The following is a 57671-nucleotide window of genomic DNA, read 5'->3' as shown; positions in this document are numbered from 1 at the left end:
CGACCAGCGCATTAATCCGAAGAAAAAACGTAGCGCGAAAAAAGAAGAAGCGTTACTTGAGAATATTAAGACTCAGTTAGACAGCGTGAGTAATTTAGATGACGACAGAATTATACGTCGTTATTTAGATATGATGTCGGCAACCCTTCGTACCAACTTCTATCAGCCCGATGAAGCAGGCAATGAAAAATCTTATGTGTCATTTAAGATGCTGCCTGAAATGATCCCTGATATGCCGTTACCCCTGCCTAAATTCGAAATTTTTGTTTATAGCCCACGTTTAGAGGGTGTGCATTTACGCGGCGGAAAGGTAGCCCGTGGAGGACTTCGTTGGTCAGATCGCCAAGAAGATTTCCGAACTGAAATTTTAGGCTTAGTAAAAGCACAGCAAGTAAAAAATACGGTGATTGTGCCTGTTGGTGCCAAAGGTGGGTTTGTTTGTAAAAAGCTCCCCGTTGGCGAAGGCAGAGAAGCGATTCAGGCTGAAGGCCAGGCGTGCTATCGCACCTTTATCACCAGTTTGCTTGATATCACAGACAACATTGTAAACGGTGAGGTAGTGCCACCTAAAGATGTGGTGCGATTAGATGAAGATGACCCGTATTTGGTTGTAGCGGCGGATAAAGGCACCGCTACCTTCTCTGATATCGCTAACGGTATTGCTGATGAATTTGGCTTTTGGTTAGGCGATGCGTTTGCCTCAGGCGGCAGCGTCGGTTATGACCATAAGAAAATGGGTATCACTGCCCGTGGCGGATGGGAGTCTGTTAAACGTCACTTCCGTGAAATCGGTATCGATTGTCAAACCACAGAATTCACTGCGGTGGGTGTGGGTGATATGGCGGGTGACGTATTTGGTAACGGCATGCTTTTATCTAAGCACACCAAATTAATATCGGCGTTTAACCATTTACATATCTTCTTCGATCCCGATCCAGATGCAGCAGCAAGTTACAAAGAGCGCGCTAGATTGTTCGAAAACCCACGGTTAAGTTGGGAAGATTATGATTCAAAATTGATTTCAAAAGGTGGCGGTATTTTCAGCCGTTCTTCGAAATCGATTAAGCTCACACCAGAAATGAAGAAGTGGTTAGGTACCCGTCAAATGACGATGACGCCAAACGAACTTATCCATAACATTTTAAAAATGCCTGTGGACTTGCTTTGGAATGGTGGTATCGGAACTTATGTTAAGAGCTCTAAAGAGTCTCATGCGGAAGTGGGCGACAGAGCCAATGACGACTTACGTTTAAATGGTAAAGACGTACAAGCTAAAATTGTAGGCGAGGGCGGTAACCTAGGCTTAACACAGCTAGGGCGAATTGAATATGCTGCTTCCGGCGGTCGTGTAAACACTGACTTTATCGATAATGTAGGTGGTGTTGATTGTTCCGATAACGAAGTGAATATCAAGATCTTGCTTAACAGCGTGGTAAACGACGGCGAGCTTACGGTTAAACAGCGTAATAACTTACTACACGAGATGACCGACGACGTATCCCGTATTGTGATTAAAGATTGTTATCGTCAAACTCAATCTATTTCGATTACAGAGATGTCAGGCGTAAGCTTATTGAAAGAACAGCTTCGCTTTATTCACGGTTTAGAGCGTGAAGGGCAACTTAACAGAGAGCTTGAGTTCATCCCCAGCGATGATGAAATTTCCGATAGAGTGGCGTCAGATCGTGGTCTGACTCGACCTGAACTTAGTGTTTTGATTGCCTATGGAAAAATGGTGTTAAAAGATGCACTGAATATTCCAGAAATCACTGATAACCCTTACCACGGTAAATTGCTGCTTCAAGCATTCCCTGAAGTGTTACGTGAGAAGTTCAGTACACATATGCAACAGCACCCACTTAGAAGTGAAATTATTGCCACTAAATTAACTAATAATATGGTTAATGATATGGGCCTTAATTTTATGTTCCGTATTCAAGAAGAAACCGGCGCGAGCGTAGATGACATTGCCAATGCCTACGCCATTGTGCACGGTATTTTTGATATGGAAACGCTATGGAGTCGTATTGAAGACTTAGATAACGTTATTTCCGCTAAGCTACAGCTTAAGATGCTAGATGAAGCTCGCCGCATTATGCGCCGCGCCGCACGCTGGTATATTAGGCATGGTAATAAAGCCTTGTCGATTGAAGAGGCTATTGCGAGCTACCGTGAAACTTTTAATACGTTATCTAAGAATCTGCAGAACTACTTGGTAGAAGCTGAATACTCACAGCTGGAAGAAAAAACAAGCACTTACGTAGCTCAAGATGTACCGAAGGATATTGCGTATCAAGTAGCGAGCTTCTCAAATATGTTCTCGAGTTTCGACTTAGCACACATTGTTGCCGCTGAAAAACATACCGTTGATGTTGTTGCTCGTTTGTACTTCCAGCTTGGCTCTAAACTTGAGTTGCATTGGTTCTTAGATCAAATTAATAATCAGGCCGTCAGTAACCATTGGCAAGCACTCGCCCGTGCGTCTTACCGGGAAGAATTGGATTGGCAGCAGCGTTCCATAGCCGCTAATCTTCTTCAAATAAACCCAGAGGCTAGCGATGCAGACAAAATTTTGGAAGATTGGATGCAGAGCAACCAAGTGTTGTTGAAACGCTGGTATCATATGATGTCAGAGTTTAAGACCAGCTCAACCCACGAATTTGCGAAATTTTCTGTCGCATTACGTGAATTGATGCTTTTAAGCGTGAAGTCTAGCCATTAGAATACACGCTATCAAAAATGACGAAGCCCTGTGAAACAGGGCTTTTTTATACCAAACACAAGCGAAAACAAACACCTATGCAATCATTAGTGCAAAAACTGTTGCTTCAATGCGAACCCGAAAAAAGCCATGATTTTACTATCAACTGGTTAAATAAAACGCAACACACGCCGTTGAAGTGGGCTTACAGCACCACAACAATTAAAAAGCCAGTCACGATTGCAGGTATAACCTTTGATAATCCTGTGGGTTTGGCGGCAGGCTTAGACAAAAATGGTGATTGTATAGATGCATTTGCCGAAATGGGGTTTGGTTTCGTAGAAATTGGTACGGTTACGCCTCGCCCACAAGCCGGTAACCCTAAGCCTCGGTTATTTCGTATTCCTGAAAAACAGGCCATCATTAACCGAATGGGCTTTAACAACAAAGGCGTTGACCACTTAGTTTCTCAAGTGAAAAAAGCCCAGTTTAAAGGGCCCATTGGCATCAATATTGGTAAAAATAAAGATACTGATGATGCTAAGGCACTTGATGATTATCTTATTTGTTTGAGCAAGGTTTATCCTTACGCCAGTTATGTGACTATTAACATTTCTTCACCCAATACTCCTGGGCTTAGAAATCTTCAGTATGGTGAAGCGCTAGATGCGTTATTGGTAGGCCTTAAAGCAGCGCAAGAAACCTTGACGCAAACTCACGGTAAATACGTACCGCTATTTATTAAAATTGCACCAGATTTATCAGATGGTGAAATACAAAGTATTGCGCAATCGTTACTCGCCAGCAAAATGGATGGCGTTATTGCTACTAATACCACGCTGTCTCGTGATGCCGTTCAAGGGTTAAAGCATGCTGATGAAATGGGCGGTTTGAGCGGTTCTGTCTTAACTGACATGAGCCTGAACGTAACGAAAAAGCTATCTAGTGCCCTTGATAGAGCCATTCCTATCATAGGTGTGGGCGGTATCGATTCTCCTGAAACCGCAAAAGCACGTTTAGATGCAGGAGCATCACTAGTTCAGGTATACTCTGCGTTCATTTATCAGGGGCCCGACCTCGTTAAACGCATTGTAAAAGCGCTATAATTAGCCAAAGCGACACATTACAGTTTTATACACTCAAGCGTGTGTTAATAAACACACGCTCTATCAGGTAATTGAATGAATACTATTCTGGCAACAACCAGCCGCGGTCTTGACGAACTCCTTAAGCAAGAAATACTCAATTTGTGCCCAGATGCAGAAATTAAACAGTCTCCGGGCATGTTGCAGTTTGAAGGAAGCAAAGAAGACGCTTACAAGCTTTGTCTTTGGTCTCGCTTAGCCAACCGTGTTATTTGGATCTTAGGCACAGGAAAGGCAGGCAATGCTGAAGAATTGTATAAGACAGCCATGGATATTGATTGGCAGATGCATATGGAATCTCGCCATACGTTGTCAGTGCAATTTATTGGTACTAACTACGAAATTAAGAACACCCAATTCGGCGCGGTAAGAATTAAAGATGCCATTGTTGACCAATTCGTAGAAGAAGGCCAAGCTCGCCCGTCGGTTGAGCGCAAAATGCCAGATTTCCCCGTGTACGCCAGACTTCAACGAGATAACGTGATTATTGGACTTGATATGGCCGGTGCAAGTTTGCACCAACGTTCATATCGTCAAGAAACGGGTGACGCACCACTTAAAGAACACATTGCCTGTGCCATGCTAATGCGCAGTGGCTGGACTGAAAACATGGACAAACCTCTTGCTGACATGATGTGTGGCTCGGGTACTATTGCAATTGAAGCAGCTTTTATGGCACGTAATATTGCCCCAGGCATAAAGCGTGAGTATTGGGGCTTTAGTAAATGGCTAAGCCACGATGCCGCTTACTGGGATTCATTAGTCAATGATGCCATTGCGAACCAAACAGAAAGTAAAAGCGAAATTTTTGCTGCCGATTACAACCGCAGAATGATTGCCATAGCCAAAGACAATGCTGACTACGCAGGCGTATTTAACGATATTAAATTCAGCAACCAAGACGCCACTAAGTCGTCACCGCCGGTTGCAACGCCAGGTTACATGGTGTCTAACCCACCTTACGGTGAGCGTTTAGGTGAACTAACCGCCCTTATTCCGCTTTTCAGTGAATGGGGTAAGCGCTTTAAAGAAGCATGGAAAGGTTGGCACGTTTCATTGCTTAGCAGCAACCGAGACTTATTGCGTGTGTTAAAACTTCGCGCAACCAAAGACTACGGTATGAACAACGGTAAGCTAGAGTGCCGTTTAGTGAACTATGTGTTAAGCGAAGAGAACACAGTTCAGTTTACTGAAGATGCGTCGAACCACGAATTCGCCAATCGCTTAAAGAAAAATCTTAAGAAAATGAAAGGTTGGATCAACAAAGTTGATACTAACTGTTATCGTATTTACGATGCCGACTTGCCCGATTATAACGTGGCGATTGATAGGTACGGTGACTGGCTAGTCGTGCAAGAGTACGCACCGCCTAAAACTGTGTCGGAAGACAAAGCCCGTAAGCGTTTGCAGGAAGTTTTACTTTATTTGCCTACTGTTACTGGTGTGTCACCTAAGCAAATCGTACTAAAAGTACGTAGCCAACAAAAAGGCACTAAGCAGTACGAAAAAATTAACCAGTCTGGCACCATGATGGAAGTGTACGAAAACGGTGCGCGCTTATTGGTGAACTTGACCGATTATTTAGATACTGGTTTGTTTTTAGATCATAGAAACACTCGTCAAAAAGTTATGCAGCTTGCCAAAGGTAAAGACGTACTTAACTTATTTGCTTATACCGGTAGTGTGTCTGTGTTTGCAGCTAAAGGCGGTGCGAAGTCAGTCACTACCGTTGATATGTCTAACACCTATTTAGACTGGGCGAAAAAGAATGTGGCGCTTAATAAACTAAATGGGCCACATGCTTTTGTTCAAGCTGACTGTACATCGTGGTTAAGCGATCATAAAGGTAAATACGATTTAATATTTATCGATCCACCTTCATTTTCAAATTCTAAGCGTATGCAAAGCACATGGGATGTACAACGCGACCACGTTACTATGCTAACGAATGCCAGAAACTGCTTAAACGATGGCGGTACGTTAATTTTCTCTAACAATAAACGCGGGTTTAAGTTAGATGAAGAGGCATTACAAGCCTTAGGTTTCACTATTGAAAATATTACTCAAGAAACCATACCCGAAGACTTTTCTCGCCGCGGAAATATTCATAAGTGCTGGATCTTGTCGTTATCGAGAGATGCTTTATTAAAAGAAGCATTATCAAGCGAAGCGTTATGAAAATAGTGTTTTACACGGGACCACAGTGTAGTTTGTGCGATTTAGCCGACATTGAGTTGGCTAATACGCAGCAGTTTTCTTCGTTAAACGTCGAAAAAGTAAATATTCGTAATAGCACCGATTTGTATCATTTATACGGTGCTCGCATTCCTGTATTGAAACGGGAAGACAATGGCGCCGAAATTGGCTGGCCATTTGATACCAACGCATTGGAGACATTCTTACAGTGAGCATTTTGCAGTTAAAGAACATCACTGTTATCTACGGCAACCCCCCTTTGTTAGATGGCGTTGAACTAATTGTTCAGCCCAAAGAGCGTGTGTGTTTAGTAGGCCGAAATGGCAGTGGTAAATCTACCTTAATGAAGGTGATTTCAGGTGATGTGATTGCCGATGACGGACAGCGCATTATAGAAAGCGACACCATTATTGCTCGATTAGAGCAAGATCCGCCGCAAACCACAGACGTGACGCTTTTCGATTACGTTGCTGAAGGGCTAGCAGATGTAGGCGACACCATTAAAGCCTATCACCATCAGACCAAGCTAGTGGCTGAAGACCCTAGTGAAGCTAACTTAAATCGCCTACAAACCTTACAGGAAACCCTAGAGGCCCGTGATGCATGGCAATTTGAGCAGCAAATAGAACAAACGCTTACCATGCTCAAACTAGAGCCTGATATTTCATTGTCCACCTTATCTGGTGGATGGCGCCGTAAAGCGGCACTTGCACGGGCGTTGGTTCGTTCACCCGATTTATTGTTACTTGATGAACCCACTAACCACTTAGATATCGAAATGATTCGCTGGTTGGAAAGCAGTTTATCTAACTATAACGGCGCCATTGTGTTTGTAAGCCACGATAGGGCGTTTATTCGTAATATGGCAACCCGTATTGTGGATTTAGACCGTGGCGGATTAACCAGTTACCCAGGTAATTACGAAACCTATTTAGAGAAAAAGCAGCAAGACCTTGAAGTTGAAGCTGCCCATAACGCCGAATTCGATAAGAAACTGGCGCAAGAAGAAGTATGGATCCGCCAAGGCATAAAAGCCCGTCGTACCCGTAACGAAGGCCGAGTACGTGCATTAAAAAAACTGCGTGACGAACGTAAAGCAAGGCGCGCAGTACAAGGTAATGCGGTAGTAAACCAGCATCAAGGTACACGCTCGGGCAAAATGGTGTTTGAAGTCACCGATTTAGATTACGCCATTGGCGGTAATCAAATTGTGAAGGGATTAAACCTTAATGTATTACGTGGCGATAAACTTGCTTTAGTCGGCCCTAATGGTAGCGGGAAAAGTACCCTGATTAAGTTGTTATTAGGTGAACTAGCACCCGATAAAGGTAACTGTAAGCAAGGCACTAATCTTGAAGTGGCTTACTTTGACCAACATCGCCATGGCTTAGATTTGGAACAAACAGTGATTGATGCTGTAGGTGATGGTAAACGTGACCTTATGGTTAACGGGCATCCAAGACACGTTATCAGCTATTTACAAGATTATTTGTTCTCACCTGAACGGGTGAATGCACCTGTGAAGTCACTGTCTGGTGGTGAGAAGAACCGGCTAATGTTGGCCAAGTTAATGCTTAAGCCCAGTAACTTGCTTGTACTCGATGAGCCAACAAACGATCTTGATGTTGAAACGCTAGAGATGCTGGAAACCCTGTTAAATGAGTATGCTGGCACGGTTTTACTTGTAAGTCATGATAGGGAATTCGTTGATAATGTTGCCAATAGTTGCGTTGTATTTGAAGGCGAGGGCTTCTTACGGGAATTCATTGGTGGCTTCACAGATGTAGAGAGCTGGTACAAAGATCAGAATGCTAAACGTCAACAAGTGATTAAAGACGAAAAAGCCAAAGTAAAGAATGAAACTAATTTAAGTTCGAATAGTCCTAGTGCTAAGTCTTCTCCCCGTAAGACGAAAAAGTTATCATATAAAGATCAACGAGAACTTGAATCGCTGCCTGCAGATATTGAGCAGTATGAAAATGAATTAGCTGAAATGCAGTTGTTAGTTAACGACCCTGAATTCTTTAAAAAAGGGAACGATGAAACTGCAAAAACCTTAGCTCTGTTAGCAGAGAAAGAACAAGCCTTATCCCAGAAGTATGCGCGCTGGGATGAATTAGAAAGTATGCTGGAAGATAATCAGCAGTAAATAGGATTTTAGATGAAACGAACTCAGCTTGCCGTCGCCGTTCTGTTGGCAACAGGTAGTGTTTCGGCAGTGGCCGAAACCTACACCGTGACACCACTTCCTTTGCAGGATGTTGGTCAAAATACCTTCGCTCGTTCAATTGATAATACCGGCAAAATGCTATCAATGGTGCAGCTAGAATTTAACCCACCTGTTGATTTGGATCAGCTAGTAGATGACACCAGTTTCTTTACTACGTTTTCAGGGACACTAGAAGATGAAGATGATGCACTACAAGGTGTATTTACTGATGCTGATTACACCTTAGTCGTCAACTTTCTTCTTACAAACCAAGATAGTAATATCGGTCAGAAGCTCGCGAGCTTCAGAACCTATTCAACTGATACTACTGATATAGACTTGGTGCCTGGTTTAGATGAAGTTACTGATAAATTCGATGATTACACCCAATCTGTAGAAGCTGGCGGCAGAGACAGCGTAAGCGGTAACTTTATTGTAGGTGATTCTCCAGGCGTTGTTGTTCTGGACGAATACGAAAACGAAGATGGCGACACCATCAATTACACCTACTCTGAGTTGCCACAGCAAGCGTTTGTGCAAACCACAAGCGGAACTAAAATTATTCCAGCGGTTGATGATACGCTAGGTGGCTTCTCTTCAGCTCGCGCTGTGAATCAAAATCTACAGGTTGCTGGTTTCAGTACTGTTAGCTTTTTAGATACGGTTGAGGAAGCCATAGAAACCTGTGAAGACGATGAAACCCGTGGAGATATTCCAGAAGGACGATGTTATTACAGCATTTATGGCGGTGATTTCAACGTACCGCGTATTTCTAGTTACTTTGTGACGAACTCTACCAACTATTTACCTGCATTCGTACTTTCATCAGAAGTCAATGCCACTATTTGGCAGTTAGATGTTAACGGTGATGTAATAAGCACTGATACATTCCCATTGCTTTTCACGCCTGAAGAAGATGACACCTCACATTACTTTTCTTATGCCTATGATATTAATGAACAAGGTATTGCAGTGGGTGAAGCGTTAACAGGTGATGCTGTTACTATTACACGTCCTAACTCTTCAGGTTTGAATGAAAGCGAGCGCGTTGCCACTGTATTTAGAGATGGTGAAACAGAAGAGCTACTGCCAAGAGAAGAAAACTTGCTCAGCCAAGCAATGGCGATTAACGATAACAACTGGGTAGCGGGTGCAGTGTTACGTGAATCGAGTGATATTGCGCGTTCACGTTTATTTGCATACAACTTGGATACCACAGAGCAATTATACCCAGACGGTTTCTTTGCAACGGCCGGCGTACAAGCAAATGCCATCAATAATAATAATATTATTGTAGGTAAATCAGACTTTGATGCGACATCTGATACTGTTCGTGAAACTCATGCTTTCATGTTCAATATTGAAACTGAAGAGTTTCTAGATTTGAACGACTTAACGCCGTGCGACAGTGAATACACCTTGCTAGAAGCTATCGACATTAACGACAACGATGAAATTATTGCTAATGCTCGTGTTCGTTCCACCAGTAAGTATGTTACTGGTTCTGATGTGATTAGCTCAGAAGGTGAAACGATAGAAGTAGATGCTATTATTGCTGTTAAATTATCACCTACTGGTGGCGCTATCGACGATTGTAGTATTGATGATGACGGTGAGGAAGTTAATGATAACTTTGAGCGTAGCGGAGCTTCTACGAGCTTCTTTGGCCTACTTACACTAAGTTTATTCGCCATTTTCCGCCGCAAATTGAAGAAATAATCAATTCACTTTATTTCTAGTTATATTTCAAAGGCCGCTACTTTCTAGCGGCCTTTTTTATTGCTAAAGGATGTAAAAACTGAAATATATATGCCTAAAAAGTGTAATATAAAATTCATTGATATTTCATAACATTACCAAATGTCAATGCACTCTTTACAATAATTATGTTGAACCATTTGGCACATTGCACTATCACAGTAGTGTGCACAATGACTTTTCCGCCACTATCAATTTAAAAAGATGTATTGGGCCCGAGAGAGAATTTGTAGCACATCCTACAAAGTTAAAGAGGCTAATCAATGAAAAGACAAAAAAGAGATAAACTGACACGCGCCCATTCAAAAGGGTATCAAGCTGGTATTAGCGGTCGTTCAAAGGATATTTGTCCTTTTCAACAGAATGACGCTCGGTCTGAATGGTTAGGAGGCTGGCGCGAGGCGGTAGAAGACAGGCACGTAGGTCTTAGTGTCAAATAACGTCTTCTCTCTTACAAAGTGATTAAGCAATGAAAAAGCCCCTTTTATGGGGCTTTTATCGTTTTTGATGTGTGTCGGTTTTCTTAGAAGTTAGACGTGTCTTGGAACAAACCTACTTTAAGATCTTTAGCGACATAAATTTCTCTGCCATCTACTTCAACAGAACCATCTGCCATTCCCATGAAAAGCTTACGCTTGATGACACGCTTCATGGTAATTTTATAAGTCACCTTTTTGGCGGTAGGCAGTATTTGCCCTGTGAATTTAACTTCACCCACACCAAGCGCTCGGCCTTTACCTGGCCCATCACACCAGCCTAAGAAAAACCCGACCAACTGCCACATGGCATCTAAGCCCAAGCAACCAGGCATTACAGGGTCGCCTGGGAAATGACAATCGAAAAACCAAAGGTCAGGCGTAATGTCTAACTCAGCAATTATTTCACCTTTGCCATGTTCACCGCCATCTTCAGTTATAGAAACGACACGATCCATCATCAACATATTAGGGGCGGGTAGTTGGCTGTTACCAGGACCGAACATTTCACCGCGGCTGCATGCTAATAAATCTTCTTTGTTAAAACTATTTTTTCTGTCTGACATTCCCAACTCGTTGTTTTTTAAATTCGCGGTGCTAATTTAGCGAACACTTGTACGCTAAACAACTCCGAACAGTCATTTTTCTTAATAAAAACGCGTGTTAAACTCGAACTACTAACGAGCTAGTGATTACTATGACAGAAAATACGAAAAACAGCACAATAAAAGAGAAGGCAAAAGCGAATGCAGATAAGCAACGCCGCTTTCGAGAACGTCAACGAGATGCAGGGAAAAAGCTTGTAAGAGGCTATGTTTCTCCGGAAGCCAAGCTTTGCTACGATGAAATTCGAGAGAAAACAGGGTGGAGTGATAGTGAAGCTGTGTCTAACTCAGTACGTTTGATGTATGCGGCTTACAAATGCGGACAAATAAAATTGCTTAATGAATGGTTACGTAAAAACAACCGATAACCCATTTTTACTATCTTCAACAAGGTTACACGTAACCGCAGCGGCAGTATTTACTGCTCACAGGATACGCATAACCTAAAAAAGCTGACTTATTATGCATGTTATTGTGACAAGTAATGGCGTTATCCTAGCCACTTTGCACAGAACTCACCATTGGGGTCGTAGATTTCGGTTTGTCTTTGCAAATTAAATTGCCGATTCTCACGAGGGTCTGTACCTACGCCTGCCAAGTAAAGCCAATTTCCCCAATTGCTAGCCACATCATAATCCAGCAATTGGCTTTCGAACCAAGCCGCGCCGTAGCGCCAATCTTGCCTGAGCTCATTCACAAAGCAACTTGCCACCAACTGCCGACCTCGATTAGACATATAACCCGTAACAGCAAGCTGACGCATACACGCATCCACAATGGGATATCCCGTTTGCCCATTACACCAACTGACAAAGACTTGAGGGTCGTGGCTGGTGTTTGGCATTTTTGATTTTATACCATCGAATTGAAACCATTTAGGCCCAAACTTTTGTTGAAGCCAATAAAAATACTCACGCCAAAGCAACTCAAAATAAATCCAATAGGTTGAATCATTTTTCACGACGTTTTGCTCGTACTTCTTCACTTCTTGAATAACATATCGTGCCGACAGCGCACCTGTGGCTAACCAAGGGGATAGTTTAGTGCTGTCTCGCCAACTATCTAAGGCGTTTCGTGTTTCTTTATAACTAGCTGCCACTTTCCATTCGAACAAATAACTGTTTAAGTGAGACAGTGCGGCCTCTTCGCCTCCAACGAATGTCCCTTCTGCTTGATTACGGGGAAGGCAACGGTTGAGCGTATATTGGTTTTTTGTGTCTATATCAGGTGTGAAAGGGCTAGGCAATGCAGTTAAGGTCGCTACAGGGACGCAAGGCTTTATTGCCGATTCTATTTTACGCTTAAAAGGGGTAAAGACATCTGGCATGACTTCAAGATTAAAAGGAAGGTCTTCTTGATTAAACAGTGAGCTAGATTCGCCCGTTACTATTTCTATATTGGGGAAAAAACGAGAAACAGCTTCGGCTTCTCTGCGCTCGTTATAGCCGCCATGGTCAGTAATACCAAAGTGCGTATAGGCATTAGATGAAAGCAAAGACACGAGTAGTTCAGGTGTTTGGCCCTTTAAGGTCAAAATAGAGTGACCCAAAGCGCTCGCTTTTTCGTTTAATGCTTCTATTGTATCTATAAGAAAATTAAAACGATGTTCACCAACGGGTTGTATACCGTAGGAGTTCGGTACAAACCAGCTGTCATCAATAATATAAAGCAGCGTTAATTCGTCTACCTGCTGACAAAGCGATGATAGCGCTACTTGGTCGTGAAAACGCAAATCGTGGCGAAACCAAAACAGGCCTCTAGTAGGTGTTGTTGAATCACGTATCACATGATTATCCTGTAACATAGGGTTCCCTCCCTTATACATTTTTTTGGGGTAGACGGATCCTGCTTTCTGCGATTATCGTATCATACGTATGCGTAAGTGTTTATATATTGTTCAAAAAAAGGGCTAACCGTGACAGTGCCAGTGTCGATAATGTGGTTCAGACAGGACCTTAGAGTAAAAGATAACCCCGCGTTAAATGCAGCCTGTGATGAGGGGAAAATAATCCCGATTTACATTTACGATGACAATGCACCTGATGGTAGAGCATTGGGAGGCGCAAGCAATTGGTGGTTACATCATTCGTTGAATTCATTGAACGACAGATTAAACGGCCACCTAAAAGTATTTAAAGGCGATCCTAAAGCGCTTATCCCTGCATTAATGGAAGCCTATGAAGCGAAAGGAATCTATTGGAATCGGTGTTATGAGCCTTGGCAAATTAATCGAGATAAAGCGATTAAAACGCAGCTTTTAGACAATGACTTTGAGGCGCACAGTAGTAACGGTAGTTTGTTGTGGGAACCGATGAAGGTGCTAAAAAAAGATGGCACGCCATATCGAGTTTTCACCCCGTATTATCGAAAAGGGTGTTTGAACGTTGAGCCTCCGCGCTATCCGCAGGCGCCGCCAGCACGCATTACATACGCCGATGTGGATGATAGTAAGAACGGTAAAACTAACCGCCCTTGCGGTATAGATGCCCTGAACTTACTTCCATCACTTAATTGGGATAGTGATTTTAAAAATCATTGGAAACCGGGTGAAGACGGTGCGGCCGACAATTTACAGCATTTTATTGAGCACTCTGCGCGTAAATATAAAGATGCGCGAGATATTCCATCAATGAATGGGACTTCTCATCTGTCTCCTCATCTGCACTTTGGCGAGGTGTCGCCTAATCAAGCGTGGTATGCCATTAAAGATAGATTTGAAACCACTGAAGATAAAAGCATAGACACATATTTGAGTGAATTAGGCTGGCGCGAGTTCAGTTATTACTTGCTGTACCATTTTCCAACCATACAGAATAAAAACTTCAATGATAAGTTTGATAAATTCAATTGGCGACGTGATGCAAAGTCGCTTAAAGCGTGGCAAAGAGGGCAAACCGGTATTCCTATTGTGGATGCGGGTATGCGCGAGTTATGGCAAACGGGGTATATGCACAATCGCGTTCGTATGATTGTAGGATCGTTCTTAGTCAAAAACCTGCTTATAAGCTGGCACGAAGGCGAGCGCTGGTTTTGGGATTGCCTTGTAGACGCTGATTTAGCCAGCAATACCGCAGGTTGGCAATGGGTAGCAGGCACCGGTGCTGACGCTGCACCGTACTTCAGAATTTTTAACCCATTACTACAAGGCGAGAAATTCGATAAACAAGGCAAATACGTAAGAAAGTACTGCCCTGAACTTGCCGACCTTCCCGATAAGTACATACACAAACCTTGGGATGCACCACCGATTATTGCTAAAGATGCGGGTGTCCATTTAGGTGATAATTACCCTAAACCCATTGTAGATTTAAAAGCATCGAGACAGCGTGCCCTTGACGCATTTCAGGCTTTGAAAGAGTAGGGTACCCATGGCTTCTTTAATACTTATTTTAGGTGACCAACTTACTTACAATTTGCCTGTACTAGAAAACGCGACAAAAACGAAAGACACCATACTGATGGCCGAAGTGCGGGAAGAAGCTACCTACGTTAAGCATCATAAAAAGAAAATTGTTTTTCTTTTTAGTGCAATGCGGCACTTCGCAAAAGCATTAAAGGAAGACAATTTTAACGTTAGTTATATTGAATTTAACGATGAAACAAACCAAGGTAGTTTGCTAGAACAGGTGAAACACGCATTAGTACACGGCGAGTACGACAGTGTAAAAGTCACATCACCGGGTGAATATCGGTTGCTAAAAAGCATGCAGCAATGGGAGCAAACCTTAGGAGTGCCGGTCATTATCATTAATGACTCTCGTTTTCTCGCCACCCCTCAAGAATTCAGTGATTGGGCGCATGACAGAAAACAATTGCGTATGGAGTTTTTCTATCGAGAGATGCGAAGAAAGCATGGCATCTTAATGGAAGATAAAAACCCTATTGGTGGGAAATGGAATTACGACTCTCAAAACCGAGAGCCCATGCCGGCAGGTACAAATGTGCCGACCCACACGCAATTCGAAATTGATGCGATTACCCAAGACGTTATTGATTTAGTTGAAAACGAGTTCGGTGATCATTTTGGTGACATTAGCCCATTTCATTTTGCCGTTACCCGTGACGATGCCTTAACAGTATTAAGCGATTTTATTGAAGAACGCTTACCCCATTTTGGCCAATACCAAGATGCCATGGTTGAAGGTAAGCCGTGGTTGTATCATTCTCATATCGCCTTTTATTTAAACTGTGGCTTGTTAAGCCCGAAAGAAGCCATTAGTGCTGCGGAATCAGCTTATTATGCCGGCACGGCACCACTTAACTCGGTTGAAGGTTTTATACGCCAAATACTGGGGTGGCGAGAATTTGTGAGGGGGTTCTATTGGCACTTTATGCCAGGCCTTAAGAGCGATAATTATTTCAATAATGATCGTTCACTTCCTGATTTCTTTTGGGATGGGCAAACGAATATGAACTGCATGCGCCAATGCATAAAGGAAACACAGGCTAACGCGTATGCTCATCACATTCAGCGATTAATGGTACTGGGCAACTTTTGTCTCTTAACCGGCTTATCACCCGATGAAGTTCAGCAGTGGTATTTGTTAGTGTATGCGGATGCGTATGAATGGGTAGAACTACCCAACGTAGCTGGCATGATTTTATACAGTGATGGCGGCCAGCTCGCGAGCAAGCCTTATGTCGCTAGTGGAAGTTACATTAATAAAATGTCGAACTACTGCAAAAACTGCGGATACCAAGTCAGTAAAAAAACTGGTCCGAAAGCTTGTCCATTCAATTACTTATATTGGCATTTCATAGATGAGCAGAAAGAAAAATTAAGTGGTAACCCTAGAATGGCGATGATGTATAAAACTTATGCGCGAATGAAAGATGAAAATATTAATGCCATGAAAGACAGTGCGATCATTTTTTTAACGAAGTTATCTGATAATGAAGAAGTGTGATCTGCCAAGCAAAACATGCCCAGTATGTAATCGGCCCTTTACATGGCGCAAGAAATGGGAAAAGAATTGGGAGAATGTGGTTTATTGTTCTAAACGTTGTTCAGGTAATAGACGTATGAAGTAAAACCTTTAACTATAATCATAATAAAAAGGATACAAATTCATGGATGCGCCTATCACAGTAGATAGATTGCGGTTTTTGCTTTTTAGCTTCAAAGAAAAGCTGTGGGTAAAGCCACTTTCTTTATGCTTATTGTCTATAGCCGCCGTTTTTGCTGCAAAGCTAGCAGACGGAGCTGCACTTGCGCAGCACCTACCTAAAGTTGAGCAAGCATCGGTCGAAACTCTGTTGTCTATTATGGCTTCGAGCATGCTAGTCATAGCGACATTTTCTGCCGGTACTATGGTAAGTGCTTATGCGTCAGCCAGTAGGTCATCCACGCCACGTTCGGTAAGTTTAATTATCTCTGATGATGCCTCACAAAATGCACTGTCTACTTTTGTCGGCGCGTTTATCTTTAGCGTAGTCGCCATTACGGCCTCAAGTAACAACTTCTTCGAAGACGCTGGAATATTTCTTCTTTTTTGTCTCACTTGTTTAGTCTTTGCCATCGTCATTCTAACGTTTATTCGGTGGGTAGACAGTGTAGCCAGACTAGGACGTGTGGGTTCAACAGTACAAAAGGTTGAAGATGCCGCAATGCGAGCCATTAATCATCGGTTGTCTACGCCAAGGCTCGGCGGTAAGCAGCAGCCAAAAAATATGGAAGAGCAGGGCGGTGATACCTCAAAATACCAAACCCTAACAACCGATAGCATTGGTTATGTTCAAATGGTTGATATGGCAAAAGTACAAGCTTGGGCTGAAGAACAAGATACTCAAGTACACATCGCTATGTTACCTGGACAATTTTGTACACCCGACAGGCCGCTGTGCTATATAGAAAGCGTTAAGCCGAAACATTCCGAAGATAACAGCAAAAATAAAAGCAGTGGCAAAAGTAATGAGAAAAACGATAAGTCAGCACTGCTTTCGGCATTTCAGATTGGAAGCGAACGTTCTTTTGAAGCCGACCCAAGATATGGCTTAGTGGTCTTATCAGAAATAGCATCCCGTGCACTTTCGCCTTCGGTTAACGACCCGGGTACGGCCATTAGTATTCTCGGCAGTTATTCACGACTGTTTATTCAGTGGGCGCAAAAAGAAGATAAAAATGAAGACGACGATATTAAATACAACAACGTAACCGTACCTGATATTAGCACTGCAGATATGTTTGATGACGCTTTTTCTGGGGTGGCTCGAGATGGCGCAACTATGATTGAGGTTTCCATAAGAATGCAGAAAACCTTAGATGCCATTGCTAAAACAAGTAACGGTAAAGTATCCGACGCAGCAGCTGAACACGCCAAAACAGCTTATGAGCGCAGTATTAATGCATTGACCTATGAGGGCGATAAAGAAACGTTAAACGCAATAGTGAATAAATTAAACCACAAAAACTCTAATCCATAGAGATACTAATTTAAGCATCTAGTAATGTAATATTTAATTCCGAGTAATATACATTTAAATACGCGCACTGTAGTAAACAGATTGAGGTAGCGTTTAATGAGCACAGCAGACGAAGGTAAAAACCAACATATAGAAAACGTTATAGCTTTTCCGACATGTTTGACGGAAGTAAGAAAAGTTATTACTCGTTATATTACTAGCAAGCTAGTTGGCTGCCAGCAACATTTAATAGATACCGCAATTGAAAATAGCGTAAGTCATTACAAACAGTTTGTGCACAACGCGAATATTATCGAAAGTGTCGAAGTGTCCTTATCAGAAGATGACATTATTTTACTAAATAAAAGCCTGGCAAAAATTCAAAAGGAAAACCGCAAACAGCTGTTAAGAATGCTAGAGCGTTTAATTGTATTAGAAATAGAAAATGCCGCCTTAAAAAATTAATACTATGAAGATCTTAACGTAAAGTAATTTACTGAACATATATTGTTATAAAACCCTTAATTTATAAAATCCTTCCTTAGTTTGTTATCTATTGAAAATTACAGTCTTTCAATTGTTCAATCTAGAAATTCATAACGAAATATCCATAACATAGTAGCTTTCACATAGAGCGCGTACGCGAAAAGTTCGACATACACCACGCAAAACATCTCAGATTTTAATCTCACGCACGTCATAAAAACACATCTCAAACCTAAGCAATAACTGCAGACGCAAAAAAGTGTGTAAGCCATCACGCACTGCAAAGCTACTGAGAACACTAGCATCAACCTCTCCAAACCCTCATGCACTTAATTGCGCATAATGTATATTATGTTAAATAGGATATCGATATAGCTATCAGGTAGGCGTGTTTGTAAGTCAATGTGTTCCCAGCACTGTATCTCGTGGTGGCCTGCTTTAAGACTATTCCCTTTTCCTACGGTTAGATATATTTATCGCTTTGTTTACATTAACTAGGTATGCAATGAATACTATAATTTTAATGGCAACAAACAGAAGCTTTACGAGGTTTAAAACGCTCCGTTTATTATTTGAGTTGGCTAACATCGCTATCAATTTAGATACTTTACGATTGCGTTTAGTCTATAGGTTTTATTAATAAGTTTTGATTAAGGCTCTATCTAAGGCTTAGTAGTTGATTATATAAGAACATCGTATGAGTCTTTACCTTGGTATCTTTATGTAACCTTAAACTGATTTTATGAACAGATATTGTGATTAAAATGACATTCAAGCCTTGGCGGCTGATAACTTAATTAGCAAATTCTTTGCTGATTATTCTTTATAAAAAATAGATGCCTAACCTATTTTTCTAATTAAATTTTTTGACTTAGTAAGTCTGCATTAAAATCCTCAATATAGCTTTATTAAGAGAAATTTTTATCTTTAAAAATTAGCAATACAAACCATTTCAGGTTTTTGGGTAGGACTTTATTGAGTGATGCTATTTGAATAATCACTTTATCCAGTGCTTAGCATATTCATTATTTAGACTAAGTTTAGGCAAAAGAAATTGGGAAAATCAGCTTATCAAAATGCGCTTCTACGTGAAATCTGAGCGCATAATAGAGGTATATACCGTTAAATTTTACGTAGCGCACGTTTAATAAATAGCCGATTAGATAGAGAAAACGTCAATATAGCTGTTAAAGCTGTATATATGAACAGTATTTGTGTGTAGAATTGGGCTATCACAAGGCTATTTTGGTAAATTCACGCATGATAACTGTAATTATCATGCGTGAATTTACTGCCTTAATTAATCATAATAACAATGAGTTAGTTAGATGTCGTCTATATTCAAACCTGGTTCAAATACCCAACTATCAATCGTCGATCGTGATAGTGCTAGTACCGAACGAGCTGAATATGTCGATGCGTATTTTCGTGACATTTTCACGAAACTACCGCGTAATACTCAACGCGCTTATATTAGTGATTTTAACGACTTTGCTATCTTCTGCCAGTCTGAAGGTATTGAAAGCTTCAATGATGATTTCTCTCACAATGAATTCGCAATCAAACGCTATGTGGAAGAACTGTGTAAGTCTCCCCTAGCCTACAGAACTATAAAGCGGCGTCTGTCAGCGCTTAGTAAATTTTTGGGCATTGCAAAGCTTCCAAATCCTATCATTCAATCTGTTTATCTTCGAGACTTCGTTCGGCTCTCGCTTATTGAAAATCGTAAATTTCAACTCAGTCATAACCAAGCCGTTCCACTTACTATCGATTTACTGGATGAGATAAACAATAAGATTATTCCAGACACCTTGTTAGAGATGCGTGACTTAACCATTATGAACTTAATGTTCGATGCACTCTTGCGTGCTGATGAGTTAGTCCGTGTTTGTGCTGAGCATATTAGTAGACGCAACAATGCATTGTTGGTCGTTACGTCAAAGTCCGACCAAAGCGGTAAGGGCTCTCATCGATTTATTTCTACTAGCACTATCAACATGGTGGATGAATATATTGCTGAGGCTAATTTTGATACTAAGTCGCAAAGTGAACGACTTATTGATGATCCTCGTCGTATAAATAAAGGCATTCTGTTTCGCCGTGTTTCTAACCGCGGACATGCACTGCTGCCTTTTGACGAACAACCAAATACACATCATCATTCTCCTGTAAACGAACCTGCTTTATCAGTCTTAGATTATTCGAGTGTATATAGGATATGGAAACGAGTTGCTGCTCGTGCAGGAATAAAAGAAAACATTACACCTCATAGTGGCCGAGTTGGTGGCGCGGTTTCACTTGCTGAAAATGGTGCTACCCTGCCAGAACTTCAATTGGCAGGGGGCTGGCAATCGCCTGAAATGCCAGGTCACTATACACAACAAGCTAACGTTAAACGTGGTGGAATGGCCAAGTTATCAGAAAAATTCAAACGCTAATGTATGTTTTTGTCTAACACTTCTTGGTCGATAAGAAATTTACTTTCTTATTCTCTTTAATAGTGGAATTTGTTGGATGTCATTTATATGGCTTTAAGTTGCTGATATAATAGAAATAATTATGCAAACCTAGTTACGCGTAACTTTTCATCTCTAGTTTCCTCCTTTGCCCTATTCTTTTTCCCTTCTTTTACCCACCTCGCCTTCCTATTTTTCGCTTTCTTTTGTCGTGTTTGTTATCAAAATTGAACCCATTTATCGAATGGCTTCGTACCAACTAACATAGGTATTAAAAAAGGAAATGTTATGTCTAATGGTATTAACGCCTCACACGGTAAAACAATTGCTGAACTCGTCATCCCATCTAAAACTTGGTCTCTTCACCCAGAGAAGAAACCAGCATTCACTACAATTGATGAAGCCATTGATTATTTTGCTGACAACAATGAGCCCCTTTACATTAAGGTGCCATTTGTAGATGAAGATGATGATGTATTAGTTCATGTCAATTCTAGCGGAGAAGATGTGGTGTTTACTATTTCTGATTTGAATCACGGCGGTGAAAGTCGCGTGGATGCATCTCACCTTAAGAATTTGAGCAGCTCTGTTGTGGAGTTAATTGAGCAATGTTACGACGGTAAGAAAAGTCCCGAGACCATGTGATAGGTTAGCTATCTTTTTGATTAAACGTATGTCTCTATAAGTTTGCGTTTAGTATTTTTACAATAAGATGATTCCCCATGTTACTAATGCCAATATCAAGCTTATAAATACTGCCGCCGACCCTATATCTTTGGCCTTCCCTATCGGTTCGTGCATATCAGTACTTACATGATCTGATAATTTTTCTACAGCGGTGTTAAGTAATTCGGTAATAAGCACAACGAACAGCGAAAAGAGTAACAATACTCTTTCGCTGTTTGTTACATCTAGTATGAAAACAATGGGAAGTAATAGCGCCATTGCTACAATTTCTTGTCTAACTGCAGCTTCGCTAGAAAATGCCGCTTTAATTCCTCGACAGGAATAGATAGTTGCAAAATATAAACGAGTGAAACCTGATCGCTTTGGTGGCATAACATCACAGTGTTTTAAGTCATAATACTTAAACACTAACTTATTCAAATGACAGATATGTTACGTGTGTTTCAGCGCTAGTATTCAGTTATCTCGCTATACACCTGCTTTATTAGTGCTTAAATTTTTACCGCCAACACATCTCTTTTCACACCATGTAGTACGGCATTGGCCGTAGAGCCAAGCAGAAGGCGAAGCCCACTTTGCCCATGTGTGCCTATCACAATAAGATCAGCGTTTAGCTTTTCTGCTAAATGATGTATTTCATCAGCGGGTGAACCAATTTCTACGTTTAGATTGCTCTCTGGAATATCGTTGATTGCCGCAATGTCTTTCAGTTTTGTCATTGCTTGTTCTTGTACGTCTTGTGAATAATCACGCTCCAAAAACAACCCATATGGTTCCACGTTAGTTTGTGGAAATGCCACATAGAGTAAATGAACGTTCTTTGGGTCTGGCGCTACCCGTAAGGCTCTCGACAAAATTTGGGTATAGTCTGAAAACACATCAACAGGTACTAAAACAGTAGTGTAATCGTTCATTAGTTCATTCCATAATTGGGAGTGGATAATTACAATATAGTTAACTTCTGTTCACATTTCTTTGATTGAAATCAATTCACGGTTCTAGTTTTGCACCATAATAAAAATACAAAATAATAAAGTTGGAGTTGTGAACATGGCAAAGCTTACTACTGTATTAGCGTCTATCGCGCTTCTATTGGCTGGATGCGATTTAGGACCAAATTCGCCTCGTGGGTTTAGCTTACCTGAGGGGAACGCTGATGCTGGAAAAGTGGCATTTCAAAAGTACCAATGCACTGATTGTCATCAAATTGAAGGTATAACCATGCCAGATGACCATGCTTATCTTGTTCCAAAACCTATACCTTTAGGAGGAAGCAGCGGTAGGATCACCACGTACGGTGAACTGGTTACCAGTGTGATAAATCCCTCCCACAAGCTAACACGCCGACAGCCTGTTAGCATGACTTCCGTAGATGGAGAGTCTCACATGCGCAACATGAACAATGTACTTACCGTTCAAGAACTTATTGATTTGGTTGCTTATTTACAACCTAAATATAAAGTAGTTCCCTATAGAACGTCTGAGTATCGGTTGTACCAATTACGCATGCCAGAACAAGATAGTCAGGGCGAAAATTAAGATACTGATTTCGTTTCTTCTTCGATTTCAGCCAACAAGCTGCATGGCATAAAGCTATCAGAATTAGCTTCTTTGACATGCAGCTTAAATCGCTCAGGAATATCATCACCCAACAGTGTTCCGGTTTTCACTAGCGGGAAGATTTCATCGTACCGAGCGATACTTGCTTGATCGACACGCCTAAATATATGGGTGCGGTTCAATTCCGTTGTACTCACATGGCCAGTTGAAGACAGCATATCCATTAACGCATGCAGCGTCTTTTTGTGAAAGCGATACACTCGCTCAGATTTATCTGTTACATCTAGCCCTTTAGCCAGTTTTGGATCTTGCGTTGCCACGCCGGTTGGGCACTTATTAGTGTTACACGAAAGCGACTGCACACAGCCAAGCGCTAGCATCATACCTCTTGCGCTATTACAAATATCTGCACCTAAGCTCAAGTTTTTTACTAATTGAAACGCGGTGATAATTTTACCAGAGGCAATGATTTTAATTTGCTTTCTTAAGTCGTAACCAATCAAACAATCGTCTACAAAAGCCAGTGCTTCTCTCAGTGGAAAACCAATTGAGTTTGAATATTCAAGTGGTGCAGCGCCTGTGCCGCCCTCGCCTCCATCAACGGTGATAAAGTCGGGTGTAATACCGGTTTCTACCATGGCTTTACACATGGCGATAAATTCACTTTTACGGCCTAACGCTAGTTTAATGCCAATGGGCTTACCGCCACTTAGATCGCGAAGCTGTTGTATATAATCAATCATCTCTAACGGCGTAGAAAAGGCGCTATGGCGTGGTGGTGAATCTACCTGAGTACCTGGCTCTACGCCCCTAATTTTCGCTATTTCAGGTGTATTTTTATAAGCGGGTAATATACCGCCATGGCCTGGTTTTGCGCCTTGGCTTAATTTTATTTCAATCATTTTGACTTGCGGCAAACAGGCTTTTTCTTTAAACAGATCGGCATCAAACTTCCCGTCTTTGGTTCGGCACCCAAAATAGCCAGTACCAATTTGCCAAACAATATCGCCACCGTTTTCTTCGTGGTAAGGGGTTAAGCCCCCTTCTCCGGTATTATGGAAAAAATTACCTTTCTTCGCGCCTTTGTTCAGCGCCAAAATAGCATTCTTAGACAGGCTTCCGAAACTCATTGCACTAATATTAAGAATGCTGGCGTCATATGGCTGTTTACAGTGTTTTCCACCAACAGTAACCCTAGGGTCATGATCCATTTCATCAATGTCTCGGGCCGATAATGAGTGCCCTATCCATTCATAACCATCGTCATAAGTATTTAACTGGGTGCCAAAAGGAATAGTTTCTCTGCTATCTTTCGCTCGTTGGTACACAATAGAGCGGAACATACGAGAAATAGGCGCGCCGCCAGTATCCGATTCTAAAACATATTGCTGTATGAAGGGCCGCAGTGATTCAATGGTCCAGCGAGTTCTGCCAATTAACGGGAAGTTTTTTAGAATCGCATGTTTATTCTGGACTGTATCGAAGATTGCTAAGACGAGTAACAACACGGTTAATAATAGAAACCACCACGCTGGATGCCAATAAAAACCTATCAGTAGGTTAAAAATAAATAATGCTGTTAAGGTTCCTAAGATTTGATTTCGCATAGCTACTCCATGTGTGATTATCAGTTATTACTGTTCCAACACAATTTTGGGTTTTATTAAGCGGTATAATTACTTATTACTATATCTTTAATTAATAAAACCTACAGCGATATAAACGCAACATAATGGTATCTATCTTTTACCATTCGCTCATGTTCCATTACATGCTAATCTAAAGACTTCTATATACATCAGCGTGTTGAGCACTTTCGATGTTCGCCGCGCTATCTAATATAAGAATGTAAGGTAAGAATGTCATGGCTAAAACGGACTACAGACATTCCTATTTGTACTAACTAATCGAAATGGTGAAAGGTAATTCATGGAGTATGCATTTCTTCTGTTCGCATTTGTCTGCGGTTTAACGGTTAAACTTATTGGGATCCCCCCGTTAGTAGGTTACTTGGTCGCGGGCTTCTTGCTAAATTTCTCAGGCTACACACTCACCGATGATCTTACCAAGATAGCCAACTTGGGCATTACCATCATGTTGTTCACCATTGGTTTAAAATTGAACGTTCGCGACTTAAGTAAACGTGAAGTGTGGGCCGGTAGTATTTCGCACACCCTTATTTGGGTGGGAATTGTTACTTGTGGTGTGTATGGCATTGCTGCCGTTGCCAGCCAATATATAGAAGGATTAACGTGGCAAAGCGCTACGCTGATTGCCTTTGCGTTAAGCTTCAGCAGTACGGTTTGTGTTATTAAGGTGCTAGAAGAAAGCGGTGAAAGTAAAACCCGTCATGGTCGCCTTGCCATTGGCATTTTGGTTATGCAAGACGTGTTCGCTGTTATATTTTTAGTGGCTGCCACAGGCAAACTGCCCTCGGTATGGGCACTTGGGCTACTGGCTCTTATTCCCGCTATGCCGCTTATTAACCGTGTTATCAATAAATCAGGTCACGGAGAGTTACTGCCCCTTACTGGATTTATTCTTGCGTTAGGTGGTTATCACTTATTCGAGCTAGTGAATATTAAAGGTGACTTGGGCGCACTGATATTTGGCATTATGTTAGCGCAACATGAAAAAGCCAGTGAGCTTGCTAAGTCGTTACTCAGTTTTAAAGACTTATTCTTGATTGGCTTTTTCCTTACCATCGGGCTAACCGCGCTGCCTGATTTTAATATGATTATTATTGCATTGGTGTTCTGTTTATTCATCCCTTTAAAGGCTGCACTATTTTTTGGCTTATTTACATCGCTACGATTACGAGGCAGAACGTCTTATTTAAGCAGCCTAGTACTGTCTAATTTCAGTGAATTTGGTCTTATTGTCGGCGCGCTTGCCGTGTCGCTGGGATTATTGGCTGAAAGCTGGTTGGTCGTCATTGCGCTTTCATTGTCTGTTTCTTTCGTTATTACCAGTGTGTTGTACCGCACCTCGCATTCTCAATATCACAAATATAAAGACACTATTAAACGTTACGAAAAGAACCGTCGTCTTAAAGAAGACATTTACCCTACTTTGCACAAAGCAGAATTTTTGGTGCTGGGAATGGGGCGTGTTGGGCAAGGTGCGTTTAATGCGCTATCTAAACTTGCTGATGTCAGCGTATGGGGTATGGACGCCGATAGAGTAAAAGTAAAACAACTTGCCAGTGAAGGATTAAACGTTATTTGTGGTGACGGTGAAGATGTTGATTTATGGGACAATCTGGAAATTAAAAACGTTCATTTAATTCTGTTAGCACTGCCCTCTATACAAGATGCGATCAATATTACACGCCAATTAAGAAACGCGGGTTACACCGGTAAAGTAGCGGCAATCGCGCGATATGAAGATGAAGTGAATTACTTATTAGAACAAGGCGTAGATAAAGTATTTAACTTTTTCACCGAAGCGGGTTTAGGTTTTGCCGAAGAAAGTTTAGCCTATGCAAATACGCAACAAGAATAGCTGGCTATTGTTAATGCAAACAAAGGATGAAGTGATAACCATTTCTATTTATATACCATTGTTTTTAAAGTAAATTTTTGACATTTTCGCGTTTTCGCTCTACACTAGCGTCATATTGATTATTAAGGTTCTTACTATGCAAGGTGACAAACAAGTCGTCGCGAAGCTGAATGATGTGCTCACTAGTGAGTTAACGTCTATAAATCAGTACTTTCTGCATGCACGTATGTTCAAAAATTGGGGCTTACAAGAGCTCAATGAAAAGAACTACAAAAAGTCGATTAAAGACATGAAGCAAGCAGATGAGTTGATTGAGCGCATTCTATTTTTAGAAGGGTTACCTAACCTTCAAGCGTTGGGCAAGCTTTACATTGGCGAAGATACTGAGGAAATGCTGAGCTGCGATGCCAGATTCCAAAAAGAACAGTTGCCACTATTACGTGAAGCTATCGCACTGTGCGAAGAAAAGCAGGATTACGTTACACGGGATATCCTCGAATCAATTTTAGAGTATGAAGAAGATCATTTAGATTGGATTGAAACTCAAGAATATCAAATTGGCGCTATGGGTATTGAAAACTACCTTCAGGCGCAAGTAATGGGAGATGACTAATGAAAGGTAATCAAACCATCATTAAAGGTCTAAACGAGCTACTTTCTTATGAACTAGCCGCGATGGATCAATACTTCATTCATTCACAAATGTATTTGGATTGGGGTCTTACCAAGCTTTATGAGCGTATCGACCACGAATTTGACGATGAGCGTGGCCACGCCACTAAACTTATCGAGCGTATGCTGTTTTTAGAAGGCGTACCTGACATGGTCACACGAACTGGCTTTAAAGTCGGTTCAGATGTACCTGAAATGCTTGAAAGCGATCTTCGCGTTGAATATGAAGTGGATGCAAAACTGAAAGAAGTCATCGCGTTATGTGAGTCTGAAAAAGACTACGTAACACGTGATATCTTAGTAGTACTACTAGATGATACCGAGCGTGATCATGCGCATTGGTTAGAGCAACAACTTGGCCTAGTTAAACGCCTTGGGTTGTCTAACTATTTGCAATCTCAAATGTAAGTAATACTACATTATCGTTTCGAAGTTCAGGTAGCTTGGTGCTGCCTGGCCTTCTATATTTAACCGCAATTGCCATTTCATTGTCGATTCGTTACAGCTTCCCAACATAAACCAGCCTGACCATTTCCCTTTGTTCTTATTTTCGAGCAATACGGGCACTTTTCCCATGTACATGTTCACGCCCTCAATCCAGGCACTTTCTATCTTCGTCCCGACAGGCAAATCTAGAACTAGGGTAATAGAGGTTTCAGGTTCTACTTTGTCTGAAAATTCCGCATAGGCGTGTCTGCCGTGTATTAAAAATTCACAGTGCTCGTTGACAAATGTACAGCTCTCTCCTATTTCATTTAAGGAGCTCGAAGAAGGCGTAGCGGACATTTGGTATTGATGCACTGCAAATACACATACTGCCACGAGAAAAATACAAAGCGGCGTAAGCCATCTTTGTGAATAAAATGATCTCTTTTTGTTACTGTTATTTAGCATTTCTTAAATTTTGTATATTTCTTCATTGATGGAGATCAAGCTCAGGTAGTTTATGGTATCTTTTTGTAATTAAAAACCTTATCATCCGCGTACCAACTGGCTTGGAGACTATAATTATTACTCTTTCCGAGCTCGGTGTGAAGCGTTATTCCGTTGCTTTCACATGTCTAGACCGTACTTGAACGGCTGTTGGAGACCATAGTTCATTTGAAGTGGAAGATTCATTAAAATGAGTGAAATAAGCCAAGCACAACCTGACTACAATTATAAAGTAGTTAGGCAATTTACCATTATGACCATAGTCTGGGGTATCATTGGTATGGGCCTAGGGGTATTTATTGCCGCGCAACTATTTGCACCTATGCTTAACTTTGACACACCATGGCTAACATTCTCGCGTCTGCGTCCTTTGCATACCAATGCCGTTATTTTTGCCTTCGGCGGCTGTGCTTTGTTCGCGACGTCATACTACATCGTTCAGCGTACCTCTCAGGTTAGACTGTTCAGTGACAAACTTGCTGCATTTACGTTTTGGGGCTGGCAAGCCGTTATCGTATTGGCGGTAGTTTCTCTACCTTTAGGTTTAACCAGCTCGAAAGAATACGCTGAACTAGAATGGCCAATCGATATTTTGATTACGCTGGTCTGGCTCGCTTATATCATTAACTTCTTCGGAACCCTAGTTATCCGAAAAGTGTCGCATATTTATGTTGCGAACTGGTTCTTAGGGGCGTTCATGCTTACCGTTGCTGTATTGCACATTGGTAATAGCATGGCCATTCCGGTGTCTTTCACTAAGTCTTACTCATTGTATGCAGGCGCAGTAGACGCCATGATGCAGTGGTGGTACGGCCATAACGCAGTAGGTTTCTTCCTAACTGCTGGCTTCTTAGGCATGATGTATTACTTCGTTCCTAAGCAAGCAGGTCGCCCAGTTTACTCGTACAGATTATCTATTGTTCACTTTTGGGCATTGATTTCATTGTACATTTGGGCTGGTCCTCACCACTTACATTATACTGCCCTACCCGATTGGACACAGTCGCTAGGTATGGTGATGTCTATCATTCTATTTGTTCCTTCTTGGGGCGGAATGATAAACGGTATAATGACGCTATCTGGTGCATGGCATAAATTGCGTACTGACCCTGTATTACGTTTCTTAATTGTTTCATTGTCTTTCTATGGTATGTCTACCTTTGAAGGCCCAATGATGGCAATTAAAACAGTTAACGCATTGTCTCACTACACAGACTGGACTATCGGCCATGTACACTCAGGTGCATTAGGTTGGGTAGCCATGGTATCAATTGGTTCTATTTACCACTTAATACCTATTCTGTTTGGTCAGCCATCGATGTACAGCACACGTCTTGTTAATGTTCACTTCTGGTTAGCAACAATTGGTGTAGTGCTTTATATCGTAGCAATGTGGATGTCAGGTGTTCTTCAAGGGCTAATGTGGCGTGCAGTAAATGCTGACGGTACATTAACGTATAGCTTTGTAGAATCGCTTGAAGCGTCTAAACCTTTCTATGTGGTTCGTTTCATTGGTGGTTGTTTCGTGGTTACTGGCATGCTTATCATGGCTTATAACACATGGAAAACCGTTCGTGCCCCTAAAGGTAGTATCGCTGCTGATGTTACAACTCAGCCAGCGTAATAAGGAGACGACATAATGAAAAATCCACATGAGTTAATTGAAAAAAATGTCGGCCTGTTAACCGTGCTAATCCTTGTTGCGATTAGCTTCGGTGCCATGGTTCAAATTACGCCGCTGATGTTTCAGCAGCAAACAATGGAACCGGTAACAGGCTTACGTCCTTATACAGCACTCGAGTTAGAAGGCCGTGACATCTATATCCGTGAAGGATGTGTTGGTTGTCACAGTCAGATGATTCGTCCGTTCCGTGCCGAAACAGAACGTTACGGTCACTACAGTGTTGCTGGTGAGTCAGTATGGGAACACCCTTTCCTTTGGGGTTCTAAGCGTACTGGTCCTGACCTAGCACGTGTTGGTGGGCGTTACAGTGATGAATGGCATCGTGTTCACCTGCTTAATCCGCGTAACGTGGTACCTGAGTCGAACATGCCTGGTTTCCCATGGCTTGCAGAAAACAAACTTGACGGTAAGTTAACCGCCAAGAAGATGGAAGTTTTCCAAGGCTTTGGCGTACCGTATACCGATGAAGATGTCGCGGGAGCACAAGCGGCAGTACAGGGCAAATCAGAAATGGAAGCCCTTATTGCATACCTACAATCTCTTGGCACACATTTGAAATAATATGGATCAAGGAATAGTAGGTAGCATTTTTACTGTCATCGTCTTTGTTAGTTTCATTGGCATAGTTTGGTGGGCTTTTAGTAGCCGCAACAAACAAAAGTTTGATGAAGCGGCGAATTTGCCTTTCGCAGACGAAGACAAAGAAAAATCAAAAGAAGATTAGCAGGAGTCTCGAACTTATGAGTATGTTTTGGACAATTTGGATTTCAGTGATAACCCTAGGGTTAATCATTGGTTGCTATTTCCTTCTGCGCTGGTGTTTGTCCAATCAAACAGGCGTGCCAGAGGGAGAATCAATGGGGCATGAATTTGATGGCATCGAGGAGTTGAACAACAACCTTCCTCGTTGGTGGACAATCATGTTCTACATGACAATCATTTGGGGTTTTATCTACCTTGCCCTTTATCCTGGATTGGGTTCTTACGAAGGCTTATTTGGCTGGAAGAGCTCGAACCAAGGTATATTGACGCTTGAAGAATCGGCGCAAGCGCGCATCGAGGCAAAAGAGCAAGGCAAGTTTGTAGAATACGATCGTGAATTGGATTACGCAGCTGAAAAGTTCGACCCAATTTTTGAAGCGTATGCGCAAATTCCTGTTGAGGAACTAGCGAAAGACCCTGAAGCGAATAAAGTAGGACAGCGCTTGTTTATGCAAAACTGTTCTCAGTGTCATGGTTCTGATGCTCGCGGCCAAAATGGCGGCTTCCCTAACCTTACCGATAACGATTGGTTATATGGTGGTTCGGGTGCAAAAATTGTTGAAACCCTAACATTAGGCCGTAAAGCCGCTATGCCTGCATGGATAGATGTTATGGGTGAGAAAGGCATTGAAGAAGTGGTTGAATACGCATTAAGCCTAAGCGGGCGTGATGTTGACCAGCAACTTGCTGATGCAGGTAAAGTTCGCTTTGCTGCATGTGCTGCCTGTCATGGTATGGACGGTAAAGGTAACCAAGCACTTGGTGCACCTAACCTGACTGACAACATTTGGTTATATGGCGGAAGTCATCGTGCGGTTACTGAAACATTAACCTACGGCCGAAATGGTGTTATGCCTTCATTCAAGAAAACCTTGGGTGATGACAAAATCCACGTTGTTGCATCGTACGTTTATAGTCTTTCTAACGACTAAATTCGTATAACCAACAATAATGCTAAAAAGCCTCGTTATCACGGGGCTTTTTTTATGAGAAAATAACCCTCTTCAACTGGATGCTTTATCTTTCCTATCGCGCCAGTTTTTCTGTAGTAAACGAGTTGATGTAATTAATGAATACACCCTGGTATAAACAATTCTGGCCCTGGTTCCTTATTGCCGTTCCCTTAATTACATTAGTAATGGGTGGCGTGTTATTGAAACTGGCTATTTCAACCGAAGATAGCTTAGTGGTAGACGATTACTACAAAGAAGGTAAAGCGATCAATGCACGGCTCGATAAAGAAGCCATAGCGAAACGCAAGAACATTACAACAGACTTAACCATTACCGATGGCAGTATTTCGGTAGAGTTCCATTCGGGTATTCCAGCAGAAGGAAACGCCCTTAAACTGAACTTTTACCATGTCACCATGGAAGAACGTGATGCGAGTGTATTACTAAGTCGCGATGCGAATGGTATTTACCGCGGCTTTGTTGAAAAAGACCTTACGGGTAAATGGCAAGTTTCGCTTTCTCCTGTTGATGATAGTTGGAAAGTACAAAATACGCTTCGACTTCCCTACTCTGGCGCCATCAAGTTTAACCCGTAATGAGCGAGAATCTTTGTTTCCATTGCGCGTTACCTAACGATGCAACACATAAATACGAAGCAGTAATATTAGGCGAAACTAGGCAGCTATGCTGCCCTGGTTGCCAAGCTGTAGCGCAAGCCATCGTTGATAATGGATTGGAAGATTACTATCAGTTTCGTACTGAACCGGCACAAAAATCTGACGACGGTATTTTAGAAAGCCTTTCTGCGCTTAACGTGTATGACGACCCAGCCCTTCAAGAAGAATTTGTTTTTGATGAAGGCCAACACAAACAAATACAGCTAACCCTTGAAGGCATTACCTGTGCCGCGTGTGGTTGGTTGATTGAAAAACAACTCTCAAAAGTATCAGGCATTGCCCAAGTAGCCGTAAATGTTCAAGAGCGCCGCGCATTAATAACCTGGGAACCCAGTGTTATTAAACTTAGCGAAATACTCACCACATTAAAACGCATAGGGTATGTTGGCTCACCGTTCCACCCCGATGAACATGAAGCTAGCTATAAACGTGAACAAAAATCGTTTATCAAAAAGTTAGGTTTAGCCGGCATTATGACCATGCAGGTAATGATGCTAATGGCTGGGCTTTACTTCGACTGGTTTGGTGCCATTGAGCAAGAAACCCGTCAATACTTCTATTGGGTAGCACTGACCCTTACCACCCCCGTTGTCCTTTATTCAGGTAGCGCGTTCTATTTAGGTGCTTTAAAGGCCATAAGTGCAAGAACCGTAAATATGGATGTGCCGGTCACCCTTGCGGTATTTGGTACCTACTTTGCGGGTTTACGTTCAACCTTGCTAGAGCAAGGTGAAGTGTATTTTGAATCTATATGTATGTTTATCTTTTTACTCCTTTTAAGCCGGTTTTTGGAGCATAGAAGTAGGCACCGTGCGGCACAAATTTCTGCCAACATGATGCAGTATATTCCCGTCTCGGCCGCAAAAATTGAAAGTGATGGAAGTGTTGCTCAGTGTTTGGCGAAGCTATTAATGCCCGATGATGTGGTACTAGTGAAGCCCGGTGAAACCATTCCTGTAGACGGTATTGTGCTAGATGGTACTGCCGCAGTTGATGAGTCTATGCTGACTGGTGAGTTTAACCCGGTTAGTAAATCGGCCAGCCATTTAGTGTATGGTGGTACGGTAAACCAAGATGGCACATTAACGGTTAAAGTGACTCAGAGCTTAAAGCATGCCTTGGTCAATCAAATCGTACGCTTACAAGCCAGCGCGATGGCAAGTAAGCCAAAAGCGGCTCAAATTGCCGATAACTTTTCACGCTACTTTGTTTTCTCTGTGTTACTTATATCTGCATTAACCTACGGTTACTGGTCTTATGTGGGCAGCGAAGAGGCTTTCTGGATCACTATCTCTGTATTAGTGGCAACCTGCCCCTGTGCGCTGGGCTTGGCCACACCTTCGGCGTTAACCTGCGCCATGGCTAAGCTGAATCGTCAGGGCATTTTATTGAAGCGTGCTGATGCGTTAGAACAGCTTACCGATATTGATACCATCGCCCTTGATAAAACCGGCACGTTGACAGAAGGTAAGTTCTCGCTACAACAGCGCTGGTTTGCTAAAGGTGTAGATCCGGTGCAGGTAATGGCGCTTACCGCTTTGTTAGAGTCTCGTTCTGAACACCCTATTGCTCGTGCCTTCGATAACGAAGCTGTTAAGTCACAGAACAAAACCCCACCTAATAAAATTAATGGATTTACGGTTACACCTGGTGGCGGCATTAGTGGTGAGATTAACAATGTGGCTTTCACCATGGGTTCAGCCGTATTTTGTAACTTATCCACCACCGCAAAAGTAGACATACCGGCAAACGTGTTTTTGTGTGCCGATGGCGTATTAATGGCCGCGTTCTGCGTAAATGATAGTTTGCGCCAAGATGCCTTAGCCACCCTCACCGCACTGGATGAACATCAACTCGTAGTACTAAGTGGCGATACACAGAAAAACGTTGATACACTTACTGCCAGTTTACCTATTAACATAGCAAAAGGTGGCTTGTCGCCGGAGCAAAAGTATTCTCAAGTGCACACTTTGCAAAAGCAAGGTCGCAAAGTCATGATGATGGGCGACGGTATAAATGATGCCCCTGTTCTTGCTAGCGCAGATGTGGCAGTTGCCGTAGGAAACGCCACCGATGTAGCGAAAACGGCTGCCGATGTTATTTTGCTAGGCGACAGTCTACTGTCTGTTCCCACCTTATTTTCAGTGGCCCAACAAGCAAAACGTAAAATTCAGCAAAACATCGCATGGTCGGTAGGTTACAATATTATTATTCTCCCCTTTGCGGTGTCAGGGTTACTCTCTCCCTGGATGGCCGTGGTTGGCATGTCACTCAGTAGTATTATTGTGGTCACCAATTCAACTAGGTTATTAAGTAAATAATATGAGTATCATTTACGTATTAATTCCCATCGCTATCATCATTGTTGCGTTGGCGCTGGTTATCTTTTTCTGGGCGGTAAAAACCAATCAGTTTGAAGACCTTGATAGACAGGGCTACAGCATTTTGTTTGATGATGATTTGTCAGGTGATGAAAAGAAACTAGCCGAGCAACGTAAGCAGTTGCAACAACGCAAAGAAACCAATGACAGAGATTAATATATTCTCTGCCTTTTTCATTGGCATTGCTGGCGGCGTGCACTGTGTGGGTATGTGTGGCGGCATAGTTGCTGCACTACGCACAGTAACACCAAGTAATGAAGCCGCTTTGCCCTACACCCTTGCTTATAATTTTGGTCGTATCCTCAGTTATACGTTAGCCGGTGCTATTACAGGCGCTGTTGGCCAAATGGCCACCGAATTTGTGCCAATTGCTAAACCCGTTTTGTCTTTAATTAGTGGCATTATGTTGCTGCTTTTAGCGTGTTATTTAGGTAAGTGGTGGCAAGGCTTAAATTACATTGAAGCAATGGGGCGCGGATTATTTAAAGCTATTCAGCCCTTATCTAAACGCTTCCTACCGTTCAAAAGCCCAGTCTATGCGCTGCCTTACGGTTTTATATGGGGCTGGCTTCCCTGCGGTCTGGTTTATTCAACACTTACATGGTCATTAGCATCAGGCTCTGCCATTGATGGCGCAGCTATTATGCTCTTTTTCGGGTTAGGCACCCTGCCCACCTTGCTAGCGGCCAGTGCAGGTAGTCAGTACCTTATAGCCGGTTTTAGGCACCCCGTGGTAAGGCAATGCTTTTCAGGAATATTGGCTATTTACGCGCTCTTTTTAATTTATGCAGCAATTTCATAAACAAAAGAGTAAGATTATATTAAGTCGACCCTATTTATAGTTTGAACCTATGAGCAAAGGAAGCCAATTCTCAATTCATTGTCAAAATTGCAGTTTCAGTCACTTATGTTTGCCCGTTGCGCTAAACAAGACTGAGATTGAATCTTTAGATGATATTATTGAGCGAAAGAAACCCCTTCACAAGAGTGATTTACTGGTAAAGTCGGGAGATACATTTAACTCTCTTTACGCAGTACGCACCGGCTCTTTTAAGTCTTTCGTCACCAACTCAGATGGTGAAGAGCAGATTACAGGTTTTCACTTTCCTGGCGATATTATCGGCTTTGACGCATTACGGGAAAACAAGCACCAAAGTTATGCTCAGGCATTAGAAACTGCGATGGTGTGCGAATTACCGTATGAAACCCTAGACGAGATGTCAGTTCAGTTCCCCAAGTTAAGACATCAAATAATGAGTTTTATGAGTGCGGAAATTAAACAAGATCATGACCTCATGATGTTGCTTAATAAGCGCTCAGCAGAAGAACGCCTATTGTATTTCCTCTCTCAGCTTTCTCAACGTTTCGAAGAGCGTGGATTTTCAAACAAAGAATTTCACCTTACGATGACGCGAAATGAAATTGGAAATTACCTTGGTTTAACTATTGAAACCATTAGTCGCCTACTAAGCCGTTTTCAAAAAGAAAATATTATTCAGGTGGACGGTAAACTCATTACTATTTTAGATTTTGATGAGATGTCACGACGTTTATCGTCTGTGGTTGCACCTAATATTGCCTGTAATAGCTAATCTTCAAAGCTTTTGATCTAAAACAAGTTACGTAATAGCAAATAGGTATTACACTTAAATTGTAGCAACCAAAATTCTAACGATGTTTGGAGGGGTTATGATTAAGTATGAACGTATTTTAGCGGTCATTGAAGCCGATAGAGATACTCAACCTGCGCTTAGCCGTGCATACGAACTTGCCAAAAAGACAGGGACTTCTGTCACCGCCATGCTGGTGGTTTACGATTTATCTTATGATATGACTACCATGCTCAGCCCTGATGATCGCGAAGCAATGCGTGATGCGGTCACTAAGGAACATGCGGGTTGGTTACGTAAAACCCTTAGCGATTTAGGGTTTGAAAAAACCGATATTGTTGTTGAATGGAACAACCGCGCCTTTGAAGCTGTGGTGCATTACGTAATAGATAACAATATAGACTTGGTTGTTAAAGCAACCAAACGCCATGACGATTTAGCTTCTGTTATTTTCACTCCCACAGACTGGCACCTACTTAGAAAATGTCCCTCCCCCGTATTGTTGGTAAAAGACCATGAATGGCCCGACAATGGTGAAATTATTGCGGCAGTCAATGTAGGCAGTGAAGACGACGAACATGCGCTACTCAACGACAAAATCACAGTTATTGCTAACGATTATGCCGCGCTACTCAGTGGCAACGTAAATTTGGTTAACAGCTATCCTGCTACACCGCTTAATATCGCGATTGAAGTTCCTGAGTTCGACCCTGATACGTACAACAACGCCGTAAAGCACCATCACGAACTTGAGATGAACAAACACAGCGAAAAGTATGCTATTGATAGCGAGCGCTGTTACGTTAAAGAAGGCCTACCTGAAAAAGTCATTCCAAGAATAGCCAAAGATATAGATGCCGAACTGGTGATCATAGGCACGGTTGGCCGAGTTGGTATTTCTGCGGCCCTTATAGGTAACACTGCTGAACATGTTATAGATGAGCTGGTGTGTGATGTACTGGCAATAAAACCAGACGGCTTTATTTCGCCTCTTTCACGCTAATAGATAAGCATTTAAACACAGTCTGTTGGCACGGTTCGCTAGCGTAGCTTTGTAGCTTGAAGCGCTATTGGGTTTAGCCTTTAGCGCTATTGGCATTTTGTAGCAGCCCGTGCCAACAAGATACAAAAAATCTTAACCTCACACATTCAATTTTACTTGATTACTGTATAATGGTTTTTTTCGCAGTAACCAAGCTATTGATATGACCAGTGCAGGCACAAACCGTGCGGACGCTCCGTTAACCGCGTCTCAAAATAAACAAAAATACAGCTTTAACAAGCTACAAAAGCGACTTCGTCGAAATGTAGGCAAAGCGATTGCTGATTTCGGCATGATTGAAAACAACGATAAAGTCATGGTGTGCTTGTCTGGCGGTAAAGACAGTTACGCTATGCTTGATATTCTTATGTTTTTAAAGCGCATTGCGCCAATTCATTTTGACATTATTGCGGTTAACCTCGATCAAAAGCAGCCAGGATTTCCAGAGCACGTACTTCCTGAATACCTTGAAAGTGTAGGGGTAGAGTACAAAATCGTAGAAGAAGACACCTACTCTATTGTTATGGATAAAGTGCCAGAAGGTAAAACCACGTGCTCACTTTGTTCGCGATTACGTCGCGGCATTTTATACAGCACGGCAAAAAAATTAGGCGCCACTAAAATTGCCCTTGGCCATCACCGTGACGACATGCTAGAAACCTTCTTTTTGAACATGTTTCATGGCGGTAAGCTTAAATCAATGCCACCGAAGTTGGTAAGCGATAATGGCGAGCATATTGTGATAAGACCTCTTGCCTATTGCACTGAAAAAGACATTCAGCGTTATTCTGATGCCGTAGAATTTCCAATCATTCCTTGCAACTTGTGCGGCTCTCAAGAGAATTTGCAGCGTCAGAACGTTAAGGCCATGCTACAAGATTGGGATCGCCGTTTCCCTGGGCGTATTGAGTCTATGTTCAGTGCGCTTCAAAATGTAGCGCCGTCGCATCTGGTCGATAAGAATTTGCACGACTTTAAAGGCATCACTACACAGAACGGTCCAGTGGAAGATGGTGATATTGGTTTCGATCCACCCAGCTTCGAGTCACCCAGTGAGCCTACTGACGACACGGTTCAAGTTATCAATTTGATGGAATCAAACTAAATGAAAATAGGTCTAGCATTAGGTGCGGGAGCTGCAAGAGGTTGGACCCACATTGGTATTATTCAAGCATTAGAAAAGCTAGGTATTAAAATTGACGTGGTGGCAGGTTGCTCTATTGGAGCCTATGTTGGTGCTGCCTACGCCAGTGGCAAATTAGAAGGCCTTAAAGAGTGGTCTTGTTCTTTGTCAGATTGGCAGGTGCTTGCTTTGATGGGCGTTGGCTTACGTAGAGGCGGCATTGCTAGCGGGCAAAAAGTGTTTGATAAGCTTGCTAGCGAGTTTTGTGCCCCAACCTACGAAGCAATGGAGAAGCCGTTCGCTTCAGTGGCTACCGATTTGTACACAGGTCGTGAAGTGGTGTTTAGTTCCGGTGAGATTGGCAATACTATTCAAGCTTCGTGTGCTATTCCTGCCCTATTTGCCCCTGTAGCCCATGGCGATCGTTGGTTAGTAGATGGTGCGGTAGTTAATCCGGTGCCTGTTAATCTGTGTCGTCAGCTTGGTGCCGATTTTGTTATTGCCGTGAACCTGAATGCTGATTTCAGGCCCCTTAGGCTTGAGAAACTACGTCTAGATCACGAAGAGAATCAAAGGAAAACAGAAGACTTCTTCACTAAAAGCCAAAACGTGCTTAAGCAGTGGTTCTCACCTGATAGTAAAGATAAAGAAGAAACTGAAACCGACACCGAACATAGCGAACAAAACGAAGGCATTGCTAGCGAAGCTATTGAAGCCATAGAAGAAACGATTTCGCCGCCGCCAAATAAAGTGCCTAGAGGTAACCCTCCAGGAATTTTAAGTGTGATGAGTAGTTCGCTAGAGATACTACAAGCAAGGGTGACACGTTCACGTTTAGCGGGCGATCCGCCAGATATTCTTATCGAACCCCAACTAACCGACGTGGGTATTATGGAATTTCACCGTGCACAAGAGCTATGTGAAAAGGGTGAACAAACTATCACCCGTATTGCTGAGCAAATTAAGTATCAGCTATTAGCTTGATGCCATAGCGGTAACACGAAGGGGGGCTTTCGGTAGCGTAAGCCCTTTATTTTCGTTAATTTCACCTTGTTCTAAGTGAAGTATGCCGTTGTTAATATGCAGGCCCTCTGGGGTTATATAATCCAGATTTTTATCATCAAATTGCAACATCAACCCTTTCACCGTTGGCATTAAGAACGACAAGAAACTGCCCATTTCATTAAAGAAAGCTTCATATTGGCCATAAATAAAATTCAGCTCTTCTTTTGTGTAACTGGCGGTTAGGTAGCTGCTTTTTGTTTCTAGCTGCACCGACATATCACACACATTAGCCGCTTCAGTTAAATCTATTCGCACGTAAGCATTTGCTAATTTTAGCGCTTTTTCTGTAGGTACAGTGAAGCGGTACTCATCGCTAATCTCTAACGGCATAGTTTGTTTGTCAGTGACTATTTCAGCATTGTTAATTTCACATAAACGCCCTTCACCAACACGCAGAAAACCAAAAGCGAATTGCAGGGCTTGAGTATCTTCGTTATCCAGCTTTTTTACGTGGCTATAAAAGCGGCTGTATTCAACATTAACCATTTCGGCGGCAACGCTAGAGGTGAGTAATGCGCCTAAAAGCGCGCAAGCTATACGTTTCATTCAGTTAAGAACTCCTGGTTAAACCGGATCATGGTTTGTAATTCGTCTACATAGGCCGCGCCACGCTCAGAGTAGTTCATTAACCCCTCTGCCAAGGCGACGCCTGTAATGGGGATTTGATTTGCCCTTAACCGCTCTCTGATTTCTCGTAAATCGGTGTAGGCATCGTGCCTATTAAGGTTTCGCATATAAGTATAGGTAGCGCGAGAAAGGCTTGAAAACTTGGCTACCTCGTGCGTTGCGCCGGCATTTCGTTTACCTGGTACAAAGCCACAGCCTTTCACAAAGCACCATATACCAAAGAAGTTATAGCCTTTTTTGGCAAAACGACTGGTGCCCCATGCCGACTCATTCGCCGCTTGAACCAGCACCAATTCAGCAGGCAAAATATCAATTTTATGCAGCAAGGCAAGCAAGCGAGAGGTTAGCGGTTGGTCTGCCTTTACTCGGTACTCAGTTTGTAGCCACTCAAGACGGCTAATATCATCGTCAGTTAGCGGCTCTTCGTTTAAAGCCTTACGATACAAGGTTTGTATGTAGTGTCTAAGCGTAAGTAAATATGCATTTTGTTTTTCAACTTCAGGGCGTAAGTAATCAAAAAAGGCAGTCTTTTTTTCTTTAACGTCGGTATAAGCAGAAAAATCGGGAACAGGTTTAGTCGCTTCAGGTGTTTCAGGAATATCTAAAATATCGGGTTCGCGCTTAGTCAGTATAAGCGCGTTAATGACTATGACTGCTAATACAGCAATAGTAATTAAAACAATTTTTAGGGTTTCCCGTTTATGCATCGAAGCTCGACTCATTCGTTTTATTTTGAACAGTGTGGCTTGGTGTTGGTTCGCCCTCTTCACCAATCATCTCTTCATACAACAAGCCTAGCATACTGAAATACAGGGGTAGAACCCACACAAGAGACAAACCTAGTGTTAACGGAACCGTGATAAATAATATAATGAAGACGGCAAAAACACCGGTTAACGGTGCCCAATATGCATTGAATACGCGGCACGATAAGATAATAGCGCGTAGTGGAGTTAACGATTTGTCGGCAACTAGCATCAGTGAAAAAGAGGTGGCCATCCATAAATACACACCGGGTGCGAATAACAACACCAAGCCGATTTGTACCACTATGCCATTCACCAGCTGTGTAAGCGCTAATGCGAATATTAAAGAGATGTAGCTGAAAATAGAAAATACCGTGGTCTTTTGACCTCTGGCGTGGCTTACCCCCATCATGTATAACCCGCCAATAAGCGGTGCAACAATGAAAATAGCGACTATTTCAATTAACGATTGGTGTTCAAAAACAAAAGTGCCATCGTCATTAAAAATGATGAACTTCTGAGCAACAAAACCAAGTGCGACAAACGTGAGAAATAAAACCAATGATGCTTGGAATAGGCTTGAAAAATTTGCTTTCACCAAACCATTAGCGCGGGAAAACAACGATTTAATATCGAAATCGTACTGCTTTGAAAGTGTTCTTTCTAGCTTGCTAGATGGCTGGTTATCTTTAAAAGGCATTTTATTGTCTGCCACACGTTCCTCTACTGCTGCTATCGAATTTAACCGCCGCATTATACATAAATATGGCGGTTAACCCCAATAACCACGCATTAGTTGATTAAATGTAATGCCTAGCGATTAGTTTCGAAGAATCGATCTCTGAGCGAAATGTTAGCCCAAAACTAATTTTGCGGCCAAACCAACCAATAAAACACCCATCGCGCGGTCGAGCCAGTACCCTTTTTTACCAATAAGTTGAGCAATTTTACTGGTGCTAAGTAGGTAGGATAAAAAGCAAAACCAAAGCCCTGTTGCGATAGCTAAATATATGCCATAGCCAAGTTTGATTGAAAAAGGCGTGTCGATATCAATAATAGCGGTGAAAAGTGATAAGAAAAACAAAGTCGCTTTAGGATTTAAACCATTCGTTAAAAAGCCAATCCAAAGTGCTTTTTGAGCAGAAATTAGTGGGCTAGCTTTGCTGTTATTAGCTGCCTCGGTGTTAGCTCGCCTGTTTTCAACAGAGTTATCTATATTATTTACCGCAGCCTCGCCTTCTACTGGTGGTTGGCTAGGCCCGCTTTTTAGTGCGCCATACGCAAGATATAAAAGATAACCTGCAGCAAGATAACTAAAGGTTTTAAACAGCCATGGCGTGCTGGCTATTACCACGCTTAATCCCACTAATGAATACCCAACGTGCAGCAAAATTGCGAGTCCAATGCCAATGCTGGTATAAATAGCAATACGGCGACCATACGCGAGGCTATTTCGAACGACTACTGCAAAGTCAGGGCCTGGACTAGCCACTGCAACAAGGTGTACTAGGGCAATGGTCAAAAATTCATTAAGGTAAGGCATGGGTTATTTCTATTACTCTGTATTTTTAAGCGCTCAGTTTACGTGAGCCTAAGTGCTAGTGAATAGGCTTTAGCGGTTTTTATCATTAAATCATCGGTTTATCTACAAATCATATTCTTCAATTAACCGAGCAACAAACTCTGGAACTATTTTAGTGGCACTACCGCTAATAGATTCATCGAATAAATAGTTGTTCGCACTGGGCTCTAAATTCAGTTCAATACATTTGGCGCCAGAATCTTTGGCATTAATCACAAACCCAGCGGCAGGATAGACATTACCTGAGGTTCCAATGGCTAAGAAGATATCGGCATTGGCAATAGCTTGGGCAATCTCATCCATATAAAGGGGCATTTCGCCAAACCATACAATGTCCGGCCTCAGTGTTGTGGTGTTACAGCAACCACAAAGACTCTGACCATCAAACGTTGTATAGCATTCGAATGTTTTATTCGTCGTTTCGCAGCGGCTAGACAGTAATTTTCCATGCATGTGCAAAATACGTTCACTACCCGCCCGTTCATGCAAATCGTCCACGTTTTGTGTAACCAACGTAAGTTGGCCTTTTAAAGCGCGTTCAAGTGTTGCTAGCGCTTCATGGGCTGCATTTGGCATAACAGCAGCGTTGGTGAGTTGCAGCCTTCGTTCATTGTAAAATCGATATACAAGGTCAGGGTTTCGAGCAAAAGCTTCGGGCGTAGCCACGTCTTCCACACTGTGCTCTTCCCATAATCCGTTGTTGTCGCGAAATGTTTTTAATCCAGACTCGGCAGAGATACCGGCACCCGTTAACACTACAACGCGAGGGGCTATACTCATAAGCTCAATTCCTTTGAAAGTTATACACGTAACACGACTACCCTAACTTACATGATATTGTTAATCAGTCACCACTGGAAAAGTTGCATTTGCTCCCCATTCAGACCAAGAACCGTCGTAAATAGCAACATCACTTGCTCCACACATAAGTGCAGCAACACCCACAATACACGCGGTGACCCCTGAACCACAGGTACAGATAATCGGCTTCGACAAATCAATGTCGGCGTTGGCAAAAACGCCTTTTAATTCTTCAACGCTTAAGAAAAAGCCATTATCTAACAGCGCTGTGAATGGAAGATTGTAAGCGCCGGGCATATGCCCAGAACGAACCCCAGGGCGAGGCTCTGCCACTTTTCCGTAAAACCGAGCTTCACTTCTGGCGTCGACCAGTTGCGCATCGGTATTAATCGCTTGAATAACCGCGGAGCTATTAACGAACCATTTGCTCTGCGCATCACTTTCATACTTAAAATGTGAGGGAATTCGTTGTTCTGATACCGGTAAGCTTTTATCTTCCCAGGCTACTTGGCCGCCATTTAACAATTTTACGTTCTCATGCCCCATGGCCTTAAGCATCCACCAAACACGAGGGGCGCTGTACATGCCTCGGGTATCGTAAACCACGACAGACGATCGTTCGGTCAAACCTTGTCGCCCTAAGTACAAAGCAAAGTCAGATTCGGTTGGCATACTATGGGGGAAACCAGTGGTGTGATCACTGCCCTCGCCGTCTAAGTCTATATCCACAGAGTTTGGCAACACCATAGCATCACGAGAATCAGGCGTTTTGGTAACCGGGTCATCCATAACCGCACGCACTAAAATGATGGGTTCATCTTGCAGTTGCGTGGCAAGTTGTTGAACATTAACTAACATCGACATATCACTCTCTCCATTGAAATGCCCACGTAACGCAGTGGGCATTACTGGTTTGAGCTATTTACGCTTAATTACAAAGCAGCCATTGCTGAATCGTAGTTTGGTTCTTCAGTGGTTTCAGCCACTTGCTCGGTATAAAGTACCTTACCGTCGGTATCAATCACAACTACTGTTCGTGATAGCAGACCAGTTAGCGGCATTGAAGTGAACGCAACACCATAGTCGTCACCAAAGCTTGTACGGAAAGTAGAACCGGTAATAACATTTTCAATACCTTCAGCACCACAGAAGCGGCCAGCTGCAAACGGTAAGTCAGCGGATACACAAATAACTTGTGTATTGTCTAGACCAGCGGCTTGTTCATTGAATTTACGCACTGACGTTGCACATGTACCCGTATCCACAGAAGGGAAAATGTTAAGAATAACGCGTTTACCCTTAAGATCAGCGAGGGTTACTTCACCTAAATCCGCTTTAACTAATGTGAAGTCTGGGGCTTGCTGCCCAACTTCTGGAAGCGAACCTACAGTTGAAACTGAATTACCTTGAAACGTAACTGTTGCCATGTTTTTCTCCTTGGGTTTTGATTGCTTAACCTTATAGTTAAGCGCGAATGCACGCAAGACAAGGGTTACTTAACTTGCGCCTTTGCAAATTCAATTTTGTGACTTAAATGGGGCTTCCCTTTTAAGTATTGATGTCGAAAAATACTGAAGTATTTGGCTAGCGCCGTAGCCGCTTCAACCTCACCTGCCAAATCTAACACGTTTATTCCCACCTCTGCAGTGCAATGCTGGAATTCCCGTGTAGATTCACGCAACAAGTAATTAGACGATATTTCTGGGGATACGCCCAGCACTGGAAAATTATCAAGGTACGGGCTTTTTCCAAACATTTTTCGCGCTTCACGCCACGTACCGTCTAAAAAAATAAACAACGGAATTTTATCTGTTTTAGCTTCTGGCTTGGGTATGCAGCGTTCTGGCTCAGCATACTCGTGGGGAAATATAATAATGGGTTGATATTTAGGGTTGTTGAGCAACGCCAATAAATCCGCTTCAGGCTCTGTTCTGCGCCATACAAACGCGTAATTTTCTGCTACCACATCCGCAATTAACCTTCCTGTGTTGGTAGGCTTGTAGTACTCACCCTTATACATGATGAAGAGTACCGCACAGGATGCTTGTGGTTCAGGCTTATCAGCACAAATACATGCGTTTACCGGCAACAAACAAATATCGCAACGGATAACTTTACTACCACGGGCATTGAATGCTCGCTTGGCACGTTTAAGCTCAGACGTTCTAAGCGATAAAATGGAATTAATATGTGAAGGCACGCAGTAAACTCAATCAGATTAAGACGATATGGTAGCACAGAGCGTGACTTACCGTTCCCCCTTATAACGCGAAAACCCTATAACTCATATTGCCATTTCATCACTTGCTACGTTCCGAAACAAAATCCCCAATGTTTTAGAATAATTGATTTCTTTGAAAACAATTCATAAAACAGCACATTATGTAAACAGAAGGTTAACGGAAGGTTGGAAAATTTCATTGAATCTATGGTTATTGTGAATTTGTAATATTTTAACGAATGCTGTGTACAAGTTTTCCATAACCTTAATAAAATTTTGGAGAATTGAAATGGCTATAGATGTCACCCCTAACACCGTCGCGACCAACGCACTTCAAGCACTAGATTTTAGTTCACTTATAGGCGGGCCGATGGACGCAATAATCAAAGCTCAAGCTCTGGCAGCGAAAACCACCTATGAATTTATAAATGAAGTCTGTTTGACTATTGACCCCGATACAAACGAAAAGAAGCCGGTGAACGTCGTATTTACATATAACAATAACGGCCAAGAAGCCACATTAACGGTTCCTTTACTTGTTATTTTAACCATCCCTAGTATTGAAGTTTCAGAGTTTACGATTGATTTCATCGCAAACATATCTGCTGGTTCGTCATCTACTGAAGAAACTAGCTCAGACACTGAACTGGGAGTTGATGCATCAGCAGAAGCATCACTGGGTATAGGTCCTTTTAGTATTAAGGTTAAAGCAGAAGCTAATTATTCATCAAAACAGCATTCTAAAGCCGCACAAGAATCAAAGTACTCGGTTGAGTATACGATGAATGTAAATGTTAAAGGTGGCCAATCAGGTATGCCTACAGGCCTGCAAACCGTGCTTAATATCTTACAAGGTAGTGCAACAACAGTTGGAGTGGATGAGCAGGTATTAATTACCCCTGCTAATCTGAATATTGACAGAACGCCAAATGGGACTATCCAAGTCACCATGACCGACACTCAAGGGCGAAATGTTAAATCAGGTAAAGTTACCATTACTCCCGTCGGTGAAAATCCTTTCGAGTCAATTACCTTGATTAAGGGTAATGATCACGAAGAATTACAAGCTGAAGTAAATAACTTGGTAAGTGGTAAAAGACTAAATGTAACCAAGGACTTGATTAAAGCATTTAGGCGTAGAGATACAGGTCCTGAGACAAATGATGCAGATGCAGTCACAGGTTATACAAACAGGAAAGGCGTAGTTCAATTCCTTGTTACATTGTCAGAAAACGCGGTTGATTCTCAGGGAAAACTGAAAATAGAAGCGATGGTACCTATCGCAAATTCTGACAAGACTGAGCAAGAGATCATTGATTACACATACACCGTGGTCACGAACACTGACCCTGTCGTTGAGGTAGAGAATCCCCCACCTCAAGGAACAAAAACGAGCTCAAAAGGCAAAGCTAAAGGATAAATATGCACTGAAACATTGATACGTTAATTAAGTTTAAATTCCTACTTACTAGGGGGGAGTAATTATGTCGGACATTTTGGAATCGGTTCTATCTTCGATATTGATAGATATGATCAACGCTCAAAACCAAGCTAATATTCGTTCGGCAGTTATTGCCGAAAGCTATGTTGGATTGAATCGTAAGCATGAACTACTTCAGTACTTTGCTGTACCCACAGCGAATATAAAATCCTTTGATTTCGAGCTTAAATTTGGGCTTGAACAAACAGATTCACTAATCGGTGAGGGTATGAGCAAAGAACTGAGTGAATTGATTCATTCTGAGCTAAAGGCGTTTATTCAATCGTCATTGCAACATCACCAACTGCCAATTGAAGATGCAGATGCATTAAAAGCATTCATTTCATCAATTTGGAAGCGTGATGAGACAATCCCCCCTGCTTCTTTAAAATTTCAAAATAACAAAAAGTTAATTGACGATATTCGACAGTTTATTAAATCGCTACAACAATTAGTTCATGATTTTAGCGAGTCGAAACCGCTACTAGAAGTAAACGAATCTAATTCAGGTCTAAAGGCGTTACTTACTATCAGCGACCTTAATTCATATAACGATGACATACTCTGCTCAATCAACGTGAAAGCAGAAGTAGCCGGTATGAAAGCTGGATATGCAGATAAGGTAGGTGCTGAGGGCGGTGACGAAAATTCAAAACGAAAAATTTTCTTAGCAGGTACCTAGTATGGATAATTTTACCGAAGAGACTGTAATGTCGAATCTTTTCACTTTTGAGAAATTAGTCGAGTTTCCATTAACTTCGATTATTGAGTCGAGTGCTAACGGAAACAATACAACGCTAAATTTCTTAAATGAGTACTGCTTCACAAACACGAATGGAAAACGCGAAGCTGTTAAATTTGTATTTTACTATGATTATGTAAAAGGTGGAGCAGCTCAAACAATGCGGGTTGAAATACCCATCATATCCTTGATCACCATACCCTATTACACCATTAACTCAGCCCAATTCGAAATGGGCATTAACATACTAAGTTGGGTCGATGTATCGACCAAAACATGGGAGCAAGCGGATGAAAGTAAAAATGATAAAAAATTAATAGCTATGTTAGGGCCGTATGAATCTTCATCGTCTAAAGAAGACGCTCAGTCTGCTGAATCAACGCAGTACAGTAAAGTTAATACCAACATGAAGGTGAAAATGGATGTCGTTTCGTCAGATTTACCGTCAGGAATTTTACAACTACTAAATGTATCTAGCCAAGGCGTCGAAGGACATATTGCTTATGATTTAAAAATCAAGTCGAACACTTCTAGGCTATTAATGGATCAGGAGGAGGTTCCACTAACGTTAACATTAGTAAAAAACAATGATGAGTTTAATGACAGCTTAGCTGAAAGTGATGATATGGATTTAGTACCCTTAACGGTAACCTTAATTCCAAATGAAAAAGTAGAGTTAGAAAAGACTTTCGGTAAGAAAATCACCGTTGATAGTGGAGACATCGTGGGAAGTAGCTCTATAGAAAAAGTGCAAGTTCTCACAAACACGAGTGGAGAAATAAAAGTTACGTTTCATCCTACCCTCAAAGAAGTGACAAACGGATTTATAAACGTATCGAGCCCATTAACGTCTAATATTAAAATTTACTTTAGGATATTAAAATCATGATTAATACTCAAAATACAGCACCCGGAATACCATGTCCCACAGAATCCTGTGGCCACAATATAAAGGTTTCATTACAAGATCTACTTTTTCAGAAGGTAGTAAAATGCCCTCACTGTTTAGTAGAACTAACAATGAATAGAGAAGCATCTAAAGAAACGATATCCGCCATGGCAGAGCTACATAATGCGTTGGAAAGTGCCGAAGCGGCCAAAACGTTTACAGGCAATTCTGTACGCCACCCATAAACTAAATAAATCTGTTTCGTTTTTTTCTGAAAATACTATTTTAGACACAGATAGTGAATTAATGTTAGTGCGAAATAATTTATCGAAGTTTGGTAATACAGATAACTGCACGAAAAAAAGCTGAAACTGTTTTGAAATTAATCTTTAAAGAAATGGTGCCCGGGGCCGGACTTGAACCGGCACGTCATTACTGACGAGGGATTTTAAATCCCTTGTGTCTACCAATTTCACCACCCGGGCATCGGGGTAACCTTTCGGTTGGGGTGTCAGGCGTAGAAACCTGTTGTAGCATTAAAGCATTATGGAGGCGGAACCCGGAGTCGAACCGAGATCCACGGATTTGCAATCCGCTGCATAGCCATTCTGCCATTCCGCCGTAATACTAGACTTTGGAGCGGGAAACGAGATTCGAACTCGCGACCCCGACCTTGGCAAGGTCGTGCTCTACCAACTGAGCTATTCCCGCATTTAAAGCCTTACATTTCGTTTCGTTGTTGCCGTCTCGAAATGTGCGGTGAATTCTACCTGTAACGCTGAAAGTGTCAATACGAAAAACAAGGAAATATGCATTTTTGTGATCGTTTGCTACATTTTTATTCACATTGCTCAATAGACGATCAAATCTTATCTTTTAAACCCGCACTTAGGTGTGGCCACGCAGCACGTGAGTAGATAATCATTGACCAAATTGACAGCACTGCAGCGATATAAAGTAAAATATGTCCTAGGGTTACCCAATAAAGTGGAATGCCCATAAACGATTCAAGGCCAGACAATAATCCAATAATGGCTAACATTTGTGCAGTTGTTTTTGCTTTGCCAATAAATGACACTTTTACCGCTTCCCTCACGCCATTTTGTCCCATCCACTCTCTAAGCGCTGAAACGTAAATTTCACGCACTAATAATGCAATGGCTGGAATGGTTATCCATAAACTGCCGTAACTGTGGGTAATCATTAATAGTGCCGCCCCAACAATGAGCTTATCGGCAACAGGATCGAGGAAAGCACCAAAAGGCGTAGATTGTTCAAGTTTTCGGGCTAGGTAACCATCGAACCAATCGGTAATAGCCGCAAGCCAGAAAATAAATGCGCCAGCTTCGTGGGCCCAACGCCAATCAAGAAAATAAACACCAACAAACACAGGAATAAGGATTACTCTGAATAGAGTAATTAAATTTGGAACCGTCCACATAAATACATCTCAAAATTTTCGCCTATCATAGGCAGGTTTAGCGCGGCTTTTCTTAAGCCTTCAATTTTTAACAGATTACCGCAATTTACGTATTAATGCGCGTATTGGATGAGATTAAAGATGAAGATGGTCGTATATGGTGTCAGCTAACTCTTTGCTAATACCTGGTACGCTGGCAATTTCATCCTTGCTGGCCTTTTTAAGCCCTTGCAGCCCGCCCATGTATTTCAACAGTGTTTGGCGACGTTTAGCCCCTACCCCAGGTATGGTTTCTAAACTTGATGTGGTTTTAACCTTTTGACGGCGGTTTCTGTGCCCTGTAATAGCAAAGCGGTGAGATTCATCTCGAATATGCTGAATAAGATGCAATGCGGGTGAGTGGCTATCCATAGGCACAGTATCGTGGCTATCGGCCAATATAATAGTTTCTAATCCCGGCTTACGAGTGGTGCCTTTCGCCACCCCTAATAACATAGGCTTTTTATCATGAGGCCAATCTTCAAAGAAAGTTTCAGCCTGAGATAACTGCCCTTTGCCGCCATCAATAAGCAGCAAGTCTGGAATTTTTTGTACTTCTTTAACCGATTTATAGCGACGTTTTAGCGCTTGTGCCATGGCCGCGTAGTCATCGCCAGGGGTAATGCCTTCAATATTATAGCGGCGGTAATCGCTTTTAAGGGGGCCTTCACGATTAAACACCACGCAGGATGCCACCGTTTGTTCGCCTGAGGTGTGGCTTATATCGAAACATTCCATACGCTGCAGTGGCGCATCTAACTCAAGCGCCGTTTCTAAATCGAGATAACGGGCAAATACCGATTTTTGTTCGCCATACTGGGCTTCTAGTGCAGTTTCTGCGTTGGCCTGTGCCAATTCTAGGTAGCGACGTTTCTCTTCACGTGCACCTTTGAAGAAATTCACACGGTAGCCAGCTTCACTGCTAAGTAAATCGGCAATCGCTTCTTCATCAGACAACGCACTGGCAAATACCATTTGTTTAGGTATAAGTTTGTTGCCCGCTAAATAAAACTGCAATAAGAAGGATTCGAATATTTCTTGTTCATCGGCAGTGTTCGGCACTTTAGGGAAAAACGCTTTGCTTCCTAAAAGTTGGCTGTCACGAATAAACATCACTTGAATACACGCCATATTGCCTTTCACCGCAAAGCCAAATACATCCATTTCGTCTTGAGTACCGGCCACCCATTGGCGCTCTTGTACTTTGCGAAGCGTATTGATTTGATCGCGATAACGCGCTGCAGCTTCAAAGTTTAGTGCTTCGCTGGCCTTTTCCATTTTATCAACCAAGGTACCAATCACTTGTTGGTTTTTACCTTTAAGGAATAGCCTAGCAAGGTCTATCTGCTCGTTATATTCTTCGTCGCTAACGTAGCCTTCAACACAGGGGGCACTGCATCGTTGCATTTGATATTGCAAACAGGGGCGACTTCTTGCGCGATAGTAACTGTCTTCACACTGACGTACTGGAAAAATACGCTGCATAGAACGCAAACTTTCACGAACTGCACCCGCACTAGGATAAGGACCGAAATATTCGCCCTTTTTCTTTTGCGGACCACGGTGAAACGATAAGCGTGGGTGCTGGTGATCAGATAGGAATATGAAGGGGTAGGATTTATCGTCACGCATGACCACGTTGTAACGCGGCTTGTACTTCTTAATGAAGTTGTTTTCTAGCAAAAACGCTTCTGTTTCGCTGTTTACAACGGTGACATCCATATTGGCAATTTGCATTACCAATGAGCGTGTTTTTGCATTATCGACATTCATTCGAAAATAGCTAGAAACACGCTTTTTAAGGTTCTTTGCTTTACCTACATAAATCACTTCTTCCTGGGCGTTATACATTCTGTATACGCCAGGCTGAGAAGTTAAATTTTTGAGAAACGCTGCGGAATCAAATGCAGACATACAGGCCTAAAGCAAATTCGAATCGATGAGTTTGTGGCGAAGCGCTAAGTGGGTTAATTCCACATCAGTGGTTACGCCTAACTTTTCAAACATACGATAACGGTATGTATTGACGGTTTTTGCGTTAATGCTTAGTTCAGTAGCAATATCAGGTACACGTTTGCCCTTGGTCAGGCGAAGCGCAATACTTAACTCTCTATCTGATAAATCATTGAACGGGTTGTCTGAATTTGGGGAAAGCTTATCGATGGCAATGCTGTTCGCAACTTCACTATCGATATACTTTTGCCCAGCAACCACTTTATGAATGGCTCGAATAACTTCTTCAGGTTCAGCATCTTTAGTTAAAAAACCAAAGGCACCTGCATTCATTACCTGCATAGGAATGGGGCTTTCTTTATGCATAGACAAACATATCACGCGGGTGTTCTCTGACATCCGCACAATGCGTTTGGTAGCTTCTAGCCCGCCAATGCCGGGCATATTTACGTCCATGAGTACCACATCTGGTGCGTTTTTTCGACATAGCTGTACGGCATCTTCGCCATTTTTAGCTTCAGCTATGATTGAAAAATCTACGACATCTTCCAGAATTCGGCGGATCCCTCTTCTGACCAAATCATGGTCATCTGCTAGGATTATCTTTATCACATGTATCTCACTGACTACGGTTTGCTTTCAAACAGAAAAGATCCGTAACCGTGGTGAATTCCACCAGTTACTTACCAATCATGCGTTCGTATCATACCACGACTACCGACTAGGTAAACTTTTCAGTGTAAATTTGTAGTAAGGAGATGTATAAAAACAATCATTAACGGACCTGATTGGTCAATAAAGGTACAGCACCGACATTTTAGCGAATAGCAGGTAAATCAAACCACAGTGCAAGCACATCATCATTGGCTAACACTACTATTTTCTGTTTAGCGCCTAACCCGATGGCATCGCCTTTCGTTAAGGTTGTCATTTTATCGGATTTTACGTCGTTAACCGTTAATTCTCCTTTCACAATGTGCAAATAGCCCGCCCCCAAGGTTGCTGTAGATTCAACGGTTAAGTCAAAACTTTCCCCTTGGCTAAGGGCCAGTTTGCTAATGCGCGCTTCTTGATTAATTTTTAACGAGCCGTCTTGTCCAGACTCACTAACTAGCAGCTCTAACCCTTTTTTATCACTCACCGACTTTTGTAAATAAGCAGGCTGAACACCGGTAACGTTAGGCTCAATCCAAATTTGAATAAAATTAACTTCCTCAGAATCAGATGCATTCATTTCAGAATGCCGAATACCCTTTCCTGCACTCATCACTTGAATATCACCAGCAGGGATAACATAGTCGTTCCCAGTACTGTCTTTATGTTTTAGCGCACCGCTGACCACAAAAGAGATAATTTCCATGTCACGATGCCCATGGGTTTCAAAGCCTCTACCCGCTTGTACGATATCGTCGTTAAATACCCTTAATGCAGAGAACCCCATATGATTGGCGTCATAATACTGTCCGAATGAAAAGCTATGTTTGCTGTTTAGCCAACCAAGATTGATGTTACCCCTTTCACTACCTTTACGAATGTATTGCATACTTAAATCCTTACATCGACTTTCATTTCCAAGCACCACTAGGGTGCTTGTATTCGATAATTAACTTTCAATACACAATATTGTAGTACCTAACCTGCGGGATAAAATTAGCGAAATTAGCACCGTTCATTCGTTTTTAGAGAATGAATAGATTGGGGGAAGGCCTAGGCTCACGTAAATTTGGCTTAGGTTTAGGGTTTGGTATTAGTAATCCTTCGCGCAGAACTACGACTACGTTGAAAGCGATAACTTATTAAGAAAACAATCTTAGTAGCGCCGTTTTTATAGCACTGGGATGGCAGGCTAAATTAAGACGCAAATAACCTGGAGCGTTAAAGCTTGCTCCATCTACGCCAATAACCCCTCGCTTACAGACTTCAACGAAAGTGTCATTTACAAAGCGTTGGTTCAAATTCAGCCACAAGAAATAACCAGCTTCGCCCAACGTAAAGGGTATTGTCGGGCTCAGTATATTCATTAACGCTTTCGTGTATTGTCGATTGAACGCAATAGCTTTTAGCACACACGCCAACCAATCATCAGCTTTTTCGTAAGCTGCAATGAGTGCAACTTTTGCTACGGGTGACGCCTCAAGATGGCAGCTGTCTATTTCTCGGGCAAACTTATCCCGCAATTCATCATTTGCGATAATGGCATACGACGCAGCGGGAATAGCTGATAAATTAAATGCTTTACCAGCACTGTTTATTCGAATAATTGTGTCTTGCGCAAATTGGCTATCTATCGCAAACGGTTTAATGGCACTCGTATTATTTCCATAATGCGTAATATGCTTGGTGTTGCTCTTGGTATTAGCAGCAGAATTAACAGTAGTATTAGCCATTGTATCGGTATTAACAAAGCCGAACTCACTGTGCACTTCATCTAGAATTAGCGTGATATTGTGAGTTTTACAAAAGCGGGCAATTTCATGCTGGAGCGATTCACTGAGCACTGTGCCTGTGGGGTTATTCGGGTGGCAAAGTACAAAGGCGCTACAATCTTCATCTAACAACGCCGTTATATTTTTTTCTAAACCTTTTTCATCACCTGCATCAGATCTGCCTTCATCACCAAGCTCGTTAGCATTGCTATCACTAATACTAATGTCATCAATACTAACATCAACCAGCGCTAGCCCTTGCGCCGCAATTCGTTCTCGAAGTGGGCCATAGGTAGGCGATAGCACCATGACTTTATCGCCCTTTGTCGTGCACACCTTCAAAGCGGTATCGACTGCCGCCATAACACTTGCCGTACTCACTACCGAATTGGCAGTAATGACCGCACCTTGCTTAGCGTAACGCGCTGCCACCACCTCCCCAATATCAACTGATTGATATCCATAATGGGACGATACATATGCCGATATGGCATGGGCGATGTGTTTTGATGGCGCTGTGTCCATATCAGCTATCCACATGCTTACTGCGTTTTCTGGAGCATGAGGGAAGCGAGACGAAAGAGACGAAAACTTTAGGCGGTTGTTGCTTACTTGAACATCGCCATAGTCGCCATTGACGTTGCGATTATCGTTGTCGTCATGTTTGTCTTCAATGTCACCGTGACACAAAGGTGTGTGCCACAGCGTTGAAAATTCATTAAATTCCTCAGAAAACAGGTTGTCGATATCGTCAACCTGTTGTTTCAACGCTGCGTTTGTATTTAAGCCGTTGCCTTTAATTTGTTCGGCGTCAGCCAAAGCGCCTTCCTTGCGTGCTTTCATTAATTACCTTAATTAGCTGTTGGCACAGAACATAAAGCTCAAACGCTGTACACGCACAATGCTATCGCTTTTTAAACACGTTAAATTCAGACAGTGTATGCTGAAATTTACGCTTCGTTTCACGAATAACAAAAGGTATTTCAGTGGGCGCCCCTACTCGCTCAAAGCTTTCTTTAAGGGTTGCTTCCAAAGCTTCCGTAGATGTTAGGGTTTCACCGTTCTCATCTTTGTAACCCCCTAACCATTCACTACGCTCTGTGTATTCTTCTAACCACGTAAATGGTGAAGCTATTACCAGCAAGCCGCCAGCATTTAGCCTTGCAGTAACATCGTTCAATACTTTCTTAGGGCTATACACTCTATCAAGCAAGTTACCCATAAAGATTAAATCGTAGCCTGTAAATTGAGGCTTCAAATTACACGCATCGCCTTGGGCAAAGTGTACTTTCTCCGCAGATTCCGCTAAGCCCATGTTGCTTAACTTACGCGCTTTAAATGACGTAAGTTCGCCCTCTTCAATAAGGTTATAGCGAATTTCGCCACGTTCTTGCATGGCAACGGCGGTTTTAATAAACCGAGCAGAAAAATCGATACCATCAACGTGATCAAAATAGGTAGCTAACTCAAACGACGAACGCCCTACCGCACAGCCTAAGTCTAGCGCTTTGCCGCCTTTGTTTTCCGGCATGTGGCTTAAACAAAAATGCGCACTGGCTTTAGCGAAGTTTTCTACATTGAAGTAAGTGTCACCGTAGTGGAATTCACTGTATTGTGATACCTGTGTATCGCTTTCGTAATCCAAATCATTTACCTGTATGGGTAGCGCAGCTTCTACATAGCGAAAGCCTGCGTGTTGAAAGAAGTGACGGCGAAACGCATAACGGCTTTGTGCCATTGCCTCGTTCCCCGTAGATATCCAGCTTCCGCCTTTAATAAGGTTGTGTTTGTTGTCGAAGGTAGGCGTGGTGAAATCGTCGTACAGCGGGTGCACTTTAAACCCATCAAAGGGGTAAATTGGCGTTTCAGTCCACTGCCATACGTTGCCAACTACATCGTAAAAAACACCGCTTTGGTTAACATCAACCGGCTCACTAGACGCATACTTGCTTAACGCAATATTATAGCCGTCTGAATAGGTATTTTCGGTACCGCCTGCAAACTCACGTAAACGTAGCCATTCATCTTCAGTTGGAAGACGAATTAACGAACCCGTCTGCTCGCTTTTGTAATTACAGAAAGCTTTGGCTTCATGGTAATTCACATCCACGGGCCAATTAAGCGGTAACGGAAACGCTTCTAGCATACTGCGATACAAATAACCGTTATCAGTCTTTACCCAAAAAGTCGGGTGAGCTGCTTTCGTGTACTCGCGCCACTTATTGCCCTCTTCTTCCCAATATTCGGAGTTTTCATACCCGCCAGCTTCTACAAACGCTAAGAACTCGGCATTACTAACAACAAATTGACTCGCTTTAAATTCCGTAACGTTTGCCTGATGATGACCATATTCGTTGTCCCACCCATACAAGGCGTCGTTCCATTGCTTGTTACATGTGACGTCGCCACTTGGCACATCAATTAATGTATTGGTAGGTGCACTGGATGAAACCTTACATCTAGGCCAATTTTCGTTGTCGGGTTTCACTTGGCTTATGGGTAGTTGACGAATAAGTACCGAGGATGTTTCTAAATGAATGCGTTCATGTTCAATACCCATCACTAGCGGCCACATTGGGCTCTCCCAATTAATAGGCATACTAAAATCGAGGGTTTCTATTACCGATAACACGAGATCCCGCACTTGGCGGCGGTATTGACGCACTTCATCAACAGAAGGCCATGCGTAGTTTTCGTCGTTGAGATCATCCCAGCTCATTTCGTCTACACCAATGGCAAACAACGACTCGAATCTCGGGTTGATACGCTCAGTAATGGTTTTGGCCAGAATAAGTTTATTGATAAAAAAAGTAGCGGTATGGCCGAAATAAAAGATAAGTGGATGGCGAAGCTTTTCAGCACGCTGAAAATAGGCTTCATCGCTTGCTAGGCAAGTAAATAGGTTTTCGTAAGTATCAAACGAATCGGTAAAATACGCTTTGATTTCCTCACGCTTTTGCTCAACACTACCCTGACTCAAATTGAGCGTACTCATAGCCTGCATATCAATCCTCTATATTTATTCTTTTTCGTCAGTGGGCGTAACGGGTTGTCGCTGCGTTCCACTTACACTTTCGTTTTAAGCATTAGCACTGTAATGAGTTATAACCTCTAAGTAATAACCTCTATATATCACTTACTATACACCTTAATTGCAATTGGACATTAGAGTGAAGCCCAGACCACACAACTGCAATCTAATCGATTTCTACAAGTCTCAACAAGTGTACCTATTTACAACGGTCATAATATACAAAGCTAATAGTTAATCGTTTTTATCAGAATTATGTGACCAGTATGCGACTGACTCGTGAGCCTTTCTTAATTTCTCACTTTGTTTTATTAATGTTGGTCAGCCGGACACATTAGCCATAATGAATGTAGTAATTTTATAAGAGCTTATTACAAACTATAGACAGAGGAAGATCAGAAAAACTTTCAAGGAGTTGCAGTACTTTTTTACCGCCATTGGTTGTTTGTTAGTGCTTATATTAACGCAGTAGCGCTACCTAGTGGCTAGAACGCCTCCTATCCTTAATTATAGTTGTAGAATCATGAATTTTATTTAATTAAACATTCACAAATTTTTACGCGGTTCAATACTGCTTGATTTGGTATTAAGGCACTTTATTTCAGGCACAAAAAAACCCGCAACAA

The 57671-nt window shown here is 42.2% G+C and carries 54 protein-coding genes and 3 tRNA genes (1 of these 57 running past the window's edge); 34 read left to right on the top strand and 23 right to left on the bottom strand.

All coding sequences use genetic code 11. The features are described from left to right. The 7 genes from J8L84_RS17905 to rmf form a co-directional block, all read left to right on the top strand. Positions 1-2722, top strand: partial view of an NAD-glutamate dehydrogenase gene (locus tag J8L84_RS17905; RefSeq protein WP_211071883.1) — the 3' portion only. The gene continues 2117 nt to the left of window position 1, outside the view; only the last 2722 of its 4839 coding nucleotides appear in the window; its start codon lies off the left edge, out of view; the stop codon is at positions 2720-2722. 77 nt (positions 2723-2799) lie between these two features. Continuing rightward, positions 2800-3807 carry a quinone-dependent dihydroorotate dehydrogenase gene (pyrD, locus tag J8L84_RS17900; protein WP_211071916.1) on the top strand — a complete coding sequence of 336 codons (1008 nt, stop codon included), beginning with the start codon at positions 2800-2802 and terminating at the stop codon, positions 3805-3807. A 75-nt stretch (positions 3808-3882) separates the two neighbouring features. Continuing rightward, positions 3883-6024 carry a bifunctional 23S rRNA (guanine(2069)-N(7))-methyltransferase RlmK/23S rRNA (guanine(2445)-N(2))-methyltransferase RlmL gene (gene rlmKL, locus J8L84_RS17895; protein ID WP_211071882.1) on the top strand — a complete coding sequence of 714 codons (2142 nt, stop codon included), beginning with the start codon at positions 3883-3885 and terminating at the stop codon, positions 6022-6024. Then, a complete protein-coding gene (locus J8L84_RS17890) occupies positions 6021-6254 on the top strand; it encodes a glutaredoxin family protein (RefSeq protein WP_013784083.1) in 234 nt (77 codons plus the stop codon). The genes rlmKL and J8L84_RS17890 overlap by 4 nt, the downstream gene beginning before the upstream one ends. Then, entirely contained in the window at positions 6251-8191 is a 1941-nt protein-coding gene (locus tag J8L84_RS17885) for an ABC transporter ATP-binding protein (RefSeq protein ID WP_211071881.1), read from the top strand. Before J8L84_RS17890 ends, J8L84_RS17885 begins: the two co-directional genes overlap by 4 nt. Before the next feature lie 12 nt (positions 8192-8203). Further along, a complete protein-coding gene (locus J8L84_RS17880) occupies positions 8204-9970 on the top strand; it encodes a DUF3466 family protein (protein WP_211071880.1) in 1767 nt (588 codons plus the stop codon). Positions 9971-10272: 302 nt separating this feature from the next. Then, a complete protein-coding gene (gene rmf / locus J8L84_RS17875) occupies positions 10273-10449 on the top strand; it encodes a ribosome modulation factor (protein ID WP_013784086.1) in 177 nt (58 codons plus the stop codon). A gap of 83 nt (positions 10450-10532) precedes the next feature. On the opposite strand, the gene fabA is transcribed toward rmf, so the two are convergent. Beyond that, positions 10533-11051, bottom strand: coding sequence for a bifunctional 3-hydroxydecanoyl-ACP dehydratase/trans-2-decenoyl-ACP isomerase (gene fabA, locus J8L84_RS17870; RefSeq protein WP_057791803.1), 519 nt, complete (start codon positions 11049-11051; stop codon positions 10533-10535). A gap of 131 nt (positions 11052-11182) precedes the next feature. Between fabA and J8L84_RS17865 the strand changes: the two genes are divergently transcribed. Beyond that, complete coding sequence (locus tag J8L84_RS17865; RefSeq protein ID WP_013784088.1) at positions 11183-11458, top strand: hypothetical protein; 276 nt, start codon at positions 11183-11185, stop codon at positions 11456-11458. Between the two features lie 122 nt (positions 11459-11580). Here the strand turns inward: J8L84_RS17865 and J8L84_RS17860 are convergent, their stop codons facing one another. Next, positions 11581-12894: a DASH family cryptochrome gene (locus tag J8L84_RS17860; protein WP_211071879.1), complete on the bottom strand. Its 1314-nt coding sequence runs from the start codon at positions 12892-12894 to the stop codon at positions 11581-11583. 111 nt (positions 12895-13005) lie between these two features. Between J8L84_RS17860 and J8L84_RS17855 the strand changes: the two genes are divergently transcribed. The 7 genes from J8L84_RS17855 to J8L84_RS17825 all read left to right on the top strand — a co-directional run bounded on the left by J8L84_RS17855 (position 13006) and on the right by J8L84_RS17825 (position 21079). Then, positions 13006-14451, top strand: coding sequence for a deoxyribodipyrimidine photo-lyase (locus J8L84_RS17855; RefSeq protein ID WP_211071878.1), 1446 nt, complete (start codon positions 13006-13008; stop codon positions 14449-14451). Positions 14452-14458: 7 nt separating this feature from the next. Continuing rightward, positions 14459-15997 (top strand): cryptochrome/photolyase family protein, encoded by a 1539-nt coding sequence (locus J8L84_RS17850; RefSeq protein ID WP_211071877.1) that lies wholly within the window; start codon positions 14459-14461, stop codon positions 15995-15997. Continuing rightward, positions 15984-16121, top strand: a complete 138-nt coding sequence (locus J8L84_RS17845; protein WP_211071876.1) for a DUF2256 domain-containing protein — start codon at positions 15984-15986, stop codon at positions 16119-16121. Before J8L84_RS17850 ends, J8L84_RS17845 begins: the two co-directional genes overlap by 14 nt. A gap of 39 nt (positions 16122-16160) precedes the next feature. Then, positions 16161-17513: a DUF2254 domain-containing protein gene (locus J8L84_RS17840; RefSeq protein ID WP_211071875.1), complete on the top strand. Its 1353-nt coding sequence runs from the start codon at positions 16161-16163 to the stop codon at positions 17511-17513. A gap of 96 nt (positions 17514-17609) precedes the next feature. Further along, positions 17610-17957, top strand: coding sequence for a hypothetical protein (locus J8L84_RS17835; RefSeq protein ID WP_211071874.1), 348 nt, complete (start codon positions 17610-17612; stop codon positions 17955-17957). Between the two features lie 1349 nt (positions 17958-19306). Then, the gene (locus tag J8L84_RS17830; RefSeq protein WP_211071873.1) at positions 19307-20416 is read left to right on the top strand and encodes a tyrosine-type recombinase/integrase; all 1110 of its coding nucleotides are present in this window, start codon (positions 19307-19309) and stop codon (positions 20414-20416) included. A gap of 306 nt (positions 20417-20722) precedes the next feature. Next, positions 20723-21079: a hypothetical protein gene (locus tag J8L84_RS17825; protein WP_211071872.1), complete on the top strand. Its 357-nt coding sequence runs from the start codon at positions 20723-20725 to the stop codon at positions 21077-21079. A gap of 57 nt (positions 21080-21136) precedes the next feature. Here J8L84_RS17825 and J8L84_RS17820 read toward each other — a convergent pair whose 3' ends face one another. Both J8L84_RS17820 and J8L84_RS17815 read right to left on the bottom strand, forming a co-directional pair. Beyond that, entirely contained in the window at positions 21137-21493 is a 357-nt protein-coding gene (locus tag J8L84_RS17820; protein WP_211071871.1) for a diacylglycerol kinase, read from the bottom strand. A 119-nt stretch (positions 21494-21612) separates the two neighbouring features. Then, entirely contained in the window at positions 21613-22035 is a 423-nt protein-coding gene (locus tag J8L84_RS17815) for a universal stress protein (protein ID WP_211071870.1), read from the bottom strand. A gap of 136 nt (positions 22036-22171) precedes the next feature. Between J8L84_RS17815 and J8L84_RS17810 the strand changes: the two genes are divergently transcribed. After that, positions 22172-22660, top strand: coding sequence for a c-type cytochrome (locus J8L84_RS17810; RefSeq protein WP_211071869.1), 489 nt, complete (start codon positions 22172-22174; stop codon positions 22658-22660). On the opposite strand, the gene J8L84_RS17805 is transcribed toward J8L84_RS17810, so the two are convergent. Further along, a complete protein-coding gene (locus J8L84_RS17805) occupies positions 22657-24288 on the bottom strand; it encodes an FMN-binding glutamate synthase family protein (RefSeq protein ID WP_211071868.1) in 1632 nt (543 codons plus the stop codon). The two genes, J8L84_RS17810 and J8L84_RS17805, sit on opposite strands and share 4 nt — an antisense overlap. Positions 24289-24610: 322 nt before the next feature. Between J8L84_RS17805 and J8L84_RS17800 the strand changes: the two genes are divergently transcribed. From J8L84_RS17800 to bfr (J8L84_RS17790), 3 genes are all read left to right on the top strand, one after another. Then, positions 24611-26185: a cation:proton antiporter family protein gene (locus tag J8L84_RS17800; protein ID WP_211071867.1), complete on the top strand. Its 1575-nt coding sequence runs from the start codon at positions 24611-24613 to the stop codon at positions 26183-26185. 136 nt (positions 26186-26321) lie between these two features. Further along, a complete protein-coding gene (gene bfr / locus J8L84_RS17795) occupies positions 26322-26798 on the top strand; it encodes a bacterioferritin (protein WP_057791831.1) in 477 nt (158 codons plus the stop codon). Continuing rightward, the gene (bfr, locus tag J8L84_RS17790; protein WP_057791833.1) at positions 26798-27265 is read left to right on the top strand and encodes a bacterioferritin; all 468 of its coding nucleotides are present in this window, start codon (positions 26798-26800) and stop codon (positions 27263-27265) included. Before bfr (J8L84_RS17795) ends, bfr (J8L84_RS17790) begins: the two co-directional genes overlap by 1 nt. A gap of 6 nt (positions 27266-27271) precedes the next feature. On the opposite strand, the gene J8L84_RS17785 is transcribed toward bfr (J8L84_RS17790), so the two are convergent. Continuing rightward, on the bottom strand, positions 27272-27679 hold the full coding sequence (locus tag J8L84_RS17785) for a hypothetical protein (RefSeq protein ID WP_348771850.1): 408 nt from the start codon (positions 27677-27679) through the stop codon (positions 27272-27274). 301 nt (positions 27680-27980) lie between these two features. On the opposite strand from J8L84_RS17785, the gene ccoN reads away from it, so the two are divergent. The 12 genes from ccoN to J8L84_RS17725 all read left to right on the top strand — a co-directional run bounded on the left by ccoN (position 27981) and on the right by J8L84_RS17725 (position 39007). Then, positions 27981-29414, top strand: a complete 1434-nt coding sequence (ccoN, locus tag J8L84_RS17780) for a cytochrome-c oxidase, cbb3-type subunit I (protein ID WP_159530344.1) — start codon at positions 27981-27983, stop codon at positions 29412-29414. Between the two features lie 15 nt (positions 29415-29429). Continuing rightward, on the top strand, positions 29430-30035 hold the full coding sequence (gene ccoO / locus J8L84_RS17775) for a cytochrome-c oxidase, cbb3-type subunit II (RefSeq protein WP_013784113.1): 606 nt from the start codon (positions 29430-29432) through the stop codon (positions 30033-30035). Position 30036: 1 nt separating this feature from the next. Then, a complete protein-coding gene (locus J8L84_RS17770; protein ID WP_013784114.1) occupies positions 30037-30198 on the top strand; it encodes a cbb3-type cytochrome c oxidase subunit 3 in 162 nt (53 codons plus the stop codon). A gap of 16 nt (positions 30199-30214) precedes the next feature. Beyond that, positions 30215-31168, top strand: coding sequence for a cytochrome-c oxidase, cbb3-type subunit III (gene ccoP / locus J8L84_RS17765; protein ID WP_211071865.1), 954 nt, complete (start codon positions 30215-30217; stop codon positions 31166-31168). A gap of 137 nt (positions 31169-31305) precedes the next feature. Continuing rightward, entirely contained in the window at positions 31306-31785 is a 480-nt protein-coding gene (locus J8L84_RS17760) for a FixH family protein (protein WP_211071864.1), read from the top strand. Next, the gene (locus J8L84_RS17755) at positions 31785-34187 is read left to right on the top strand and encodes a heavy metal translocating P-type ATPase (protein ID WP_211071863.1); all 2403 of its coding nucleotides are present in this window, start codon (positions 31785-31787) and stop codon (positions 34185-34187) included. Before J8L84_RS17760 ends, J8L84_RS17755 begins: the two co-directional genes overlap by 1 nt. 1 nt (position 34188) lies before the next feature. Next, on the top strand, positions 34189-34404 hold the full coding sequence (gene ccoS, locus J8L84_RS17750; RefSeq protein ID WP_211071862.1) for a cbb3-type cytochrome oxidase assembly protein CcoS: 216 nt from the start codon (positions 34189-34191) through the stop codon (positions 34402-34404). After that, positions 34391-35050 (top strand): sulfite exporter TauE/SafE family protein, encoded by a 660-nt coding sequence (locus tag J8L84_RS17745; RefSeq protein ID WP_211071861.1) that lies wholly within the window; start codon positions 34391-34393, stop codon positions 35048-35050. The genes ccoS and J8L84_RS17745 overlap by 14 nt, the downstream gene beginning before the upstream one ends. Before the next feature lie 49 nt (positions 35051-35099). Then, the gene (fnr, locus tag J8L84_RS17740) at positions 35100-35840 is read left to right on the top strand and encodes a fumarate/nitrate reduction transcriptional regulator Fnr (protein ID WP_211071860.1); all 741 of its coding nucleotides are present in this window, start codon (positions 35100-35102) and stop codon (positions 35838-35840) included. Positions 35841-35937: 97 nt separating this feature from the next. Next, entirely contained in the window at positions 35938-36861 is a 924-nt protein-coding gene (uspE, locus tag J8L84_RS17735) for a universal stress protein UspE (protein WP_211071859.1), read from the top strand. Between the two features lie 202 nt (positions 36862-37063). Next, positions 37064-38005, top strand: coding sequence for a tRNA 2-thiocytidine(32) synthetase TtcA (ttcA, locus tag J8L84_RS17730; protein WP_211071858.1), 942 nt, complete (start codon positions 37064-37066; stop codon positions 38003-38005). Then, positions 38006-39007 carry a patatin-like phospholipase family protein gene (locus J8L84_RS17725; protein ID WP_211071857.1) on the top strand — a complete coding sequence of 334 codons (1002 nt, stop codon included), beginning with the start codon at positions 38006-38008 and terminating at the stop codon, positions 39005-39007. On the opposite strand, the gene J8L84_RS17720 is transcribed toward J8L84_RS17725, so the two are convergent. From J8L84_RS17720 to J8L84_RS17685, 8 genes are all read right to left on the bottom strand, one after another. Beyond that, positions 38999-39634 (bottom strand): DUF2987 domain-containing protein, encoded by a 636-nt coding sequence (locus J8L84_RS17720; protein WP_211071856.1) that lies wholly within the window; start codon positions 39632-39634, stop codon positions 38999-39001. The genes J8L84_RS17725 and J8L84_RS17720 overlap by 9 nt on opposite strands. Further along, positions 39631-40422, bottom strand: coding sequence for a glucosaminidase domain-containing protein (locus J8L84_RS17715; RefSeq protein WP_211071914.1), 792 nt, complete (start codon positions 40420-40422; stop codon positions 39631-39633). The genes J8L84_RS17720 and J8L84_RS17715 overlap by 4 nt, the downstream gene beginning before the upstream one ends. Next, the gene (locus J8L84_RS17710; protein ID WP_348771849.1) at positions 40415-41176 is read right to left on the bottom strand and encodes a stress protein; all 762 of its coding nucleotides are present in this window, start codon (positions 41174-41176) and stop codon (positions 40415-40417) included. Before J8L84_RS17710 ends, J8L84_RS17715 begins: the two co-directional genes overlap by 8 nt. A 138-nt stretch (positions 41177-41314) precedes the next feature. Next, a complete protein-coding gene (locus J8L84_RS17705) occupies positions 41315-42004 on the bottom strand; it encodes a LysE family translocator (RefSeq protein WP_211071855.1) in 690 nt (229 codons plus the stop codon). Between the two features lie 102 nt (positions 42005-42106). Then, positions 42107-42823, bottom strand: coding sequence for a Sir2 family NAD+-dependent deacetylase (gene cobB / locus J8L84_RS17700; RefSeq protein WP_211071854.1), 717 nt, complete (start codon positions 42821-42823; stop codon positions 42107-42109). Positions 42824-42883: 60 nt separating this feature from the next. Beyond that, positions 42884-43708 (bottom strand): sulfurtransferase, encoded by an 825-nt coding sequence (locus tag J8L84_RS17695; protein ID WP_211071853.1) that lies wholly within the window; start codon positions 43706-43708, stop codon positions 42884-42886. A gap of 68 nt (positions 43709-43776) precedes the next feature. Next, complete coding sequence (tpx, locus tag J8L84_RS17690; RefSeq protein ID WP_057791866.1) at positions 43777-44271, bottom strand: thiol peroxidase; 495 nt, start codon at positions 44269-44271, stop codon at positions 43777-43779. Between the two features lie 65 nt (positions 44272-44336). Further along, entirely contained in the window at positions 44337-45044 is a 708-nt protein-coding gene (locus tag J8L84_RS17685; protein WP_211071852.1) for a tRNA-uridine aminocarboxypropyltransferase, read from the bottom strand. A gap of 310 nt (positions 45045-45354) precedes the next feature. Between J8L84_RS17685 and J8L84_RS17680 the strand changes: the two genes are divergently transcribed. The 3 genes from J8L84_RS17680 (at position 45355) to J8L84_RS17670 (ending at position 48176) form a co-directional block, all read left to right on the top strand. Further along, entirely contained in the window at positions 45355-46485 is a 1131-nt protein-coding gene (locus J8L84_RS17680; RefSeq protein WP_211071851.1) for a DUF2589 domain-containing protein, read from the top strand. 64 nt (positions 46486-46549) lie between these two features. Next, complete coding sequence (locus tag J8L84_RS17675) at positions 46550-47227, top strand: hypothetical protein (protein WP_211071850.1); 678 nt, start codon at positions 46550-46552, stop codon at positions 47225-47227. 1 nt (position 47228) lies between these two features. Beyond that, positions 47229-48176, top strand: a complete 948-nt coding sequence (locus tag J8L84_RS17670) for a DUF2589 domain-containing protein (protein WP_211071849.1) — start codon at positions 47229-47231, stop codon at positions 48174-48176. 398 nt (positions 48177-48574) lie between these two features. On the opposite strand, the gene J8L84_RS17665 is transcribed toward J8L84_RS17670, so the two are convergent. The 9 genes from J8L84_RS17665 to ovoA form a co-directional block, all read right to left on the bottom strand. After that, positions 48575-48661: transfer RNA gene (locus J8L84_RS17665), tRNA-Leu, on the bottom strand. A 62-nt stretch (positions 48662-48723) separates the two neighbouring features. Next, a tRNA-Cys gene (locus J8L84_RS17660) sits at positions 48724-48797 on the bottom strand. Positions 48798-48811: 14 nt separating this feature from the next. Next, a tRNA-Gly gene (locus J8L84_RS17655) sits at positions 48812-48887 on the bottom strand. Between the two features lie 151 nt (positions 48888-49038). Further along, entirely contained in the window at positions 49039-49617 is a 579-nt protein-coding gene (gene pgsA, locus J8L84_RS17650) for a CDP-diacylglycerol--glycerol-3-phosphate 3-phosphatidyltransferase (RefSeq protein WP_057791898.1), read from the bottom strand. A 114-nt stretch (positions 49618-49731) separates the two neighbouring features. Beyond that, positions 49732-51549, bottom strand: a complete 1818-nt coding sequence (uvrC, locus tag J8L84_RS17645; RefSeq protein ID WP_211071848.1) for an excinuclease ABC subunit UvrC — start codon at positions 51547-51549, stop codon at positions 49732-49734. Between the two features lie 6 nt (positions 51550-51555). After that, entirely contained in the window at positions 51556-52200 is a 645-nt protein-coding gene (gene uvrY / locus J8L84_RS17640) for a UvrY/SirA/GacA family response regulator transcription factor (protein ID WP_061997299.1), read from the bottom strand. Positions 52201-52405: 205 nt separating this feature from the next. Continuing rightward, on the bottom strand, positions 52406-53131 hold the full coding sequence (locus J8L84_RS17635; protein WP_211071847.1) for a pirin family protein: 726 nt from the start codon (positions 53129-53131) through the stop codon (positions 52406-52408). A gap of 253 nt (positions 53132-53384) precedes the next feature. Further along, positions 53385-54857, bottom strand: coding sequence for an aminotransferase class I/II-fold pyridoxal phosphate-dependent enzyme (locus J8L84_RS17630; RefSeq protein ID WP_211071846.1), 1473 nt, complete (start codon positions 54855-54857; stop codon positions 53385-53387). 61 nt (positions 54858-54918) lie between these two features. Beyond that, entirely contained in the window at positions 54919-57018 is a 2100-nt protein-coding gene (gene ovoA, locus J8L84_RS17625; protein WP_211071845.1) for a 5-histidylcysteine sulfoxide synthase, read from the bottom strand. Between the last annotated feature and the right edge of the window lie 653 nt (positions 57019-57671).

Source organism: Alteromonas sp. MMG017, assembly GCF_018100795.1.
Lineage (GTDB): Bacteria > Pseudomonadota > Gammaproteobacteria > Enterobacterales > Alteromonadaceae > Alteromonas.
Note: the sequence above shows the minus strand (reverse complement) of the source record. Positions and strands in the feature narration are given on the sequence as shown.

Coding starts and splice junctions, on each gene's coding strand:
- pyrD (WP_211071916.1), top strand. CDS start 2,800: ATGCAATCATTAGTGCAAAAACTGTTGCTTCAATGCGAACCCGAAAAA.
- rlmKL (WP_211071882.1), top strand. CDS start 3,883: ATGAATACTATTCTGGCAACAACCAGCCGCGGTCTTGACGAACTCCTT.
- J8L84_RS17890 (WP_013784083.1), top strand. CDS start 6,021: ATGAAAATAGTGTTTTACACGGGACCACAGTGTAGTTTGTGCGATTTA.
- J8L84_RS17880 (WP_211071880.1), top strand. CDS start 8,204: ATGAAACGAACTCAGCTTGCCGTCGCCGTTCTGTTGGCAACAGGTAGT.
- rmf (WP_013784086.1), top strand. CDS start 10,273: ATGAAAAGACAAAAAAGAGATAAACTGACACGCGCCCATTCAAAAGGG.
- fabA (WP_057791803.1), bottom strand. CDS start 11,051: ATGTCAGACAGAAAAAATAGTTTTAACAAAGAAGATTTATTAGCATGC.
- J8L84_RS17865 (WP_013784088.1), top strand. CDS start 11,183: ATGACAGAAAATACGAAAAACAGCACAATAAAAGAGAAGGCAAAAGCG.
- J8L84_RS17860 (WP_211071879.1), bottom strand. CDS start 12,894: ATGTTACAGGATAATCATGTGATACGTGATTCAACAACACCTACTAGA.
- J8L84_RS17850 (WP_211071877.1), top strand. CDS start 14,459: ATGGCTTCTTTAATACTTATTTTAGGTGACCAACTTACTTACAATTTG.
- J8L84_RS17845 (WP_211071876.1), top strand. CDS start 15,984: ATGAAGAAGTGTGATCTGCCAAGCAAAACATGCCCAGTATGTAATCGG.
- J8L84_RS17840 (WP_211071875.1), top strand. CDS start 16,161: ATGGATGCGCCTATCACAGTAGATAGATTGCGGTTTTTGCTTTTTAGC.
- J8L84_RS17835 (WP_211071874.1), top strand. CDS start 17,610: ATGAGCACAGCAGACGAAGGTAAAAACCAACATATAGAAAACGTTATA.
- J8L84_RS17830 (WP_211071873.1), top strand. CDS start 19,307: ATGTCGTCTATATTCAAACCTGGTTCAAATACCCAACTATCAATCGTC.
- J8L84_RS17825 (WP_211071872.1), top strand. CDS start 20,723: ATGTCTAATGGTATTAACGCCTCACACGGTAAAACAATTGCTGAACTC.
- J8L84_RS17820 (WP_211071871.1), bottom strand. CDS start 21,493: ATGCCACCAAAGCGATCAGGTTTCACTCGTTTATATTTTGCAACTATC.
- J8L84_RS17815 (WP_211071870.1), bottom strand. CDS start 22,035: ATGAACGATTACACTACTGTTTTAGTACCTGTTGATGTGTTTTCAGAC.
- J8L84_RS17810 (WP_211071869.1), top strand. CDS start 22,172: ATGGCAAAGCTTACTACTGTATTAGCGTCTATCGCGCTTCTATTGGCT.
- J8L84_RS17805 (WP_211071868.1), bottom strand. CDS start 24,288: ATGCGAAATCAAATCTTAGGAACCTTAACAGCATTATTTATTTTTAAC.
- J8L84_RS17800 (WP_211071867.1), top strand. CDS start 24,611: ATGGAGTATGCATTTCTTCTGTTCGCATTTGTCTGCGGTTTAACGGTT.
- bfr (WP_057791831.1), top strand. CDS start 26,322: ATGCAAGGTGACAAACAAGTCGTCGCGAAGCTGAATGATGTGCTCACT.
- bfr (WP_057791833.1), top strand. CDS start 26,798: ATGAAAGGTAATCAAACCATCATTAAAGGTCTAAACGAGCTACTTTCT.
- ccoN (WP_159530344.1), top strand. CDS start 27,981: ATGAGTGAAATAAGCCAAGCACAACCTGACTACAATTATAAAGTAGTT.
- ccoO (WP_013784113.1), top strand. CDS start 29,430: ATGAAAAATCCACATGAGTTAATTGAAAAAAATGTCGGCCTGTTAACC.
- J8L84_RS17770 (WP_013784114.1), top strand. CDS start 30,037: ATGGATCAAGGAATAGTAGGTAGCATTTTTACTGTCATCGTCTTTGTT.
- ccoP (WP_211071865.1), top strand. CDS start 30,215: ATGAGTATGTTTTGGACAATTTGGATTTCAGTGATAACCCTAGGGTTA.
- J8L84_RS17760 (WP_211071864.1), top strand. CDS start 31,306: ATGAATACACCCTGGTATAAACAATTCTGGCCCTGGTTCCTTATTGCC.
- J8L84_RS17755 (WP_211071863.1), top strand. CDS start 31,785: ATGAGCGAGAATCTTTGTTTCCATTGCGCGTTACCTAACGATGCAACA.
- ccoS (WP_211071862.1), top strand. CDS start 34,189: ATGAGTATCATTTACGTATTAATTCCCATCGCTATCATCATTGTTGCG.
- J8L84_RS17745 (WP_211071861.1), top strand. CDS start 34,391: ATGACAGAGATTAATATATTCTCTGCCTTTTTCATTGGCATTGCTGGC.
- fnr (WP_211071860.1), top strand. CDS start 35,100: ATGAGCAAAGGAAGCCAATTCTCAATTCATTGTCAAAATTGCAGTTTC.
- uspE (WP_211071859.1), top strand. CDS start 35,938: ATGATTAAGTATGAACGTATTTTAGCGGTCATTGAAGCCGATAGAGAT.
- ttcA (WP_211071858.1), top strand. CDS start 37,064: ATGACCAGTGCAGGCACAAACCGTGCGGACGCTCCGTTAACCGCGTCT.
- J8L84_RS17725 (WP_211071857.1), top strand. CDS start 38,006: ATGAAAATAGGTCTAGCATTAGGTGCGGGAGCTGCAAGAGGTTGGACC.
- J8L84_RS17720 (WP_211071856.1), bottom strand. CDS start 39,634: ATGAAACGTATAGCTTGCGCGCTTTTAGGCGCATTACTCACCTCTAGC.
- J8L84_RS17715 (WP_211071914.1), bottom strand. CDS start 40,422: ATGCATAAACGGGAAACCCTAAAAATTGTTTTAATTACTATTGCTGTA.
- J8L84_RS17705 (WP_211071855.1), bottom strand. CDS start 42,004: ATGCCTTACCTTAATGAATTTTTGACCATTGCCCTAGTACACCTTGTT.
- cobB (WP_211071854.1), bottom strand. CDS start 42,823: ATGAGTATAGCCCCTCGCGTTGTAGTGTTAACGGGTGCCGGTATCTCT.
- J8L84_RS17695 (WP_211071853.1), bottom strand. CDS start 43,708: ATGTCGATGTTAGTTAATGTTCAACAACTTGCCACGCAACTGCAAGAT.
- tpx (WP_057791866.1), bottom strand. CDS start 44,271: ATGGCAACAGTTACGTTTCAAGGTAATTCAGTTTCAACTGTAGGTTCG.
- J8L84_RS17680 (WP_211071851.1), top strand. CDS start 45,355: ATGGCTATAGATGTCACCCCTAACACCGTCGCGACCAACGCACTTCAA.
- J8L84_RS17675 (WP_211071850.1), top strand. CDS start 46,550: ATGTCGGACATTTTGGAATCGGTTCTATCTTCGATATTGATAGATATG.
- J8L84_RS17670 (WP_211071849.1), top strand. CDS start 47,229: ATGGATAATTTTACCGAAGAGACTGTAATGTCGAATCTTTTCACTTTT.
- pgsA (WP_057791898.1), bottom strand. CDS start 49,617: ATGTGGACGGTTCCAAATTTAATTACTCTATTCAGAGTAATCCTTATT.
- uvrC (WP_211071848.1), bottom strand. CDS start 51,549: ATGTCTGCATTTGATTCCGCAGCGTTTCTCAAAAATTTAACTTCTCAG.
- J8L84_RS17635 (WP_211071847.1), bottom strand. CDS start 53,131: ATGCAATACATTCGTAAAGGTAGTGAAAGGGGTAACATCAATCTTGGT.
- J8L84_RS17630 (WP_211071846.1), bottom strand. CDS start 54,857: ATGAAAGCACGCAAGGAAGGCGCTTTGGCTGACGCCGAACAAATTAAA.
- ovoA (WP_211071845.1), bottom strand. CDS start 57,018: ATGCAGGCTATGAGTACGCTCAATTTGAGTCAGGGTAGTGTTGAGCAA.